Below are 55,767 nucleotides of genomic sequence, written 5' to 3'. Positions count from 1 at the left end.
GGTAGGGGCCGAGCCAGCCGCCGTCGTTGCCGCCGAGGTCGGTCAGCGTGAACTCGGAGCCGGCCGGGGTGAAGTGGAACGAGCCGCAGTTGTTGACCCCCTGCGCCCCGACGTTGCGGGCGTCGACGTTCCGGAAGGACGCCGATCCGGCCGTGCGTGCGCTGACCGCGCTGGTGCCCGTACCGTCGATGTGGATGTCCTGGAACTTGACGCCGTCGATCGAGTAGACGTCCTTCACGCCGAACTCGGAGACCAGCATGATCGCGTTGTAGCTGCTGTCCAGGTAGTGGTCGCCGGTGACCCGGACGTCCGCGGCGATGCTGCGGTCGAGGGCATAGAACCAGATCGCGCCCAGGCCGATGGTCCAGTTCAGGTCGAGCCCGCCGGCCCGGACCGTGGTGTTGTTCGTGAAGTCGAGCCGGCCGGCGAACGGCTCGGCGCCGAATCGGGACCCGGCGTGCAGGCCGCTGCCCTCGCGCAGCGGATCGGCGACCAGGTTGCCGGAGACGGTGTTGTCGGTGCCGCCGTAGATCGCGATGCCGTTCGCCAGTGTCGGCGTCTGCACCGTGTTGCGGTCGAAGACGTTGCCCGCGTCGGCGGTCTTCTCCGACCACATCGCGAGGCCGTCGTCGCCGGTGTTGCGGATGAACGAGTTGCGCACCGACGAGCCGGTCACCCCGGTGTGGAAGTTGAGCGCGTCGGCGATCTGGTCGACCACGATGGTGTCGCGCACGGCGAGGTTGCGCATCGGGCCGTCGAACCAGAGCCCGACCTTGGTGTGCCGGATGTGCAGATCCCTGATGGTCGAGTCGCTGAGCGCACCGCCGACGCCGTTCACCTGGTCGGTGTCGATCCGCTCGCGCACGTCGCCCTCGATGGCGAAGCCGCGCAGGTGCACGTGGTGGCTGCCGCCGTCGGCCGCGTCCCGGCCGTAGAAACCGACGCCGGTGTGCACCGAACCGTCCGGGGTGGGCTCGGCCAGCGCGACCTCGTGACCCTTGATGATCGTGTGCCAGTTGCCGGCGCCCTCGATGGTCACGTCGTCGACGATGATGTGCCGGTTGACCTGGAAGGTGCCCGGCGGCACGTAGACCGGCAGCCGCAGCTTGCGGGCGAGCGCGATGGCCCGGTCGAAGGCGGGCGCCGAGTCACGCCGGCCGGTCGGGTCGGCGCCGAGCAGCAGCACGTTGACGGATGTGAGAATGACCCGCGGCGGCGCGACCAGCTCCGAGTCGAGCAGGTCGATCACGGTCCACGGGACGGCTGTGCCGGCGGTGAGCCGGATCCGGTCACCGGCCCGGTAGGTCCGGCCGAGCTTGAGTCGCTGCTCGTCGTAGAACTTCATCGGGCGGAACGGCTTGCTGATCACCGGCGCCGGCGTGGTGGCGGCCGGCACGCAGGCGCACTCGGCGATCCACCAGTCCGGGTGCAGCAGGTCGCCCTGGGGGTCGTTGGAGAACGGGTACTGGTTGTAGAGGTACCCGTACTCCGAGGTCAGGGCCATGGTCTTGCGGTCCTTGCCGTTGACCTTGACGTCCAGCGGCGCGCGCAGGCCACCGCCCTCGGCAGCGTCCGGGATGCTGTAGCGGACCGTGATCGCATTGGCGGCGGCCGGGAGCGTGAACTCGACCCACTGCCCCGGCGCGAGCTTGACGGCCTTTCGGCCGGAGGCTTCCGAGGCGATGGTGTACGGGGTGCGGTCCGGGCCGATCACGACCCCGGTGGTGCGCGCGTTTTCCGCCTCCTGCTCGAGGAAGCGGACGTTCGCGCCGCGCCCGGCGACCAGTGCCGGGTCGAGGGCCGCGCGAGTGACGACCGGCTCGGTGCTGTGCGCGGCGGCGGGGACGGGTAACGCGGCGACGGTGGCGAGGCCGGTCAGGACGGCGATGATCCCGGTGGCAGGCGGCATCGACGAATCTCTTTTCTCTTGTGTGAGGACGACGCGACCGTAGCCGGAGTGTGATCCGCTTCACAAGAGGCTGTCAGGGAATTCCGGGAGTTTGCTTACTTCTTTCAGTCGCCCCGCAAGCCAACGCGCAGCTTGTCGAGCGCGCGGGCGATCAGCCGGGACACGTGCATCTGCGACAACCCGACCTTCGCGGCGATCTCGGACTGGGTCATGTTGCCGTAGAACCGCAGCGACAGAATGCGCTGCTCGCGCTCGTTCAGCGTGGCCAGCGCGTGGCCCAGGGTGATCCGCAGCTCGGTCAGCTCGAACTCGTGGTCCTCGCCGCCCAGCGTGTCGGCCAGCTCCATGACGCTGTCGCCGGCCACCGGCGTGCTGAGGCTGGTCGCCTGATAGGCCCGCGCACCCTCCAGGCCCTCCAGCACGTCCTCCTCGGTGACCTGCAGGAACACCGCGATGTCGGCCACCGTCGGCGACCGGCCGAGGGTGTGCAGCAGCTTGTTGTTGGCGTCGGTGATCGCCATCCGCATCTCCTGGGTGCGCCGCGGCACCCGGACCGACCAGGTGCGGTCGCGGAAGTGGCGCTTGACCTCGCCCAGCACGGTCGGGATGGCGAACCCGGCGAACGCGAAGCCGCGCTCCGGGTCGAACCGGTCGACCGCCTTGATCAGGCCGACCACCGCGGTCTGCACCAGGTCGTCGGCCGGCTCGCCGCGGCCGTGGTAGCGGGCGGCCAGGTGCTTGGCGAGCGGGAGCCAGGCTTCGATCACCCGGGAGCGCAGCGCGGGCCGGCGTGGGTCGTCCAGGGGCATGGTCGCCATCGCCTGAATCAGCGCGTCGGCGTTGGTCGGCGTCGATTCCGTCGCATAGGGCATGCGTCGACTGTAAATCGACTCAGTAATCGACGCAACTCATTGACCTACGGTGGTGGCATGGATCTCGCAATCGTGACCGCGGGCGGTTCCGGGTTGGGCCGCGCGCTCGCCCTGGGCCTGGCTCGCAGCGGCACCGGAGTGCTGGTCGCCGATATCGACGCAGCGGCCGCCGCGGAGACCGCGCGCCTGGTCTCCGACCTCGGCGTCACCGGGCTCGCGGCCGAGGCCGACCTCCGCGACCCCTCGGAATGCGGGCGGCTGGTCCGGCTGGCGGTGGACAACGGCGAGCTCGCGGTGCTGGTGAACAACGCCGATGGGTGGACGCCCGGCCCGAAGCAGTTCCCGGAGGCGCCACCGGACGCCTGGCTGGCCACCATGACGCTCAACCTGCTCACCCCGATGCTGCTCAGCCAGCTCGTGCTGGGGCCGATGCGGGCGCGTGGCGGCGGCGCGATCGTCAACATCGCGTCCAGTGCGGGCGCCGCCACCGACGCATACGGCTCCCCCGAGTACGGCGCCTCGAAAGCCGGCTGCGCCTTCTCGCACTCGTGGTCGCGCAGCTGGCGGCGCCTCCATGACCCGGAGTACGTGAAGGCGCAGCCGGATTGGAGCGGGCGCAGGACGAGGTCGCCGCGATGCCGCCGGAGAAGCGCGCCGCGACACCACCGCTGATCCCGCCGGAGGTGATCGTGACGGCGGCGCTGGATCTGATCGCCTCCGGGCGCTCCGGCACGGTGGTCGAGATCCCGGACGGGGCTCAAGTCTGAGCGTTGCGTGCCGATGTGGCAGATGTGACCCTCGGCGCCCACCTCGTGCACGTCGGCCGGCAGCCGATCTTCGACGCCGCCGGCACCGTCGTCGCCTACGAGCTGCTGTTCCGCGGCAGCGTGGAGGCGATCGAGGCGGGCCGCCAGGACACCTACGCCACCAGCCACGTGATCGTCAGCGCGTTCACCGAGTTCGGCCTGCACGAGGTGACCGGCGGCCGGCCGTGCTTCCTCAACCTGACCACCGAGTTCCTGACCGGCGAGCTGACCCTGCCGTTCGGCCCCGAGCAGGTGGTGCTCGAGGTGCTGGAGACGGTGGCGATCGACGAACGGGTGATCGCCGGCATCACCGCGCTGGTCGAGCAGGGCTACCGGATCGCGCTGGACGACTTCGTAATGGGCTCCGGCCACGAGCGCCTGCTGCCGCTCGCCTCGTACGTGAAACTCGACCTCCTGGACGGCGACCTCACCGACCTGGACGCGATCGTCGCGGAGATCCGCCGCCACCCGCGCATCCAGATCGTCGCCGAACGGCTGGAAACCCCCGCGCAGCTCGCGCTCGCCGACCACCACGGCATGGAGCTCCGCCAGGGGTACGCGCTCAGCCGCCCACAGGTGCTCTCCACCGCGAGCATCTCGCCGACGAGGCTGCGCCGCCTGGAACTGCTCAGCGCCCTGAACGCCCCGGACTCCAGCCTCGAATCGGTGCTGTCGATCATCGCCACCGACCCGGCGCTCTCCATGCGCGTGCTGCGCGCCAGCAACTCGGCGGCGGCCGGCGGCTCCAGCCGGGTCTCCTCGGTGCGGCAGGCGGTGGTGATGATCGGCCTGGCGCACATCCGGCAGTGGGCGATGCTGATGGTGATCGACGACATCGCCGAGGCCACCGAGGAGCAGATGGTCGGCGCGCTGACCCGGGCCCGGCTGAGCGAGAACGTGGCGCCGTCGGTGGGCGCGCCCCGGGAGGCGGCGTTCATGGCCGGGCTGGTCAGCGGCGTCGCCGAGCTGCTGGGCACGCCGTCCGCCACGCTGGCCGAGCAGTTGCCGCTGACCGCCGAGGTGTCCGCCGCGCTGGTGGACGGCAGCGGGCCGCTGGGCGAGGTGCTGCGGGTGGTCGACGCCTATGACGCCGGGGATGTGCGCGGACGGGACCTGGCCGCGCACTACATGGAGGCGATCCGCTGGTCGGCGCGCGCCACCGCGCACGTCTGAGGTCTCAGCCCGGCCCGCTCTTGCCCTTGCCGCTGTTCGCGCTGCCCGGGCCGCTGTTGTCCGGCTTCCCCGGCGGCTTCGGCTTCTTCGGCTTCTTCGGCTCCACCTTCTCGGGCTTCTCGGGCGGCTTCGGCGCCGACTTCGTGACGGTGTCCGTGCTCTTGCTCGTGGTCTTGGTGGCCGGTGCGTCGCCGAGCGCGTCGTCGGCCGTCGGCGGCTGCGGCGCCACGGCGGCCGGCGTCGCCGGGGGCGGCGCCTCCGGGCTGCGGGCGAACCAGCCGACGCCGGCGGTCGCGACCAGCACCGCGGCGAGCGCGCCGACCAGCACCGGGCGGCGGCGGTCCCGGATCACCGTGGTCGGGATCGGGCTGGTCGACGTGGGGGTCGGCGACACGAGCAGCTTGGGCCGCGCGACCAGGCCGGCCGCGTCGGCCAGGATGCCGGCCGCCTGCTGGGCGCTGGGCCGGTCGCCGGGGCGCTTCGCCAGGCAGCGGCGGATCAGCGCGGACACCGCCGAGGGCAGGCCGGGCACCGGGGGCAGGCCGGCCGGGTCGGCGTAGACGTGCGCGCGCAGCATCTGGGTGGTGGTCGACGCGTCCCACGGCAGGCGGCCGGCCAGGGTCAGATAGAGCAGCAGGCCGAGGGCGTACACGTCGGTGGCCGGACGGACCACGCCGCCACCGATCCGCTCGGGCGCCAGATAGGCCGGCGTGCCGTAGATCTCGCCGCCCTCGCCGTCGGCCTCCCCGGCACTGGCCGAGATGCCGAAGTCGACCAGCTTGACGCCGTCGGCCGTGACCATCACGTTGCTGGGCTTCACGTCGCGATGCACGATGCCCTGGGCGTGCGCGGCGGCGAGCGCGTCGGCCACCTGCGCGCCGATCGTCACGGCCGGCGTCCACGGCAGCCCGCCGCCGGAGAGCAGGTCGGCCAGCGAGCGACCCTCGACCAGTTCCATCACCACGAAGGGCAGTCCGTCGTCGGTCTCGCCGTAGTCGTGCACCTCGATCACGTGCGGATGACGCAGCCGGGCGGCGGCCCGCGCCTCGAGCTGGATCCGGGCGGGCAGGCCGGGGCGGGCGGCCAGATCCGGCGAGAGCACCTTGATCGCGACGGCCCGGTCGAGCACCTCGTCGTGGGCGCGCCACACCACCGACATGCCGCCGGCGCCCAGCCGTTCGAGGAGTCGATAGCGATCCATAAGCGTCCACGGTGCCCGCCGGAGGAGCACCCGAAACGGCTGAGGGCTTTTTGATGTTCTCGGCCCCTTGTTACAGCACGGTTACCGAAAGCATTCTCAGGGCGTGAGTCTTCTGGAGGGAAAGGTCGCGCTGGTCAGCGGCGGCACGCAGGGCCTCGGGCTGGGCATCGCGCGGGCCGCCGCGCGCGAGGGCGCCACCGTCGTGGTGACCGGACGCCGCCCGTTCAGCGACCCCGATCTCGGCTACGTGCGGGCCGACGTCGGCGACGTGGCCAGCGCCCAGGCGTCGGTGGCCGCCACGATCGAGCGGCACGGGCGGATCGACTGCCTGGTCAACGCGGCCGCGCTGACCACCCGCGGCAGCCTGCTGGACACCACGCCGGAGCTGTTCGACGCCCATGTCGCGGTGAACATGCGCGGCCCGTTCTTCCTGATGCAGGCGGCCGTGCGGGACATGCGGCGGCGCGGTGAGCCGGGCACGATCGTCAACATCATCACCACGTCGGAGCTGGGCGGGCAGCCCTATCTGGCGTCGTACGCCGGATCCAAGGCCGGCCTGGCCGGACTGACCCGCAACGCCGCGCACGCGCACCGCTTCGACCGGATCCGGATCAACGGCCTGGACATCGGCTGGACCGACACCCCGGGCGAGGACGAGATCCAGCGGCGCTTCCACGACGGCGGCGACGACTGGCGCGAGCAGGCCGCCAAGAGGCTGCCGATGGGCAAGCTCGGCCAGATCGACGAGATCGCCGACTTCGTGGTGTTCCTGCTCTCGTCGCGCAGCGGCGTGGTCACCGGGTCGGTCATCGACTGGGACCAGAACGTTTTCGGAGGGATGGACTGATGCGGCTGGGACTGATCGGGCTGGGGCGGATCGGCGCGTTCCACGCCGAGACGCTGACCGGGCTGGGCGTCGACCTGGTGGTGCACGACCCGGCGCCGGGGCACGCCGCGACCTATGGCGACGCGTTCCGGTCGTCCGCGGGCGAGGTGATCTCGGCCGGGATCGACGGGCTGGTGATCGCGGCCGCCACCGACGTGCACCCGCAACTGATCCTGGCCGGGGTCGAGGCCGGCCTGCCGGTCTTCTGCGAGAAGCCGGTGGCCCGGGGCGCGGCCGAGGCGGCCGAGGTGCTGCGGCACTGCAAGGACGCCCAGGTGCAGATCGGCTACAACCGCCGGTTCGACGCGGCCATCGTGCGGGCCCGGGACGCCGTGCGCAACGGCGAGCTGGGCCGGCTGCACACCGTGCGGTCGACCACGATGGACCCGGCGCCGCCGCCGGCCGCCTATCTGGCCGGGTCGGGCGGGATCTTCCGGGACTGCAGCGTGCACGACTTCGACACCATCCGGTTCGTCACCGGGCGCGAGGTGGTCGAGGTGTACGCCACCGGCGATTCCCGCGGCGACGCCGTCTTCCAGGAGATCGGCGACGCGTCGACCACGGCGGCCGTCCTGACCCTGGACAACGGCACGCTCGCCGTCGTCTCGAACACCCGGTACAACGGGCGCGGCTACGACGTGCGCCTGGAGCTGCACGGCTCGGCGGACAGCATCGCGGCCGGCCTGGACGACCGGTTGCCGATGCGGTCCGCCGAGCCGGGCGTCACCTTTCCGGCCCTGCCGCCGCACCAGTTCTTCATGGACCGCTTCATCGACGCGTACCGGCGTGAGCTGGCCGCCTTCACCGAGCTGGTGGGCGGCGAGCGCGAGTCGCCGTGCACGGTCGCCGACGCCGTCGAGGCCGGTTGGATCGCCGAGGCCTGCACCCTGTCCCTGCGCGAGCACCGGCCGGTGCGGTTGAGTGAGGTAAAGGTATGAGGATCGCCGGAGCGCCGATCTCCTGGGGAGTCTGCGAAGTGCCCGGCTGGGGACATCAGCTGCCGCCCGAGCGCGTGCTGCGCGAGATGCACGAGGTCGGCCTGACCGCCACCGAGTACGGCCCGGACGGCTTCCTGCCGCCGGATCCCGAGCCGCTGCTGACCAGGTTCGAGCTGACCGCGCTCGGCGGCTTCGTGCCGGTCGAGCTGCACGCGACGGACACCGATCCGGTGGACACCGTCGCGTCCTTCTCCGGCGAGGTGCTGGTGCTGGCCGCGGCCACCGGACGGGACGGCTACGACGAGCGCCCGGCCCTCGACCCGGCCGGCTGGCGCCGCCTGCTGTCCACTCTGGACCGTTTCCACGAGCTGGCGCTGGCGAAGGGCTTCCGGGCGGTGCTGCACCCGCACGTCGGCACGATGATCGAGACCGGCCCGGAGGTCGAGCGCGTGCTGGAAGGCTCGCGCATCCCACTCTGCCTGGACACCGGGCACCTGCTGATCGGCGGCACCGACCCGGCCGTGCTCGCGGCCGACGCCGCCGACCGGATCGCGCACGTGCACGCCAAGGACGTCGACCTGAGCCTGGCCCGCAAGGTGCAGTCCGGCGACCTCACCTACACCGAGGCCGTGGCCCGGCAGATGTACCGCCCGATCGGGGCCGGCGACGTGGACTTCGCGGCGGTGGCCGGCGCGCTCGGCAAGCAGGGCTACGACGGCTGGTGGGTGCTCGAACAGGACACCATCCTGACCGCCGAGCCGATCGGCGAGGGGCCGGTCGCCGACGTCCGGCGCAGCGTGTCCGCCCTGCGAGCCCTGGCCTAGAAGCGATACCTGGTCTGGGTGTGCGGGTTCTTGCCGAAGGACAGGACCTTGGCCGGACGCACCCCGAAGACCAGCCCGATGCGGCCGACGACGTCGCCGAAGCCGTCGTCGCCGACCGTGTAGTCCCAGTCCAGCCGCGCCTTCCAGATCGCGGCCAGCTCGACCAGCCGGTCGTGGTCGGTGACCCGCACCGCCTCGCCCTCGACCACCACGTCCACGCCGGAATGCAGCTGGTCGGTGCCGGTGGTGATCGCGACCCGCGGATTGACCGCCAGGTTGGCCGACTTCTGCTCCTTGTCGCCGGTGCAGAAGTGCAGCGTGCCGTCCACCCAGACGCACGGGACCGGGGTCACGTGCGGGCGGCCGTCCGTGCGCACCGAGGACAGCCAGAACATCTGGGCGTCGGTCAGGATCCGGTCGACCTCGGCCCACGGCACCGGGCTCGCGCCGGGCTCGCTGAAGTCTCCGTTGAACTCCACGGTCGGTGTGGTCACGTCAGCTCCTCTGCTCGGCCGAGCAGAGCGCGCCGCTCGGCGGGTGATGTGGTCAGTTCGGCGGCCTCGCGGAACAGGGCCGCGGCGCGCGGATGGTCGCCGCGCCGGGCGGTGAACTCCGCCTCGGTGGCGACGGCCGGCGCGTAGCCGTCCAGGGCGCCGGTGGCGCGCGCCTCGGTCAGCAGCGCCAGCCCGGCGTCCGGTCCGGTGGCGAAACCGTGTGCCACCGCGCGATTCAGCTGCACCACCGGCGTCGGCTGCAGGGTGGCCAGTTGGTCGTACCAGCTCGCCACCGCCGGCCAGTCCGTCTCGTCGTGCGTGTGGCAGGCGGCGATCCGGGCCTGCACGCCATAGGGTCCGGCCACCGGCGTGACCGCCAGCAGCGCGCGCCCCTCGGCGATCGCGCTGCGATCCCAGAGCGCGCGGTCCTGCTTGTCCAGGGTCAGCAGGTTGCCGTCGGCGTCCACCCGGGCGTCACGCCGGCTGTGCTGGAACAGGCACAGCGCGAGCAGCCCGGCGATCTCCGGCTGGTCGGGCATCAGCCGCCGCAGCAGCCGGGCCAGCCGGATCGCCTCGTCCGCGAAGGCCGCCTCGCCGTCCGGGTTGTAGCCCTGGGTGAACAGCAGATAGATCACCGCCAGCACGCCCGGCAGCCGTTCGCCCAGCGCGGGTCCGCTCGGCACCCGATAGGGAATGCGCGCGTCCGCGATCTTCGTCTTGGCCCGGGTCAGCCGCCGCGTCATCGTCGACTCGCTGGTCAGGAACGCGCGGGCGATCTCGGCGGTGGGCACGCCGCACACCGTGCGCAGGGTGAGCGCGACCCGGGCCTCCAGCGCGAGCGCTGGGTGGCAGCAGGTGAACACGAGTCGCAGCCGGTCGTCGTCCACTTCCTCGGTCTCCTTCCCGGGCTCGGGCGGGTCGTCCGCCAGGGCGGCCAGCTCCTGCAGCTTGCGCTGCTCGACGGTGGCCCGGCGCAGCACGTCGATCGCGCGGTTGCGCGCCACCGTCATCAGCCAGCCGCCCGGATTGGCCGGCACCCCCGTGGCCGGCCACTTCTCGAGCGCCGCCGCGAGCGCCTCCTGGGTGCAGTCCTCGGCCAAGGTCCAGTCGCCGGTCACCCTGATCAGGGTGGCGACGATCCGGCCGTAGGACTCCCGGGCGGCGGCGGCGACCTCCTCCATCAGTCGTCGAGGTTCAGCGGGTCGAAGGCGCGCAGTTCGATCCGGCCGGCGTAGGCCATCGGGTGGTTGCGGGCGATCTCGATCGCCTCGTCCAGGTCGGCGCACTCGAGGATGTCGAACCCGCAGATGACCTCCTTGGTCTCCGCGAACGGGCCGTCGGTGAGCAGCAGCTCGCCGCCGCGCACCCGGACGGTGGTGGCGGTGTTCGCCCCGGCCAGGCGCTCGCCCAGCACCGCGCGGCCCTTGCCATAGGTGTCCGCCACCCACTGCTCGATCGGCGGCGCGGCGTTCTCGGCGGTCTCCGGCTCGGTGTCGGTGCAGACGAACATCATGTAGCGCATGGCTGACTCCCTCTCGGCTGTCTTGATCTCACCAGGGTGACGAGCGGTCCGCACGGAACCGGACAGCCCCCGGAAGTTTTTTCAGAACCGCACCGGCGGCGCGTTGTGCGGGGTGATCACCTGGATGGCGGACGGGTTCGTGCGCGGGCGGCCGGGCAGCGCGCCGCCCGCGTGCATCAGCGCCCGGCAGGCCAGCCGCATGTCCTGGCGCAGGTCGTGGTGCAGCACCGCGGACAGCCGGCGGTCCCGCAGCAGCGCGGTGTTCTCGCCGTCCAGGTCGTGTGCCACGAACACGTCGTAGCGGCGGCGCTCGGCCGTGAAGGCGTCCACCACGGCCGCGTTGCCGCCGGCGCCCGCATAGAGCGAATAGACCGCGCGGACCGCCGCGCTGCCGGCCAGCAGCTCGCGGATGCCGAGGTGCACGGCGTCGGCCCGGTCCTCCTCGTCGACCACCTCGACCAGGCGGCGGCCGGGCGCCCGCATCCGCATCTCGGCGCGGAAGCCCATCTCGCGCTCGTCCTCGCCGCGGAACGAGCCGTGCCCGCGGACCACCAGCACGTCGCCGGCCCGATCGGCCAGCCACTGCTCCACCAGATAGGCCGCGGTGGCACCGGCGGCCCGGTTGTCGATGCCGACATAGGCCACCCGCTTGCTGCCCGGCAGGTCGGTGACCAGGGTGACCACCGGCACCGGCAGGCGGGCCACCGCGGCGGTGATCGCGGGCGCGTCCGGCGCCTTCAGGATCACCCCGTCCGACTTCGTCTTCGCCACCTTGTCCAGCACCGCGACCAGGTCACCGACGGCCGGGCTGTCCAGCAGGTGGAAGCGGCACCGGATGACCGCGGGACGCAGGGCCGGCAGCTCGGCCTCGAGCGCGGCCCGCACGGTGGCGGAGAACCGGCCCGGCGCCTGCACGACCACGTCGATCATGAACGTGCGCCCGCCGAGCCGCACCTGGGACTGCTGCCGGTCGAGGTCGGCGATGGCCTGCTTGACCTCGCGGACGGTGCTCTCCCGGACCCCGCCACGCGAGTGCAGCACCCGGTCGACGGTGGCCGCGCTGAGCCCGGCCTGAGCGGCGATCTCGCGGATTCGATAGGGGTGCTTCACGCCACCAACAGTGATGGTTTTTTGAGGTCTTATCAATCGTCCTTGATGGTGTTTCCGGGCCTAGCCTGACGACATGACAACCTGGTTCACCGCCGCCGACTGCCGACTGGAGGACTTCCGGGCGCTGGTCGAGCAGCAGACGCAGAAATCCGAGTTTCCGCACGCCATCGACGTCGTGGACAACGTCCTGATCTATCCCGGCGACCTGCCGGACAGCACCGAGATCCGGGCCGAGCTGGCCCGCGCGCTGATGGCCGGCCCCGGCATCGTGGTGTTCCGCGGCGCCGTCGCGCCGGACGTGGTCGATCGCGCCACCGACGTGTTCTTCGCGATGATCGCCGACCAGAAGGCGGCCGGCGTGGTCGGCGGCGACCACTTCGCCAAGCCCGGCGCGAACGACCGGGTCTGGGGCGCGCTGGACAAATTCGCGCTGCGTGACCCCGACGCGTTCGCGGCCTATTACGACAACCCCACCCTCGCGCTGATCTCGGCCGCCTGGCTGGGCGCCGGATATCAGGTCACCTCGCAGATCAACGTGGTCAACCCGGGCGGCCAGGCACAGGTCTCGCACCGCGACTACCACCTCGGCTTCATGTCCGAGGCGCAGGCCGCACGCTATCCCGCGCACATCCACCTGCTCTCCCCCGCGCTCACCCTGCAGGGCGCGGTGGCACACGTGGACATGCCGGTGGAGACCGGCCCGACGCTCTACCTGCCGCACTCGCAGAAATACCCGCCCGGCTACCTCGCCTTCCACCAGAGCGAGTTCACCGAGTACTTCGAGCAGAACCACGTGCAGTTGCCGCTGGCCAAGGGCGACGCCGCGTTCTTCAACCCCGCGCTCTTCCACGGCGCCGGCACCAACCGATCCGGCGACGTCCGCCGGATGGCCAACCTGCTGCAGGTCTCCTCGGCCTTCGGCCGGGCGATGGAGACCGTCGATCGCACGGCCATGTGCGAGGCCCTCTACCCAACCCTTCTCGGGTACGCGGGCAGCACCGCACACGTGATCGCCGCGTCGGCCGAGGGCTATGCGTTCCCCACCAACCTGGACCGCGACCAGCCGATCGGCGGCCTGGCGCCGCAGACCCAGGCCGAGCTGGTGACCCAGGCGGTGTCCGAGCGCTGGGACCCAGCCACCTTCACCAAGGCGCTGCGCGACCAGGCGTCCCGCCGCCTCACCTGATCGCGTTGCGGCGGCCGCGACGACCGACCCGCGCCCGGTCGATCAGGTGCTGTCCGACTTCGTCGCCTGGGTGCGGGGACTGCCCCAGCCGCGCATGTTCGCCGCGTCGCCGATCGCCTTCGACGGCACCTGGATGGACTACTACCTGCGTCGCTTCACCCGTTACGGCCTGGCGATGGGCCCCTATGAGAAAGACCCGTTGTTCCATGGCAGCGGCCTCTGCCTGGCCAGCTATGCCGCCGCCGTGACGGGCCGGCCGGTCGCCGAGATTCGACCGCACAACCTCCCGGCCGAGTGGCTGGGTGACGTACCCCACACCCACCACGCGATCGACGACGCCCGCGGCTACGCCAACCTGCTCACCAGCCTCTTCCGGCGCGCCGGAAATTTCTGACCGCCGGGCCGGATGGCCGGGAACGGCCTTGCGTTGCAGGTGGCCGCCGAGGCGGCGGGACGGTGTGTCCGGCGTACCAAGATCAAGGTTTTGATCTGGATCTTTTCCGGAGTTATCGTGTCTGGAGCCGCTCGAGAGGCGCTGCGACGGAGGACAGCCTCCGCCACGCTCGGCCGGTCGATGACTTCAGCAAGGGCGCCTCCTGACATTGGGGGGTGCCCTTTTTCATGTCCGACAAGTTGCAGAACGTGAATGGTCTCGAGTTCGCCGTCGCGGATCTCACGCTGGCCGAGGCCGGTCGTCACCAGATCCGGCTCGCCGAGCACGAGATGCCGGGCCTGATGTCGATCCGGTCGGAGTTCAAGGACTCGCAGCCGCTGCGGGGCGCGCGGATCGCCGGCTCGCTGCACATGACCGTGCAGACCGCCGTGCTGATCGAGACGCTGGTCGCGCTCGGCGCCGACGTGCGCTGGGTGTCCTGCAACATCTTCTCCACGCAGGACGAGGCGGCCGCCGCGGTGGTCGTCGGCGCCGGCACCGTGGACGCGCCGACCGGCACCCCGGTATACGCCTGGAAGGGCGAGACGCTGGAGGAGTACTGGTGGTGCACCGAGCAGCTGTTCGCCTTCGCCGGCGGCCAGGGCCCGAACATGATCCTGGACGACGGCGGTGACGCCACCCTGCTGGTGCACAAGGGCGTCGAGTTCGAGCGGGCCGGCGCGGTGCCGCAGGCCACCGAGGACGACAACCACGAATACCGGATCATCCTGGAGACGCTGCGCGGCACGCTGGCCAAGGACGCGCAGCTGTTCACCCGGATCGCCGCCGACATCAAGGGCGTCACCGAGGAGACCACCACCGGCGTGGCCCGGCTCTACAAGCTGGCCAAGGAGGGTGAGCTGCTCTTCCCGGCGATCAACGTCAACGACGCGGTCACCAAGAGCAAGTTCGACAACAAGTACGGCATCCGGCACTCGCTGGTCGACGGCCTGAACCGGGCCACCGACGTGATGCTCGGCGGCAAGCTGGCCGTGGTCTGCGGTTACGGCGATGTCGGCAAGGGGTCCGCCGAGACGCTGCGCGGCCAGGGCGCCCGTGTCGTGGTCACCGAGGTCGACCCGATCTGCGCGCTGCAGGCGGCGATGGACGGCATGCAGGTGGTGCGTCTCGAGGACGTGGTCGCCGAGGCCGACATCTTCATCACCACCACCGGCGGCACCGACATCATCACCGCCGACGACCTGGGCAAGATGAAGCACAACGCGATCGTCGGCAACGTCGGTCACTTCGACGACGAGATCGACATGGCCGGCCTCGCGCGCGTTCCCGGCGTCGAGAAGATCGAGATCAAGCCGCAGGTGCATGAGTGGCGCTTCCCGGACGGCCACTCGGTGATCGTGCTCTCCGAGGGCCGCCTGATGAACCTGGGCAACGCCACCGGTCACCCGTCGTTCGTCATGAGCAACTCGTTCACCAACCAGGTGATGGCCCAGATCGAGCTGTGGACCAAGCCCGGCGACTACGAGAAGCAGGTCTACGTGCTGCCCAAGCACCTGGACGAGAAGGTGGCCCGGCTGCACCTGGACGCGCTCGGCGTCCGGCTCACCACGCTCACCAAGAAGCAGGCGGAATACCTCGGCGTGGACGTCGAGGGCCCGTTCAAGCCGGATCACTACCGCTACTGATGCACCTCGGTCATGTGCGGCCGGCCAGCCGGCCGCACATGGCCCGCTACTCTCCGTTGAGAAAATCCAGCAATATCCGGTTGAACTCGCCCGGACGCTCGATGTTGGGCAGATGGGCGGTGCCGTCGATCTCCGCCTTGCGCGCACCCGGCACCGCGGCGACGAAACGGTCGACCATCTCGACGTGATCGCGGGCGTCCAGCGTGCCGATCACGCCGAGGGCCGGCACCGCGATCTCGCCCAGCCGCTCCCACGAGCCCCGCACGTGGTGCGGCGGCACCGCCTCCGGCTTCGCATGGTTGCGGACCGTGTCGGTGGTCATCTCCCGGCAGCGGGCCAGCACGGCCCCGTCCATCGTGTCCCGATAGGGCCCGATCACGCCCTGCTTCAGGGACAGCTCGATCCAGGCCGGCGCGTCGAGCCGCTGCTGCGCCTCGGCCATCCGTGCCTGGATGTCGAGCATCCACGGGTCGGTGAAAGTCGGCTCGTTGGTGCCCGCGCCGCACACCACCAGATGGCTCACCAGCCCGGGGTATTCCAGCGTGGTGTCGGTGGCCGCGCCGGCGCCCATCGACAGGCCGACCAGCGCGGCCCGCTCGACGCCCAGCTTGCCGAGCAACTCGGCGACGTCGTCACACTGCCGGAACGGCGCGGTCGGCGTCTCCGAGCGGCCGTGCCCGCGGGCGTCGGCCCGGATCACCCGGAACCGCTCGGCCAGCGCCCGCACCTGGTCGTCCCACATCCGCAGGTCGAGGGCGCCGCCGTGCAACAGCAGGACGGTGCGCTCACCGCGGCCGGTCTCCTCGTAGTGGATCATCGAACCTCCTCACTGTGCTGTTTCCCGGCGCCTGGTCCTTCGGACGGCGCGGGCGCCGACCAGCCGTGATCGTCACCCCGCCGCTGCGCCACCTCCCGGGTGTGGGCCGTCAAGGCCGAGATGACACGTACGCAAGCGGCGATGTCCCCCGGGTCGAGCCGCTCGGCGAGCGTGCCCAGGTCGGCCAGCTCGCCGGCGTGGATCTCGGACCACACCCGCCGCCCCGCGCCGGTCAGCTCGGCCAGCCGCGAGCGGCGATGCGCCGGGTTGGCCACGAACCGCAGATAACCCAGCTCGGCGGCGGCGTCGGCGAGCCGCTGCACGACCTGCCGCGGCAGCCACAGCGACCGGGCCACCTGGGGCACCGTCTGCGGGCCGTCGGCGAGCCGCTCGAGCACCGCCCGCATCGGCATGCTGACGTCGCGCTCGGCCAGCGCGTCCGCCACCGCCTTCGCCGACCACTGATGCAGCGGCCGCACGTGCCGAAGCACCTCATAGAGCCCCTCGGCGCCATCCGTCATGACACCCAGAGTGTCCCTTTGACACCGCCGGTGTCAATAACATCGCAGAAACCCGAGCTAGATCGCTTTCCGGAAGAATGGCCGGGTGCATGTCGAAGAAGTGTTGCTGTTCGTCCTCGCCGCCCTCGCCGTCGTGGTCGTGGTGCGCTGGCTCAGTGAGCGCACCGGGCTGCCTGCCGCCGCGCTGCTGACGCTGCTCGGCATCGTGTACGCATATCTCCCCGGGCCGAACGTCGAGCTCGAGCCGGAACTGATCCTGACCCTCGTCATCCCGCCGCTGCTCTACAACGCGGCGCTGGACTCCTCGCTGATCGACATCCGCCGCAACATGCGCACCGTGATCAGCCTCTCGGTCGGCCTGGTGATCGCGACCGCACTGGTGATCGGCGCCGGGTTCTCGCTCTGGGTGACCGGCGCGACGCTGGCCGCCGGGGTCGCGCTGGGTGCCGCGGTGGCCCCGCCCGACCCGGTCGCGGCGCTCGCCGTGGGCCGCAAGGCGGGCCTGCCCAACAACCTGGTCACCCTGATCCAGGGCGAGGGGCTGCTGAACGACGCGACCGCGCTGACCATCCTGACCGTGGCGGTGAGCGCCGCGGCCGGCACCGAGTTCACCTTCACCAACGCGGTCGGCGAGTTCGTCCTGTCCGCGACCGGTGGGGTGATCGCGGGCATCGTGGTGGCGTGGTTCGTGCGGCTGCTGCGCCCGCTGCGCAAGGACCCGCTGAGCGCGAACATGCTGTCGCTGGCCACGCCGTTCGCGGCATATCTGCTGGCCGAGCGCGTGCACGTGTCCGGCGTGCTGGCCGTGGTGGTGGCCGGGCTGATCATCGGGCACGACGCCCCGCGCTACGCGACCGGCGCGAGCCGGCTGCAGACCGGCGCGGTCTGGCGGCTGCTCGACTTCATGCTCGAGGGCCTGGTCTTCCTGCTGATCGGCCTGCAGCTGCCCCGGGTGGTGGAGGAGCTCGCCAAGTACGAGACGTCGACCATCGTGATCGCGGTGTCCATCACGGTCGGCGTGGTGCTGCTGCTGCGCCCGCTGTGGCTGGTCGCCACCCAGCTGCTGCCGCGCTCGATGCACGCCCGGCTGGGCGGTCAGGCGGAGGTCAACGAGACGGAGAACGACACCGTCGCGGTCCGCAAGGCACGGGAGAAGGCGCTGTCCGCCCGCGAGGCGACGGCGATGAGCTGGGCCGGCACCCGCGGCGTGATCAGCCTGGCAGCGGTCTTCACGCTGCCGGCCGGCTTCCCCGACCGCGAGCTGCTGCACTTCTGCGCCTTCGTGGTGGTGCTGGTGACACTGATCGGGCAGGGCCTGACGTTCGGCCCGCTGGTGCGGCGGCTGGGCCTGCGGGCCAACCGCGCGGACGAGGCACGCGAGCGCAACGAGGCCCGGTCGGCGGCGGTGCAGGCCGCGATCGACCGCCTCGACGAGATCCAGCAACAGCAGCACGACCACGTCGAGGACCACGCGATCGAGAACATGCGCCAGCAGCTGGAGACCCGCATGCAGCGCTATCGCAGGCGGCTCGACCTGCTGGAGAAGTCCGACTCCGACGAGGTGCCGGTGTCACCGCAATACGAGGCGGCGCTGATGGTGCGGCGCGCGGTGATCGAGGCGCAGCGCGACGAGCTGTTGCGCTGGCGGGACGCGGGCCGCCTGAACGACGACGGGCTCCGCGTCCTCGAACGCGAGCTGGACCACGAGGAGCGCCTGCTCCCCGACCGCCGCTGACCCTTTGCTCTGCTTCCTCTGAGGAAGCGCTCCTGCCGTGCGGCGCTCCCTCTCGGGAAGCAGAGCCGCTCTGCTTCCTCCGCGCCAGCGCTCCCTCTCGGGGAGCAGAGCCGCTCTGCTCCCTCCGCGCCAGCGCACCCTCTCAGGTCGCAGAGCCGCTCTGCTTCCTCCGCGCCAGCGCTCCCTCTCGGGAAGCAGAGCCGCTCTGCTCCCTCCGCGCCAGCGCTCCCTCTCGGGAAGCAGAGCCGCTCTGCTCCCTCCGCGCCAGCGCTCCTGCCGGGAGCGCTCTGCGCGGATGCTTCCTCTGAGGAAGCAGAGCAAGACGGCGTTAGCCGAGGTCTCGGCGGCGGAAGGCGGTCAGGCCGGCCGCGCCGGCGGCCGCCGCGACCACGGTCAGAGTGATCAGCGGCGTCCACGTGAGGTCGCCGCCGGGCAGGTGTGGCACGTGGGTGAACGGCGAGATGTCGAGCACCCACTGGCTCAGCTGCAGAGCGCCGCCCACCAGCAGGATCAGCAGGCAGATCGAGAGCGCGCCCCAGGCGAGCGCCGACCACTGCGGCACCAGGCCGAAGAGCAGCACCGCCACCGCGACCAGCACCCACACCGCGGGCAGCGCGGCCAGCGTGCCGCCGACGATGCCGGACAGCACGCCCAGGTCGCCGGTGATCAGGCCGTAGGTCAGGCCGGCGACCACGCTCTCGACAGCCAGCAGCAGCGCCGCGCCGAATAGCGCGAAGAGCAGGTGCCCGCCGACCCAGACGAGCCGCCGCACGCCGGTGCTGAGCAGCATTTCGGCGTGCCCGGTGGTCTCCTCCTCACGCATCCGCAGGGTGGCCTGCACCGCGTAACACGCGGCGATGATGCCGACCATCGCCGCGATGGTGGCGAAGTAGCTGTCCACCGGCCCGGCGCCGCCGCCCATCCGGGCGAAGATGTCCTTCATCGCGTTGTCGCCGTCGGCCAGGCTCTGCACGCTCTGCCCGACCGCTCCGAAGACCAGGCCCAGTGCCGCGAACCCGGCCGCCCAGCCGAACAGCAGGCCGCGCTGCAATCGCCAGGCCAGCGCGAGCGGTGTCCGCAGCCCGGGTGCGGCGGTCGCCGGGCCGGGCCGTGCGGGGAACAGGCCGGCGCCCACGTCGCGGCGGCCGAGCAGGACCACGCCCAGCCCGGCGGTGCCGATCGCGAAGAGCACCAGCAGCAGCGCGGGCCAGAGGTTCGCCGCACCGAACGGGAAGATGTGCGTGGCCCAGCCGACCGGGGAGAGCCAGGACAGCCAGGACAGGCTGCCGTCGCCCATCGCGGAGAGATCGCCGGCCAGACGCAGCACATAGGACGCGCCGACCACCGCGATCGCGGTGCCGCGTGCGGACCGGGCGCTGCCGGTGAGCTGGGCGGCGATCGCGGCCACTCCGGCGAACGCCCAGCCGGAGGCGGCCAGCTCGAAACCGGACCAGACCGCGCCGGCCGCGTCGTCCACCCGGCCGAGCAGGGTCACCGTGGTGATCACGCCGAGCACGGCACTGGCCAGCACCGTGGTGATCAGCGCGGCGGCGAGTTGTGCGTGCCGCCCGACCACGCCGGCGCCGATCAGCTCGGAGCGGCCGGTCTCCTCGTCGGCGCGGGTGTGCCGGATGACGGTGAGCACGACGAAGACGCCGAGCATCACGGGCAGGAATCCGGCCCGCCACATCGCCAGCCCGGGGAGGCTGGAACCGTCGAGGGGGCCGTAGAGGGCGACGAAGCCGGCGTTGGTTGCGCTGAGCTGCGCGTACCCCAGACGTTCTTGGTCTGTCGGGAAAAGACCGGCCAGAGTGGACAGATAGCCGACCGGGAGCACGCCGAGAACGACCACCCAGAGCGGCATCAGGAAGCGGTCGCGGCGCAGGATCAGCCGGATCAGCTTGGCGGTGCCGGTCATCGCGCGTCGGCGTTCTGGTATTGCCGCAGGAACAGCTCCTCCAGCGAGGGCGGTTGGCTGACCAGGCTGCGCACGCCGACCTGGACCAGCATCCGCAGGGCCGGCTCGAGCGCGTCGGTGTCCACGTCGAAGCTCACCCGGTCGCCCTCGGTGTGCAGGTCGTGCACGCCGGTCAGGGTGGACAGGCCGTTCGGCGAGCCGGTCAGCTCGGCCTTGATCGAGGTGCGGGTCAGGTGCCGCATGTCGTCGAGCGTGCCGGTCTCCACCGCGCGGCCCTCGCGGATGATCGTGAGCCGGTCGCAGAGTGCTTCCACTTCGGACAGAATGTGGCTGGACAGCAGCACCGTGCGGTCGCCGCGCTGCTTCTCCTCGCGGATCACGTCGCGAAAGACCTCCTCCATCAACGGATCCAGCCCGGAGGTCGGCTCGTCCAGGATCAGCAGCTCCACATCGGACGAGAGCGCGGCGATCAGCGCGACCTTCTGCCGGTTGCCCTTGGAATAGGCCCGGCCCTTCTTGCGCGGGTCGAGGTCGAAGCGCTCGAGCAGGGTGTCGCGCCGCTTGGTGTCGAGGCCGCCACGGAGGCGGCCGAGCAGGTCGATCACCTCGCCGCCGCTGAGCGTGGGCCACAGCGTCACATCACCCGGCACGTACGCCAACCGCCGGTGCAACGCCGTCGAATCGCGCCACGGGTCACCGCCGAGCAGACTCGCCGTGCCGCCGTCGGGCCGCATCAGCCCGAGCAGGATGCGGATGGTCGTGGTCTTCCCGGCGCCGTTCGGCCCCAGGAAGCCGTGCACCTCGCCGGTGCGGACCCGCAGCGTCAAGCCGTCCAGAGCGCGGGCGCGCCCGAAGGTCTTGATCAGTCCGTCGGCATCGATGGCCTCGGTCATGACTACTCCTCGGAGGGAAACAGGGAATCGAGAGCTTTGAGGGTCTGCGCGGCCTGCTCCTCGGTGATCATCGGCAGGCGGAAGATCTCCACCGACGCGCGCAGCAGGCGGCGGTGGCCGGCCGGGGTGTGCATGTCCTGGCCCAGCACCCGGGTGAGCTGGTCGCGCATGAGGAACATGCCGACCTTCATCGCGACCAGGACGGCGAGATAGCCCTCCGGGTCGTCGGGCTTGAAATCGACGCCGGCCAGCCAGGTGCGCCCGGACTCCATGGCCGCGTCGAAGAGCGAAGTCGAGTTGCCGTCCATCATGGAGCGAATGAGATAGGTCTGCAGCCGCAGTGCGGTCGGGTGCATGGCGGCGAGCAGCGTCGGGTCGGCCACGGCGTTGGGGCCCAGCATGCGCTCGCGCAACTCGTTCAACTTCGCCATCGCGAACTCGTCGCAGGCGTCGCGCAGGCCCTCTTTGGAGCCGAAGTGGTGGCGCAGCAGTCCGGACGAGACGCCGGCCCGGTCCGCGATGTCGCGGATGGTGGCGGATGCGACCCCCCGCTCGGCGAAGAGGTCGATGGCGGCGTCCCGAATCCGGGCGCGAGCGGTCAGGTCCTCACTACTCACGTGTGTAGGCTACTACACGCCCGTGTAGCCGAGCTAGAGCGCGGGACGCAGATTCGCGAATGCCCAGCTCTCCAGCGTCGTCGGGGTGGTGCTCAGCACGGTCCGGGGCTGCTCGGGGGTGAAGTTCTCGCGCAGGCCGGCGGTCATCAGCACGATGCCCTCGACGGCGGCCGCCGGGATCCGGGCGCCGCCCAGCGCCGCCCGCAGGTCGTCGTCGCTCAGCACGCTGAGACGGATCTCCCGGCCGCACGCCGCGGAGATCTTCTCGGCCGCCTCGGCCCAGGTCAGGTCCGCCGGGCCGTGCACCGCGCCGACCTCGACGCCGGTCCAGTCCGCGGCCAGCAGCCGGGCGGCGGCGACCTCCCCGACGTCCCGCGGGTCCACCCACGGCATCGGTTGATCGGCCGGCTTGGTGGTGCTCAGCGCGCCCTCGCGCAGCTCGTCCAGGCTGCCCAGCAGGTTGGTGAAATAGAAGCCGCAGCGCAGGATCAACAGGTCGGCCCCGGTGGCGGTGAGCGCCTCCTCGTTGCGGGCCAGCCCGTCGATCAACCCGGCGCCGTGCCTGCGCTCGGCGCCGACGCTGCTGATCATCAGGACTCGGGACACGCCGTTGGCGAGCACGGCGGCGGCCGCGTGGTCACCCAGGCGGGTCATGTCGGCCACCGGGTCGGTCGCGGTGAAGTCCTCGGGTACGACCCAGAGCAGCGCGTCGACCCCTTTCGTGGCCGCGATCACGTACTCCGGATCACCCAGGTCTCCCTCCACCGGGGTGACCAGTTCGCGCAGCCCGGGATCCAGTTTGGCGGCGTCGCGGAGCAGCACGGTGGGACGGACGCCCGCCTGCACGAGCAATTGCACGGCCCGCGAGCCGACGTGTCCGGTGGGCGTGGTCACGGCGATCGTCATTGCCCTGCGGTACCCGATCTTCATCCGTCCACACGCGCCGATTCCGCCGTTTCCCGGTGCTGTTGATTCGGATATTCTTTGCACTCAGGATTCGCGGCGCATCGGAAATGAGCACCCGTGTCAGAAACGCCTTTCGATCGCAGCCGACCCGGCCCGGCGGGAGGCGCCGGGATCAGGTCGCGCCCGCACCGTCTCGACGAGACCGGCCTGCTCTGGGGCAACGTCCCACCCCGCAACCGGCACTTCACCGGCCGCGACATCCTGCTCGACCAGCTCGTCGAGGCGCTGCGCGTGGGTTCCACCACCTCGGTGCTGCCGCAGGCGCTGCGCGGCATCGGCGGCGTCGGCAAGACCCAGCTGGTGGTCGAGTTCGTCTATCGCCACCAGCACGAGTACGACCTGGTCTGGTGGATCCCGGCCGAGCAGACCACCACCGTGCTCACCTCGCTCAAGCAGCTCGCCGAAGCACTCGACCTGCCGGTCACGGACAACCTGCAGGAGACCGCCCGCACGGTGCTGGTCCAGCTGGCCGGCGGCGACCTCGACTGGCTGCTGGTCTATGACAACGCCGACGATCCCGCGGCACTCGAGCAGCTGGTGCCGTCCACCGGCGGGCACGTCATCATCACCACGCGCAACCAGGCGTGGAGCAGCGTCGGGCCGTCGCTCGAGGTGGACGTGTTCGAGCGCGCCGAGAGCAAGGCGATGCTCGCCAAGCGCACCAAGGAGCGCGGTGACGCCGCGATCAAGGACGACGAGGCCGAGGAACTGGCCGAGCGGCTCGGCGACCTGCCGCTGGCGCTGGAGCAGGCCGCCGCGTGGTACCTGGCCACGGCGATGCCGGTCACCGAATACATCGAACTGCTCGACAGCCACATCAAGGAGTTGCTCGACGAGGGCAAGCCGCCGGGTTATCCGCTTTCCATCGCCGCATTCGTGGCGCTCGCACTCGAGACATTTCGCGGCCCGGCGGAGGCCACCGCGCAGTTGTTCACGCTGTTCGCCTATCTCGGCGGGGAACCGGTTCCACTGTCCCTGCTGCGTGGCGGCAGCAGCGGCGAGATCACCGAGCCGCTGCGCAGCGTGCTGCACTCCTCGATCGAGCTCAACCGCGCGGTCCGGGCGCTCAGCCGATACGGCCTGGCAAAGGTCGACCCGACCCAGCGGGTGCAGGTGCACCGCCTGGTGCAGCGGGTGCTGCGCGACACGCTCACCCCCGAGCAGCAGGGCACGACGCTGCGCAGCGTGCGCAACCTGCTGGCCGCGGCGAGCCCGGGCGACCCGGACGAGAACGGCGGCTTCGAGCGGCAGCAGGAGATCGGGCCGCACATCGAGCCGGCCGATCTGGTGCACGCCGAGACGCCGCAGGCCCGGCAGGTGGTGCTCGACCACGCGCGCTACCTCTATCTGAGCGGCGACTACGAGAACTGCCGTTACCTGGCCACGCTGGCGTCGGACGCGTGGGCGCACAACCGCGACGACGAGCGGATGGGCCCCGATGGCGAATACACGCTGCTGGCCCGCGCCCAGGTGGCCAACGCGATGCGCACGCTGGGCTTCAGCGCGCAGGCGGCGCTGATCACCCAGGGCACCTACGAGCAGTTCCGCCGCAACCCGCACCTCGGGCCCGGACACGAGTTCACCCTGATCACCGGCAACCAGGTCGGGCAGGACCTGCGGATCGCCGGTCGCTACGCGGACGCGCTGGAGTTCGACACCGAAAACGTGGCGCGGCACCTCGACGTGTTCGACGCGGCCGAGACATACACGCTGCGAGCCAAGGCCAACCTGGCGGTGGACTACCGGATGACCGGGCGTTATGCGGATGCGCTCGCGCTCGACCTGGAGATCGCCGAGCGCTGGGAGGACGCCGGCGGCATCGAGCCGTCGCTGGTATATGCATACATGAACCAGGCCCGCAGCTACTACTGCATGGGTGCCTACCGGCGGGCGGCCAAGCTGATCAACCAATGGCTGCCCAAACTGCACGAGCTCACCAAGACCGGGCACAGTCAGCGGCTGCTGGCCGGGCGCACGCACGGAATCACCCTGCGCAAGCTCGGGCGGGTCGGCGAGGCGGCCGTCGTGTTGAGCGAAAACCGCGACCAGGTGCAGGACCGGTTCCGCGGCGCCAACCACGAGTTCACGGTGGCGGCCATCGTCAGCCTGGCCAACGCGCTGCGCGAGACCGGGCAGCTGGTGGAGTCGGCCGAGCTGCTGGTCGACGCCCTGAAGCGATACCGCGCCGACTTCGGGTTGGAGCACCCGCTGACCCTGGCGGCACAGGTGAATCAGGCCGCCACGGCGCGGGCCCGGGGCGAGGACGACCTGGCGCGCGAGCTCGACCAGCAGAGTTTCGACAGCATGACGGCGCTGCTCGGGGTGGAGCACCCGTACACGATCTGTGCCGGCACCGCGCTCGCCACCGACCTGGCCCGAGCCGGCGAGACGCGCGCCGCACGGCTGCTCTCCGAGTCCATGTGCGAGCGCGGCGCCCCGTCCTTCCGCACCGGGCATCAGGCGCGCGACGGCGAGGAACACCCCTACCTGCTGATGCGCACCATCAATCTGGCCTACGACCTGCGCGCGGACGACGACGAGGAGCGGGCCGAGGGGCTCTATCAGGACGCGCTGGCCGGGCTGACCCGCCTGCTCGGCCCGGAGCACCCGGACGTGCTGGCCGCGACCGAGCGCAAGCGTCTCGAGGGCGACATCGAGCCGCAGCCGACCTAGGGGTCTAGGAGTTGCGTTCCTCCCAGGCGCGCAGGGTGCGCTTCAACGCCTCGTCGGCGGCCCGGGCCACCGCGGCGTCGATCGGCTCGGCCAGCATCTCGTCGGTGACCACGCGCAGCCGTGCGGCCAGGTCGCGGCCCTGCGGGGTCAGCCCGCCGGAGTGCTCCACGGCGGACAGTCCCCGGTCGACCTGCAGTCGCGCGGCGGCGAACTCGCGCTCGGCCAGGGCGCCCGGACCGTCCGCGGCGCGCAGGGCCCGCCAGGTGTCCGCCACCCCGGCGAAGGCGTAGACGCCCTGCACCAGGCCGGCCAGCGGGCGGGGATCCACGCGCCACGGTGCGAAGTAGCGGCCCTCGTCGGCCGGGTCGGTCAGCGGCACCAGATCGAGCAGCGCGCTCAGCTTCGAGTGCTGGAACTCGTGCACCATGGTGACCGCGAAGTCGGCCGGCGACGGCGGGCGGGTCAGCCCGAACACCCCGAACGCGTGCCGGATGGTGGCGCTGCGGGCCGAGTGGTCGTCCTGCCGCAGCGGCACCAGCGTGCGCAGCCCGGCGCGCAGCTCGGCGGCGCGCTCCGGCAGATGCTCGGCGAGCAGCTGCCAGCCCTCGGCGAACACCTCCTGCCACCGGGCCACCTCGGCGGCGTCGAGCCGGAGCGCGGGCGGCACGTGGTGCCCGTGCCGATAGGGATGCAGGTCGTCCAGCCGCACCCGGATGTCCGATCCGAGAAGGCTGCGAACCGGCTGCCAGCCCGGCCCGGCGGCCGCCGGGTCCGCCGGGACGACGACCTCGAACGCTCCGGCCGGGCCGATCGCGCGCACCGTCAGCCGGCCGCCGGCGGTGACCGCCTCGGCCTCCTCCGCGTCGCCGACCGCCGCGGCGCCGAGACCGGGCAGCACCACCAGCCCGTCAAGCGCGGGCACCCGCAGCGTGCCGTCCACCCCGGCACCGGCCGCCGCCACGATAGCCAGGGCGCTCAGGTGGGTGAAGTCGGCGCGGCCGGCGGCGCCCTGCTCCACCGCGCGCGCCGCGATGCCCGCCCAGGCGCCGACCAGCGGCGCGCCGATCACCTCGCGGAACACCTCGGGCGCCGCCACCCGGGCGCGTTCGAGCAGGCCGGCGACCGCGTCCCGCTCGCCGGGGTCGCCCGGCCAGCCGTCCAGCAGGTGCCCGATCAGCAGCAGATGCTTGCTGACCTGGCCGGCGTGCAGCTCCGCGATGGCGGCGGCGCCGCCACGGCCGCCGGCGACGGCCTCGAACAACGGCGGGCTGATGCGGTGGTGCGTGATCATGGTCCTCCCGCCAGCAGCCGGCGGATGTCGGCGTCCAGCGTCTTATGGATGTGGTTGATCAGTTTGCCGAGGTCCGCGCAGTACACCGACGGCTGCCGGAAGCCGGCCCCGGCGCGGTACCGATGGGCGTAGTGGCCGCCGCCGCAGACCGGGTGGACCGGGCAGCTCAGGCAGGCGTCGGAGAGGGCGCGGAGGCCGATCTGCCGAGCCGCCACGCCGGGGTCCTCGAAGGCGGCGTCGAAGTCGTCGCGCAGCACGTGCAGCCCGGTCGCGCAGGCGCCCTCATAGGCCGACTTCAGCGCGTCCACCTGCTCGATCGCGCCATCCGTCTCGACCACCAGCACGGCCGACGGGCTCAACCCGACCTGCTCGCCGCCGCTGTGGCCGTTGAGCATCTGCCGCATCACGTCCTCGAACAGGCGCACCCGCACCGGCGAGCGGCCCTGGGCGCCGTACCAGTGGTCGAAGACCCGGATCAGCCAGTCCGCATAGGCCGTCGCGCCGCCCTCCGGACGCCACGGCGGGTGCTCCCAGTTGGCGTGCGGCAGCAGGAAGTCGATCATCGGCGGCTCGAACTTGATGATCTGCTCGTACGTCTCGACCGGGTCGGCGTCCGGCATCACGGTGCACAGGATGCCGGCATAGACCGATCTGTTCTCCGGCTGGTTGAGCAGGTCGAGGGCGCGCGCCACGGCGGCGAAGCTGCCGCCGCCGCGGCGGGTGCGGCGGAAGCGGTCGTGGGTTGCGGGGGTGCCGTCCAGGCTCACCCCGGCGCGGATGCCGTGCGTGCGCAGCACCCCGATCATCGCCGCGTCCAGCCGGACCCCGTTGGTCTGCAGGCCGATCTCGACCGCACAGCCGTCCGGGATGCCGGCCCGGATCTCGGTGGCCAGCTCGGCCAGCCGATCGGCGCCGTAGAGCAGCGGCTCGCCGCCGTGCAGGATGACCCGGACCTTGGTCAGCTCGTGCGCCCGGACGTGCCGCGCGAGACGCTCGACGGCGGCCCGGCGGATCTCCGGCGACATCACCACCGGCCGGTCCCGCCAGGTCTGGTCCGCCTGCTCGTACACATAGCAGTAGTCACAGGCCAGGTTGCAGCGCTGATGCACCTTCAGCACCACGTCGCGGAACGGCGTGGGCCGCCAGCCGCCGGCGCGCAGCTCCACCAGATCGAGCTCGCCGTGCGGCCAGGGCGCCGCACGGCGTTGAGCGGTCCGCACCGCCGCGACCGAGCTGACGGTGACGGACTCGGTCATCTGTCCGAGACGAACGACTGGAAGGCGGAGATCACCCCGTGCGGGTCGTCGAGGGTGCGGATCACCTGACGCAGGGACCGGGCCGTCTCGGGACGATCACAGCGCCGCAGCTCCGCCACCGACCAGCGGGAGACGTCGATGATCGGCATGAAACCGGCATCTCCAGGGACGGGCGCAGCATCCACGTTCGACCTCCACAAGACCATCGAATCAGCCCCTGTGCAGGGTCCTCGGGCAACGGATGCGGGCAGCGCGCAACACGCGCCCAACCCGATCACGCTATCGCCTGGCTGTCGAGGGTCGTCAGAAAATCGCCGTCTCTTGACACAACTTGACAGCGGGGCGGCGTCAGGTGGACGGCGGCTCGATGTCGCACTCCACCCGGGCGCCGCCGGCCACCGCGTCCACCACCGGGTGGTCCGGCCCGATGGACCGGCGCAGCCCGGCCAGCACCTCGTCAAGGGGCGGGCCGCCACGCTCGGTGACCACGCCCGCCGCGTCCACGGTCAGGTTCGCCGCCGCGGCCAGCGTGTCGAAGTGCTGCGGCCCGCGGGTGGTCTCGGCGATCTGCCAGGCCCGCAGCGACAACCCGTGCGCGCCCACCTGGTCGCCGTCGTGCGCCAGGTCGGAGCCCAGGTTGATCATCGCCACCACGGTGAACGGGTGCCGCTCCCCCACCGTCTGACGCAACGTGTGGAAGGCGGCGTCGTCGGCCCGCCGCGCCTCGGTGCGCTCGCCCATCTCGCGCAGGATCACCCCGAGGTTCACCTGCGCGGCGAGGGTCAACGGATTGAGATGCCCAAATGCCCTTTCGTACGCGCCCACGGCATCCACCGCCAGCGCATACGCCTCGCCGACCCGCCCGCGCCAGCGCAGTGAGTTGGCATAGCTCATCGTGGCGGCCAGCGTGAACTCGTGGTCCGCGCCCCACGACTCCACGCACTCGTAATAGGTGGCCCGGAGTAGCTCGGTGGCGCCGCCGAAGTCGCCGAGCCGCCGCTTGGCCAGCGCGACCATCCGCCGGGCGAGCAGCACCGCACGATCGCCCGGCCGCAGCGTGCGCTCCGCGACGGCCAGCGCCGCGCCCTGCACCTCGATCACCTGCCGCCACCGGCCGAGACCGAAGAGGTCCTCGGCGACCGCGTTCTGCGACAGCAGCGTCCGCCGGTTCTCGTCGCCGTGCCGGTCGCTCTGGTAGGTCACCTCCTCGAGGTCGATCTCCAGCGCGGCCGGGAAGTCGCCCAGCAACCGCAGGCACACCGCCAGGTTGTGCCGGCTCGACACGGTGCGCTCGTGGTCGGCGGTGTAGTGCCGCAGATGCTTCTGGTAGCCGACCCGATCCACCTCGAGCGCCGCCGCGTATTCGCCGGCGATGCGCAGGTCGGCGGCGTGGCTGCGGGCCATCTCGAGGGTGGAGCGGTGGTCGTCGCCGAACCGAGGGTTGTCCCGCATCCGCAGGTAGGCGTCCGCGGTGATCGCCCGGGCTTGCTCGTAGCGGCCGAGGGAACGCAGCGCGTTGGCCCACTCGCGGCTGGCCAGCAGCACCAGCTCGTGGTCGGGGCCGAAGAACTCCGGCTCGCGCCACCGGGTGACCGCGGCCGCGCCGAGCCGCCGCGCGTGCTCGTAGTCGCCGATCAGGTAGCGGTAGCGGATCTGGTTGTGCACGGCCTGCGCGGCCTCGATGTCCCGCGATTCGACGAGCCGCGCGGACAGCACGTGCGGGGCCACCGCCCGGTGCATGTCCCAGTGCCCGAGGCCGTCCGGCCAGCCCTTGCCCGCCTCGGTGAGGATCGCCTGCACGTTGTGCAGCGCGCGGGCGCGTTCCTGATCGGAGAGCAGGTCGCGAAGGGCCAGCTGGACCAGCGGCTGCACCTCGATGCGCTGGTCGCCGGTGTGCAGCCGACCCAGTCCGTACCGGTTGATGTCCTTGATCGCCCGGCTCAGGTCCAGCGGGTTGGCGAGCGTGCGCTTGAGGCCGGGCGAGACGTCCCCGGCCGCGCCCTGCCGCAGCAGCGGCCGGGACACCGGTTCGGTGCCGAACCAGGCGAACAGCTCGAAGACCTGCAGCGCGACCGGGTTGGCGCCCTTGAGCTGCTGCAACGCGAGTTGCAGCGAGGCCGAGACGGTGTGCGGGTAATAGGCGGGCTCGGCGTCCGCCGCGAACAGACCGGCATCGGGCTGGGTCAGCTGGGTCACCAGGTCCTGCCAGGACAGCCCGGTGGCCAGCCGCAGCGCGGAGACCTGCTCGAGGGCCAGTGGCAGGCGGCCGAGCCGGCTGGTCAGGTCGCGGGCCAGGGCACCGCTGATGCCGGCGTCGCGCTTGCGCAGGAACTGCACGGCCTCGGAGTGATCGAAGTCCGGCACCTCGAGAGACTCGTTCGCGGTGTCGTGTGCCCAGGCCGGATCCCGGCTGGTCACGATCACGTTGCCGCCGATCGCCGGAATCAGCCCGCGGATGTCCTCGCCCTGGGCGCCGTCGAAGACCAGCAGATAGTGGATCTCGCGTGATTCCAGCCGGGTGAGCACGCCGCCGACCGTTTGCTCGGCGTTCGCCCGCAACGGCACGCCCAGCCGCTCGGCCAGCCGCACCAATGACGATCTCGCCTGTTCCAGGTCGTCGGCCGGCACCCACCAGACGACCGCGTAATCCGCGCCGAAGCGATGCACGTATTCGCGGGCCAGTTGCGTTTTGCCGACGCCACCCAGGCCATAGAGCACCAGCGGCGCCAGCGGGTGTTCGTGGTGCTTGGAGAGCATCGCGTCGAGCAGCAGCTCGCGGCCGGTGAAGTGCTGGCTGCGCTCGGGCAGGACGCCCTCGATCCGATCGGCCGGCGCCGGGGCGGGTCGCGGTGGCAGCGGTGGTGCTGGTGGCTCCGACGGCGGTTCGGACGGCGGTTCGGACGACGGTTCCGGTGTGGGTTCGGCCGGCGGGATGATCTCCTGCGGCGTGCGCCGCACGATGATCCACAGTGTCTGGAACTCCTGCAGCAGCTCGTCGAGGTCCTGGTCGACCAGCGACTTGCGGGCCAGCACGGTCACTATCGCGCGGACCTTTTCCCAGGTCGGCACGGTGGTGCCACGCAGCGTCGAGCTCACCGTCTCGTGTGAGACGGACTCGATGTCCTCGGTGCTCTTGAAGATCGTGCGGCTGATCTGCCGCGCGGCAGGCTGCCCCGCCTGGTCGTAGAGCCGGTGCAGGGTCTCGACGAAGTCGCGCGTCGGGCCCGGGGGTAACCGGTCCACTCCCGGGAGTGCGATGGCCACGCAGCACGCTCCGAACCCGCGCGAATTTCGTCAAGTTTTGTCAGGCCACTCAGGATCGCATGGGCCTCGGAGGCGCATCAACCGCCCGAGCGGCCGAACCATGTGACGGCCGGCCGAATACCCTGATCCTACGTGGGGCCGGCCTTTCCGCCGCGCTGTTCACCCTGGTGAAGCGGCAAGAATTGTCAGGGCGAAACGGCTCCCGGCAGTCCATTGAGAACGAGCCGCCGCGCCGGGAGGCGCGGCGGCTCGCGATGATCCTCCACCCGGGTCAGGCGACCGCCGGCGGCGGCGGGGTGGCGCCGGTCATGATCGCCACCGCCTCGGACATCGAGTGCGACTGCGGCGTGATCACCGTGGCCCGGCGACCGAGCCGCTGGATGTGGATGCGGTCCGCCACCTCGAACACGTGCGGCATGTTGTGGCTGATCAGGATCACCGGAAGACCGCGGTCGCGGACGTCGCGGATCAGCTGCAGCACCCGGTTGCTCTCCTTGACGCCGAGCGCCGCGGTGGGCTCGTCGAGGATCACCACCTTGCTGCCGAAGGCCGCCGACCGGGCCACCGCCACCGCCTGGCGCTGGCCGCCGGAGAGCGACTCGACCGCCTGGCCGATGTTCTGCAGCGTGCCGATGCCGAGCTCGCTCATGTGCCGGCGGGCCTCGGACTTCATCTTGCCCTTGTCGAGCATCCGGAACACCGAGCCGAGCACGCCGGGCTTGCGCTGCTCCCGGCCGAGGAACAGGTTGTCGGCGATGTCCAGGCCGGGCGAGACGGCGAGGGTCTGATAGACGGTCTCGATGCCCGCCTCGCGAGCCTCCATCGGGTTGCGGAAGACGACCCGCGTCCCGTCCAGATAGATCTCGCCGCTGTCCGGCACCAGCGCGCCGGAGAGCGCCTTGATCAGGCTGGACTTACCGGCGCCGTTGTCCCCGATCACCGCCAGGATCTCGCCGGGGTAGAGCTCGAGGTCGCCGCTCTCGATCGCGGTCACCCGGCCGTACCGTTTGGTGATGCCCTTGGCCTGCAACACCGGGGTCATCGTGGTGGTCGTCATCAGGTCTTCACCTTCCTGATCCACTGGTCCAGCGACACCGCGACGAGCACCAGCAGGCCGATCGCGAAGCCCTGCCAGACGACCTCCACGCCGCCCAGTTGCAGGCCGTTGCGGAAGACGCCGACGATCAGCGCGCCGATCAGGGTGCCCAGCACCCCGCCCCGGCCGCCGAAGAGGCTGGTGCCACCCAGCACCACGGCGGTGATCGAGTCGAGGTTGTACTCGGTGCCGACGTTCGGGCTGGCCGAGGCGAGCCGGCCGATCAGGATCCAGCCGCCGATCGCATAGAGCAGGCCCGCGACCGTGTAGACCGAGAACAGCACGCGGCTGGTGCGGATGCCGGCCAGCCGGGCGGACTCGACGTCGTCCCCGGTGGCATAGACGTGCTTGCCCCACGCCGTGCGGCCCAGCGCGTAGAAGAAGACCCCGAAGAGCAACAACATGATCAACGACCCGTACGTGAGCCGGAACGCGCCGATCGGAATCGTGGTGCCGGTCCAGGTCATGATCCCCGGCATGTCCGAGCCCCGGATCGTCTCGCTCTCACTGATCACCGAGTTCAGCGAGAAGAAGATGGTCAGGGTGCCCAGCGTGACGATGAACGGGGGCAGCTTGATCCGGGTCACCAGGAACGCGTTCAGCGCGCCCATCAGGGTGCCGCAGATCAGCCCGAGCACCAGCGCGATCAGGCCGGGCATGCCGATCTTGGTGCAGAAGTTCGCCATCAGGATGGACGAGAAGACGGCGATCGCCCCGGTCGACAGGTCGATGCCCGCGGTCAGGATGATCAGCGTCTGCCCGAGCGCGAGCACCGCGATCACGGTGACCTGCGCGAGGACCAGGGAGAGGTTGGGCGCTGAGAAGAACCGCGGGTTGACGATCGAGAAGGCCACGATCGCGACCAGCAGCACGGCCAGCGGACCGAGCACGGGGTTGCCGTGCAGGATGTGCTGGATCCGCAGGCCGATCGAGTCGTGCTGCTGGGTTTCGAAATCGGGTCCGGACTGAGGCTCCTTGGTGACCGTTGTCATGATCAGCCCCAGCAGTTCTCTTTGCCCCAGGCGGAGTCCTTGGCCTCGACTCCGGTCTGCGGCTGGTCGGTGATCAGGGTCGCGCCGGTGTCCACGAAGTCCTTGCCCGCGCTCGCCTCGGGCTTGGTGCCGTCCTTGGCGAACGCCGAGATGGCGGCGATGCCGTCCTCGGCCATCTTGATCGGGAACTGCATCGAGGTGGCGCCGATGACGCCGGCCTTGACGTTGTCCACACCCGGGCAGCCGCCGTCGATCGAGACGATGGTGACGTCCTTGTCCTTGCCGGCCGCCTTGATCGCCTGGTACGCGCCGGCCGCCGCGGGCTCGTTGATGGTGTAGACCAGGTTGATCGTCGGGTCCTTCTGGAGCAAGTTCTCCATCGCGGTCCGGCCGCCGTCCTCGGCGCCGTCGGTCACGTCGTGCCCGACGATCCGCGGATCGCTCTCATCGCCGATCTTGTTGTTGTCCCCGACGGTGATACCGAACCCTTCGAGAAAACCCTGATCCCGCTGTACGTCCACCGAGACGCCATTGGCGTTCAGGTCCAGCATCGCGATCTTCGCCTGCTTGCCGTCCTTTTCGAACTTGGCCTTCGCCCACTGGCCGACCAGCTTGCCGGCCTGCCGGTTGTCGGTGGCGAAGGTGGCGTCCACGGCGTCCGCCGGGTCGGTCGGGGTGTCCAGCGCGATCACCAGCAGGCCCGCCTGCTTGGCCTTGTCGATCGCCGGGACGATGGCCTTGGAGTCGCTCGGGGTGATCAGGAAGCCCTTGGCGCCGGCCGAGATCAGACTTTCGATCGCCTGCACCTGGGCCTCGTTGTCGCCGTCCTGCTTGCCGGCGAACGACTGCAACTCGACGCCCTGCGCGGTCGCGGCCTTCTGGGCGCCTTCCTTCATCTTGACGAAGAACGGGTTGGTGTCGGTCTTGGTGATCAGGCCGACGATCGGCTGGCCACCGGAGCCGCCGCCGGAATCGCCGCCGCAAGCGGCGACGCCCAGCGCCAACGCCGCGGCACAGCCCACTGCCAGTGTGGACCGCACGGGATGGGGATGGCGCATGTCTCCTCCAAATCGATTTAGCGCGACGCCCGGAGACGCGGCTAACGCGAGACAACGTTGTCTCTACTAGACGACCGAAGGCATCAACTGTCAACAATAAGTTCCCGCTATGTTGCACCCAGTGATCGACATCGAGATGTTTCCCGTCGAGGGAGGCGCGGTGACCGGGGACTCACGGCCCACCATGAACGACGTCGCGCGGACCGCCGGCGTGAGCCTGAAGACCGTCTCCAGAGTGGTCAACGGCGAGACGACGGTCGCGCCGGATCTGGCCGCCCGGGTGCACGCCGCGGTCGAGACGCTGAACTACCGGCCGCATCTCGGGGCCAGCCTGCTGCGCCGCAACGACCGGCGCACGCGCACCATCGGGGTGCTGCTGGAGGACGTCGGCAACCCGTTCTCGGCGGTGCTGCACCGGGCGGTCGAGGACGAGGCCCGGCTGCACGGCGTGCAGGTGCTGGTCGGCAGCATCGACGAGGATCCGCAGCGCGAGCGAGAGCTGGCGGCCGCCTTCAGCCAGCGGCACGCGGACGGGCTGATCATCGCGCCGAGCGGGCCGGACCAGAGCTACCTGCGATCTATCTCGGACATTCCGGTGGTGTACGTGGACCGTCCCGGCACCGGCTTCCCGGGCGATGCGGTGCTCGCCACCAACGTTTCCGGCTCCCGGGACGCGGTCCGGCACCTCGTCGCGCAGGGGCACACGCGGATCGCGTACCTCGGGGATGGAGCCCGGATCGCGACCGCGCGGGAGCGGCATCGCGGATATCTCGCGGCACTCGGCACGGCCGATCTGGCCCCGCACGCGGTGCGCCGGCTGCGGCATCCGTCCTACGCGGAGAGCGCGACGCTGGCGCTGTTCGACCGGCCGGATCCGCCGACCGCCGTGTTCACGGGCCAGAACCTGATCACCATCGGCGCGTTCCGGGCGCTGCGCCGGCTGCGGTTGCAGGGCCGGGTGGCGCTGGTCGGCTTTGACGACTTTCCGCTGGCCGACCTGCTGGAACCGGCCGTCACGGTGGTCGCCCAGGACCCGACGACGATGGGTCGCACGGCTGCCCGGGTGCTGTTCGAGCGGATCGGCGGCGCCGACGGTCCGCCGCGCGATTTCTGGATACCGACCCGGCTGATCCGGCGCGGTTCCGGCGAGATCCGGCCCGGCCCGGCGTAGGTTTCCGGCTCATGCGGTTGTTGCTGATGTCCGACACCCACGTCCCGCTCCGGGCGCGCGACCTGCCCGCCCCGCTCTGGGCCGAGGTGGACGCGGCCGACGTGGTCTTCCACGCCGGCGACTGGGTCGACGTGGCCACCCTGGACGCGTTGTCCGCCCGGGCGCGGCGCCTGATCGCGGTGTACGGCAACAACGACGGCCCGGCGCTGCGGGCCCGGCTGCCGCTGGTCGCCCACGAGGTGCTCGACGGGGTGCGCTTCGCGGTGGTGCACGAGACCGGCGCGAAGACCGGGCGGGAGGCGCGGTGCGCGGCGGCCTACCCCGACACCGACGTGCTCGTTTTCGGACACTCGCACATCCCGTGGGATTCGGTGGCGCCGACCGGGCTGCGCCTGCTCAACCCCGGCTCGCCCACCGATCGGCGCAGCCAGCCGTTCGCGACCTATCTGACGGCGACCCTGGCCTCCGGCGCGCTCCGGGACGTGACGCTGCACCGACTCCCGGCTCAATCCCGATCTTCGGGCGGCGCCTGATCTTCCGGTGGCGCCTGATCCTCGGGGGGCGTCTGTGACCGCGCCGCGCGCAGGGTGTTGAGCCGGTCCTGGGCGCGCTTCACCGCCGCCCGGGAGCGCTCCAGGAAGGCGTCGCTGCGGTCCATCCGGGAGACCTCGCGGGCGAACGCCTCCTCGACCCGGTTGCTCAGATCGACCGGCTCGCTGAACTCGCCGGCCTCGCGCTGATCGAGGACCCGCTCGCGGGCGGTGGCGTGCGCCTCCCGGGTGTCCGCCAGAGAGTCCCGTTTGTTGCCCTCGCGTTCGCGTTTCTCGGCCGCGACCTCCCGCTCGGCGACCAGGGCCTCCCGCGCGTGCAGCACCTCCTGGCGCGCGGCCAGGTCACGCTCGACGCCGGCCAGCCGCTCCTGCCGGGCGTCCAGCAACCGGTCACGACTCTCCAGCTCGCGTTCGCGGTCGTCGAGATGACGGTCCCGCGCATTCCAACGCTCGTCAGGGAACACGTCTGATCCTCACACAGTCGCCGTCAGTCCTGGACACGGTCTCGTACCCACCGTCCGCTCGGCGCGAAACTCACCCTCGCGGGGGCCCGCGGACGGCCGCTCGCCGATAGCTTGGGCGGCATGGAACGCACGATGCACGCCTGGCGGATCGAGGATCGGGAGTACCGGCGGCAGGAGTCGCGGCGCGGGCGGCGGCACGCCTTCACGTCGCTCGTGCCGGAGCGCACCGCCCTGGTGGTGGTCGACATGGTGCCGTTCTTCGCGGAGGAGTTCGGATATGTCCGGGGCATCGTGCCGAACATCGCCCGGCTCGCCGCCGAACTGCGCGCGGCGGGTGGCACGGTCGCCTGGGTGCTGCCCGGGGCGGGTGAGCCTTCGGCGCTGGCCGAGGACTTCTTCGGGCCCGGGTTCGCCGAGGCGTTCCGCACCAGCGGCGGCGAGGGCCCGCTGCGGTCGCGGCTGTGGCACGAGTTCGAGGTGCACGACGCCGATCTGGTGCTGGAGAAGTTCGCGGCGAGCGCCTTCTTCCCCGGCAAGTCGCCGCTCCCCGGCCTGCTGGAAGAGCGCGGCATCGACACGGTGCTGATCACCGGCACGGTGACCAACGTGTGCTGCGAGTCCTCCGCTCGGGACGCCCGCACGATCGGCTACCGGGTGATCATGGTTGCCGACGCGAACGCGGCCCGCCGCGACGAGGACCACAACGCGGCGCTCTACACGATCTACCGGACCTTCGGCGACGTCCGCACCACCGACGAGGTGATCTCGCTGATCCGGGCGCCGATGACCGCCTTCGAGGTCGTCGGCGAGCTGGACGCGCCGCCGCTGGTGCTGCTGCACGGGCTCGGCGGCGATGGCCGCGACTGGCGGCCGGTGCTGCCCGCGCTGGCCGAGAAGCATCGCGTGCACGTTCTCGACCTGCGCGGACACGGCCGGAGCCCGCACCCCGGGCACTACTCCTTCGAGCTGATGCGCGACGACGTGCTGGCCTACCTGGAGGCCGCCGGCCTCGAGCGCTGCGCGCTGGCCGGCCATTCGATGGGCGGCGTGGTCGCCATGCTGGTGGGGCAGGCCGCGCCGGACCGGCTCAGCCACCTCGTGCTCGAGGACGCGCCGATCCTGCGGCCGGGCGACCTCGAGCGTCCGCCGCTCCCCCCGCCGGACGAGCCGACGCCGTTCGACTTCGCCGCGGTCAACGCGATCCGGGCCCAGCTCGACGACCCCGACCCGGCCGGCTGGGAGAACGCCTCGTCGGTCACCGTGCCGACGCTGATCATCGGCGGCGGCCCGGACAGCCAGATCCCGCAGCACCTGCACGCTGAGCTGCGGGATCACATGCCGGCCGCCACCCTGGTCACGATCGCGGCCGGGCATCACGTCCACCGCGACCAACCGGCCGAGTTCGTGGCCGCGGTCGACGCCTTCCTGACGAACTACCCCAGGTCGACCGAGGGATAGAGCGGGTAGTCGGCGAGCAGCTCGGTGGCCTGCTTGCTGACCCGGTCGGACACGGCCGGGTCGAGGGTGAACTTCGCCTTCGAGGTCGGCGAGGGCGTGGTCTGCGACAGCACCGTGTGCATCAGCTCGGCGATCTGGTCCATCTCGCCGGTGCCGAGGCCGCGCGAGGTCAGCGCCGGGGTGCCGATCCGGATGCCGGAGGTGTACCAGGCGCCGTTCGGGTCGGACGGGATCGCGTTGCGGTTGGTGACGATGCCGGAGTCGAGCAGCGCCTGCTCGGCCTGGCGGCCGGTGAGGCCGTACTTGTCGACGTCGATCAGCACCAGGTGGTTGTCGGTGCCGCCGCTGACCAGGGTCGCGCCGCGGGCGAGCAGGCCGGCCGCGAGCGCCTGGGAGTTGTCGACGATGCGCTGCGCATAATCCGCGAAGGACGGCTGACGCGCCTCGGCGAACGCGATCGCCTTGGCCGCCATGACGTGCGCGAGCGGGCCGCCGAGGACCATCGGGCAGCCGCGATCGACCTGGTCGGAGAGCTCGGGACCGCAGAGCACCGCGCCGCCGCGCGGGCCGCGCAGGCTCTTGTGCGTGGTGGTGGTGACAATGTGCGCGTGCGGGATCGGGTCGAAGTCCCCGGTGAAGACCTTGCCCGCGACAAGACCGGCGAAGTGGGCCATATCAACCATGAAGGTCGCGCCGACCTCGTCGGCGATCTCGCGCATGACGCGGAAATTCACCTTGCGGGGGTACGCGGAGTAACCACCGACGATCACCAGCGGCTTGAACTCGCGCGCCGTGGCCCGCAGTGCGTCGTAGTCGATCTGCCCGGTCGCCGGGTCCACGCCATAACTGCGCTGGTCGAACATCTTGCCGCTGATGTTCGGCCGGAAGCCGTGCGTCAGGTGGCCGCCGGCGTCCAGCGACATGCCGAGCATCCGCTGGTTGCCGAAGGCCGCCCGCAGCTCTGCCCACTCGGCGTCGGTCAGATCGTTGACCTGCCGCTTCTCGAACTTCTTGAGATGGGGCACCTCGACCCGGTCGGCCAGGATCGCCCAGTAGGCCACCAGGTTGGCGTCGATGCCGGAGTGCGGCTGGACATACGCGTATTGCGCGCCGAACAGCTCGCGGGCGTGCTCGGTGGCGACCGACTCGACGGTGTCCACGTTCTGGCAGCCGGCATAGAACCGGCGGCCGATGGTGCCTTCGGCGTATTTGTCGCTGAGCCAGTTGCCCATCGCCAGCAGCACGGCGGGCGATGCGTAGTTTTCGCTGGCGATCAGCTTGAGCGACTCGCGCTGGTCGTGCAGCTCCTTGGCGATCGCGTCGGCGATGCGGGGCTCGACCTGGCGGACGACTTCGAGGGCGGAGCGGAAAGCATTGGACTCGGCGTTCATCGGACCTCCTGCGCTTCTCGGCAAACTCAGCACGGATCAAGAGGCCCAGGCGCACGGCAGTCGTCGTCGATGACGGGACCGCTCCACGATGGTTGACCCATCCGAACACGCCAGTCACGGCCCGCGGCAAGCATACTCAGCCCTCACGGTGATCAACATGAACGGTGTCGAGATCCTGCTCATCGTCGCGATCGGCATCGAGGATCTCGATCTGCGGCAGGCCGCGCGGCACACCGGCTCTTAATTCACTGGTACGCCGGGACGGCCGTTCAGTAGGGTCGCGGGATGATCACGACGCACGCTCTGCTCGCCGGGCTCGTGACGCCCGCGCGCGGACCGCTGTCTTCGATCCGTCTGCGCGACCGGCGTCCGGCCCTGGTCGCCTAGCTCCTTTCGCCTGAGCCCGCCAGGGCCTACGTGTCCTCTTCCGTTCTTGCCTTCGCGTCCTCGCGACGGCGGACAGGACCATGGTCATGGCGCCCTCTTCTCCGCGACGTGCGCATTCCCGCGCCCGTCGTGCGTACGGTCAGAACTTCCTCTCCTCCACCGCTGCCCTGCGTCAGGTGGTCGCGGCGGCCGATCTCGAACCCGACGATCTCGTGTACGAGGTGGGCGCCGGCCGCGGCCACCTGACCTCACTGTTGCTGGCGCGGGCGGGCCGGGTGGTCGCCTTCGAGGTCGATCCCGCGGTCGCCGCCGCGCTGCCGTCGCACCCCGCTCTCGACGTGCGCATCGCCGACTTCCTCCGCGAGGACCCGCCCACGTCCTCCTTCGCGGTGGTGGGCAACATCCCCTACGCGCTCACCTCCGGGGTGGTGTCCTGGTGCCTCGGATCGGCGACCCTGCGTCACGCCACCCTGGTCACACAGCTGGAATACGCCCGCAAGCGGACCGGCGACTACGGCCGCTGGACCCGCCTGACGATCAGCACCTGGCCCACCCACTCGTGGGAGCTGGCGGGCCGGATCCCCCGCACCGCCTTCCGCCCGGTCCCCCGGGTCGACGCCGGCCTGCTGCGCCTGGTCCACCGCGACTTTCCGCTGGTCACGCCGTCGGCGATGGCGGAGTTCCGGTCGTTCGTGGAGTGCGGCTTCACCGGCGTCGGCGGCTCGCTGGCCGCGTCCCTGTCCCGGCGCTACGGCAACCGGCGGGTCACCGCGGCATTCCGGGCGAACCGGCTCTCCGCCGAGGCGCCGGTCGGCGTGGTGTGGCCGGAGCAGTGGCTGAACCTCTTCCGGCTGATCACTTGAACGTTTCCGGCGGATGGAACGTAACAGCGGGGTGTCGGTCGCCATCACACCATTTGTCGTGAGGCGGCCCGACCGGATACTGATTGTCGGCACGTCCGCAGGTCCCCGTGGAGGTTCGATGGCGCCGCTGTCCCGTCGCCATTTCTTGGCGCTAAGCGGGGCACTCGCCGTCCCGATCCCGGCCCGGCGGCCCGCCGGACTCTGGGCGCGGCCGGTGGACGACCCCGTCGCGGCCACCTATCACCGGCTGCTGCACCTGCACACCCGGTGGGTCGAGCAGCAGTGGGACCCGGCCACCGGCGCCTACCGTTCGGACGACTTCCGGTTCGCGTCGGTGCTGGGCAACGCGGTGCTGCTGCGGGCCGAGGGCTACGACGAGGCGCTGGCCGGCGTCGGCAAGAGCACGCTGCAGGAGCACACGCTGGCCACGATCGGGCGGTTCGCCGGCACGAACCGGCTGGCCGGCGGCTCGGACTGGGGCCGGCAGCTGTTCTGGGACTCGACCTTCGAGCTCTACTTCGTGCTCGCCGCCCGGCTGCTCTGGGACGACCTGGACGACCGCACCCGCACGAAGGTGTCGGCCATCGCGTCGGGGCAGGCCTCCTATGCGTACGGGCTGGCGTACGCCGACGATCCGCTCAGCGGCGACTGGACGCCGAACGGCACGGCGGGCGGACACCTCGGTGACACCAAGCTCGAGGAGATGGGCGTCTACGCGCAGGCGATCGCGCCGGGGCTGGCCTGGGGGCGGGACGACGCCGCGTTGCGCGGCCGGTTCCTGTTCTGGGCGGCCAACGCGAGCGCGCTGCCGGCCGCCGACCGGGCCAACCTGGCGCGGCTCGACGGCGTGGTGGTCAAGGACCTGAGCCGGGGGCACAACCTGCACGACACGTTCGTGGTGGAGAACCACGAATCGGTGAACCCGCACTACCAGGCGGAGTTGTGGCGCACGGCGGGCCGGGCGGCGATCCACTTCATGACGGCCGGCAAGCGGGTGCCGGACGTGCTGCTGCGGCAGCCGAACGGCGAGCAGTTGTGGCGCACGCTGCGGCTGCTGGCCAGCGACGCGGGCGAGACCGTGATGCCGATGGTGGCGGATCGATATCACCTCTATGGGCGGGACGTGCTGCCGCTCGCGTACCTGGCTCAGGTTTTGCGCGATCCGGACGCGGCGCGCGCCGAAGCCGATCTGGCCGGACGGCTCGAGCCCTACCTGCGGCACTCGCCGGAGTTTCGCCTGACCAAGTTCAGTGGCGAGGAGAAGTACGAGCCGGAGGCCCGCGCCGAGCTCGCCATCTCCTACCTGTTCCACCGCCACCGCGGCCGGCCGACCAAGCCGGTGTCGGCGCCGCAGTTCTTCGCCCGGGCGAGCGGCACCCGCGACTTCGGCGACCAGCTCGGGCTGACCGTGCACCAATCGGGTGACGCGTTCGCCGCGGCGGTGACCAAGACCGGCTTCGTGAACTTCCTGTGGCAGCCGCGACACGACAACTGGCTGATCGACACGCGCGCCGCCGCGTTCCTGCCGGCCTCGTCGCGGGCGCCGTCGGACACCTGGACCGCGGCCTATCAGCGTGTCCGGGACGGCGTCGACGCCACCGCGACCGTGCTCATCTACGGCGAGGAGTACGCGGCCTACGCGACGCTGCCGACCGGCACGGTGGTCTACGCGAGCACCGGCGTGGGCACCGACGAGGGCGCGTTGTCGCTGTTCAACCTCGAGATGCCGGGCATGCCCGGGCTCACCGGGCGGCGCACGTTCACCAGCACGACCGGCTCGATCACGCTCGACGGCAGCGCGGGCGGCGGCGGCGACGGCGGCATCGACGAGCTGCTGTTCGAGGCGCGGCCCGCTCGCTATGTGCGGATGCAGGGCCGGCAGGCGGCCAATCAGTACGGCTATTCACTGTGGACGTTCAGCGTGCTGGACGAGGCCGGCGCGGATCTGGCACAGGGCGCGCTGACCGGGGCTTCGTCGTCGGACGTGAGCTATCCGGCGTACAACGCCACCGACGGCAATCCGCAGACCCGCTGGGCGGTGGACCGCACCGAGCGCGGGCGGCAGGACAGCTGGTTCGCGGTCGATCTGGGCTCGCCGGTCACGGTCGCGGGGGTCCGGCTCTCCTGGGAGTCGGCGTACGCGACCAGATACGTGATCCAGACGTCCGAGGACGCGGTCGCCTGGTCCGACGCGGTGGTGGTGCCCGACGCCCACGAGCTGTCCGGTGGCTGGGTGGACATCGACGGCCGGGCCGGCCTGGTCACGCACGACACCGGCCGGCCGATCACGGTGTCCGCCACCGCCGTGATCGCGGCCACCGGCCCGCCCTCGCCGACACTGATCGAGGCCTATGCGCGACCCGGCGTCGACCTGGCCGCGATGGCCCGGCGCCGCATCCCGGACACCCCGCCCGGCCTGCGGGTCAGCGACGCGGACGGCTACCTGAGCGTCTTCAACCTGACGGCCGACCCGATCACCGGCGCGACCGTGACGATCCCGTCCTCGCGCCGGCTGTATCGCGGTATGCAGGTGCTCCGGAAGGACGGCCTGGCCTGGGGCGTCACGCAGCCGGCCGGCACCGGGCGGGTCGAGCCGCCACGCTTCGAGGTGCGCGGCGAGGTGCCGCTCGGCACCCGCTTCACCGTGCCCGACTCGCACCACGTGACGATCACCGCGCCGCAATCCCAGCCGGTGGCGATCGCTGTGCGATCCGGTTCCTGGTCTTCTCCGGTACGCCTGGCGGCCGGCAAGTCGACGACGCTGACCGTGCCCGGCGGCCCGGTGACCCCGACGGCCGACCTGGCCCGGGGCCGCACCACGTTCCCCACCTCACCGCTGCCCACCGGCATGACCTCCCCGGCGCGCGCGGTGGACGGCGACACCCGCACGTCGTGGCGTCCCGGCCCGACCGGCCGGATGGTGGTCGACCTCGGCGCCACCGAGTCCCTGACGATGGTCCGCCTGACCTGGACGGCCGGCCGCCGCGGCTCGATCCGCATCGAGCGCTCGACCGACGCGGTCACCTATTCGACCGTGGCCAAGGTGGCCCGGCCGGCCCGCCTGACCGAGATTCCGCTGCGCGTCTCGGCTCGCTATGTCACCGTCGTGGTCGACAACTGGCAGCCCGGCAACGCCGAGCTGACCGACTTCGCCGTCTTCGGCTGAGCCGTTTCCCTCTGGAGGTGGCGGTGCTCGCACTCGTCGTTCGTTTCGACTGCCGGGACGAGGCCGCGGCGGCCCGCTTCGACGAGCTCACCGCGGCCGCGGTCGAGCAGATCACCGCCCGCGAGCCGGGCACCCTGGTCTACGCCACGTCGGCGGTCGAGGGCGAGCCGCTGGTCCGCGTCTTCTACGAGGTCTATCGGGACCGCGACGCGTTCCGGGCCCACGAGGACGCCGAGCACGTCCAGACGTTCCACGCCCGGAAGAACCCGCTGCTGACCGGCACGCGCGTCGAGTTCCTCACCCCGGGCGTATCCAAGGGTCTTTAGTACAGCGCCTGCTGTACTATCAGCGGATGGAAACGGCGACGCACGGGCAGGTCCTCGCCCGCTTCGGCCATGCCCTCTCCGACCCCACCCGGGCCCGGCTGCTGCTGGCCCTGCGCGACGGTCCCGGCTACCCGGCCGAGCTGGCCGACCTGCTCGGCGCGACCCGGCAGAACCTGTCCAACCATCTGGCCTGCCTGCGCGGCTGCGGGCTGCTGGTGGCCGTGCCCGAGGGCCGGCGCACCCGTTACGAGCTGGCCGACCCCCGCCTGCGGCATGCCCTCGGCGACCTGCTCGGCCTGGTGCTGGCGGTGGACCCGGCCGCGTGCCCGGACGCCGATGTGGACGGTTGCTGTTGATGAGCCGGCAGGCCGTGCTGACCCGCCGGGTGCGGTGGCTGGTCGCCGCGACCATCACATACAACGTGATCGAGGCGGTGATCGCGATCGGCGCCGGGGCCGTCGCGTCCTCCACGGCGCTGATCGGCTTCGGCCTGGACTCGGTCATCGAGGTGTCCTCGGCGGCGGCCGTCGCCTGGCAGTTCGCCGGGCCGGATCCCGCGGCCCGCGAGAAGACCACGCTGCGCGTCATCGCGTTCTCGTTCTTCGCGCTCGCCGCCTTCGTCACCGTCGAGTCGGTGCGCGCCCTGCTCGGCCAGGCCACGCCCGACCACTCCCCGGTCGGCATCGCGCTGGCCGCGGTCTCGCTCGCGGTCATGCCCGGCCTGTCCTGGGCCCAGCGCCGAGCCGGCCGCGAACTGGGCTCGCGCACCGCGGTGGCCGACTCCAAGCAGACCCTGCTCTGCACCTATCTGTCCGCGGTGCTGCTGGTCGGCCTGCTCCTGAACAGCCTGCTCGGCTGGTCCTGGGCCGACCCGGCGGCGGCCCTGATCATCGCGGCCATCGCGGCAAGGGAGGGCCGAGCCGCCTGGCGCGGCGACGCCTGCTGCGCGCTTCCTCCGACGGCCAACGCGTGCGCCTGCTGCTCCGGCGACGGCTGACGGCACCCGGGTTCACCGACGACGGCTGGGCTGGGCTGGGCGTTCCGGCGCCGCTCACGCTCGGTCGAAGTGGTCCTGCTCCGCCGCCACCACGAAGATGCGCCGTGCCGTTGCCGCTCTACACACCCATACGCAACACCTGTGGTCGGCCGGCTCAGTTCGGGGCCGGGCGGCTTCGGAGGAAGGCGATCATCTGGTCGGCCAGGTGTTCCGGGAGGCCTGGGGACAGGAAAGCGTGGCCCATGTCGGGGACTCGGATCGCCCGGGCGCCGGGGATCAGTTCGGCCAGGGCCTCGGAGTGGGGTGGCGAAAAGATCGGGTCGGCCTCGGCGACGATCACCAAGGTGGGCGCCTCGATCGCGGACAGCGACGGCATGGTGGCCGGGTGCTCGCGGATGCGGTGGTGGTTGGCGGACTTCGTCCAGTCGCGGGCCCGGGCGAAGTGCCTCTCGGCCAGGTCGCGGGCCGCCGCCTCGTCGAAGGGCAGGCGTCCGCCGACGAGCAGCTGATAGACCTGCACGTCGGCCTCGATCCGCTGCTCGACCGTGTCGCGGGGCAGCTTGCCCAGCTCGGCGAAGCGGTCCAGCACCTCCGGCGCGGGCGGCGGCAGCTCGCGGATGCCGTCGGGGATCGTGGTGGACATCAGGATCAGCGCCAGCACCCGGTCGGGGTGGGCGGCGGCCACCCACTGGCCGATCAGGCCGCCCATCGAGGCGCCGACCAGATGCGCCGCCGGCAGGTCCAGCCCGTCCAGCACGGCGACGGCGTCCGCCGCCAAATCGTCCATCGAGTACGGCGTCGTGTCGAAGTCGACCGAGTCGGACCGGCCGGTGTCGCGGTGGTCGTACACGATCACCTGGAGGCCGGCCGCGACCAGCCGATCCACCAGCGCCGCGGGCCAGCCGATGCCCTGCGCCTCGGCGCCGTTGATCAGCAGCACCGCGGGATCGGCCGGGTCGCCCGACCGATCCACCCACAGTCGCAGGTCCCCCGAAGTCACATAGGTCATCCGCCGACCCTAAACGTGCGGACGTCGTCGAACGAACCGGTTGCGCCGGTGGCGTTCCAGACCAGGTTGCCGCCGGTCACCGTGCTCAGCCACGGATCTTTTGTCCCTGGATAGATTCGGCCTTCATCCGATCCGCGGATCCGGCCACGCTGATCCCATGACAGACATCGAGATTCCCGACCTGCACGGCAAGCTCGCCGTGGTCACCGGCGGCAGCGACGGCCTCGGCCGGATCATCGCCACCCGCCTGGCCGCCGCCGGGGCGGAGATCGTCCTCCCGGTTCGCAACGCGGCCAAGGGCAAGGCAGCGGCCGCCACGATGGCCGGCAACGTCTCCGTCCGCACCATGGACCTCTCCTCCCTGGCCTCCGTGTCCGCCTTCGCCGACACCCTGGTCGCCGAGGGCCGGCCGATCCACCTGCTGGTCAACAACGCCGGCGTGATGGCCCCGCCGGAGCGGCAGACCACCGGCGACGGCCTCGAGCTCCAGTTCCAGACCAACTACCTCGGGCACTACGCGCTGACCGCCCGGATCCTGCCGCTGCTGATCGCCGGACGGGCCCGGGTCACCACCCAGTCGAGCATCGCCGCGCTGACCGGCCGGATCGACTTCACCGACCTCCAGGGCGAGCGCAAGTACACGCCGTGGAAGTACTACAACCAGTCGAAGCTGGCCACCATGCTCTTCGGGCTGGAACTCGACCGGCGCAGTCAGGCGAACAACTGGGGCCTCACCAGCAACGTCGCGCACCCGGGCTTCTCGTCGACCAACCTGCAGGCCGCCGGGCCGAACCTGGGCAGCAAGCGGCCCTCGCCGATGGACCCGATCTTCAAGCGGCTGCGGAGCCTGGGCTGGCCGGTGCAGACCGCCGAGCGCGGCGCGCTGCCCGCCCTCCTCGCGGCCACCGGTCCGCAGGCCCGCGGCGGCGAGTTCTACGGTCCTCGTGGCCTGCTGCGGCTCACCGGGGCTCCGCGGCGGCTGCGGCCGTATTCGTCGGGGCGCGATGTCGCCACCGCCAAGCGGCTGTGGGACGAGTCGGCCCGGCTCGCCGGCGTGACGTTCGCGACCAGTGGACACTAGGCACGTGGATCGGGCACAGCTCGCGGACTTTCTGCGTACGCGCCGGGAGGCACTGCAACCGGAAGACGTCGGCCTGCCGCGCGGCCCGCGGCGACGCACCGGCGGCCTGCGGCGGGAGGAGGTGGCCGCGCTCAGCGGGATGTCGGCGGACTACTACAGCCGCATCGAGCAGCAGCGCGGCCCGCGCCCGTCGGAGCAGATGCTGGCCGCGATCGCCCGTGGCCTGCACCTGTCCCAGACCGAGCGCGACCACCTCTTCCAGCTGGCCGGGCACGTCGCGCCGCAGCGGATCTGGCAGGACGACCACATCAGCCCGGCGATGATGCGGATCCTGGACCGGCTCGACGACACCCCGGCCGAGGTGGTCTCGCGGCTGGGCGAGACGTTGCACCGGACCAGCGCCGGGGTGGCTCTGCTGGGCGACGACAGCGGGCTGACCGGGATGGATCGCAGCATCGCGTACCGCTGGTTCACCGATCCGGCGACGCGGGCGTTCTTCGCCGAGTCCGAGCATGCGGCCCTGAGCCTGTTCTTCTGCGCCGCCCTGCGGGAGGTCTATGCCCAGGACGGGCCGGGCTCGGCCGCCGCCGCGGTGGCCGACGCCCTGCTGGCGGCGAGTCCGGAGTTCACCAAGCTGTGGAGCGCGCACGTGGTCGCTCCGGCCTACGGCGCCCGCAAACTCCTGCGGCATCCCGAGCTGGGCGAGCTCGATCTGCACTGTCAGACCCTGCTGGACCGGGAGACCGGGCAGTCGCTGCTTATCTACACCGCCACGCCGGGCAGCGAGAGCCACGAGAAGCTGCGCCTGCTCGCGGTGATCGGCAAGCAGAAGATCTAGTGCGGTGTCCACGAACGTTGACCGGGTTGGTCCCTGGTCGTGTTGTGGATCCTCGCCGTTCGCCGACTGTCAGGGCGCCGATCCGGTTGCCGACGGTCCAGCCGATCAGGGTTTGGCGGCTTCGTGCAGGGCTTGCCGGATCCGTCTGCGGTGCCGGGTCTCGGCCAGCCGCGCCCGGTAGCGGGTCTTACGCCAGCGCCGCGACCCGCGCTGGCCTTTGGCGGGGGCGCGGTGCGCGGTGGCCCGGCGGCGGGCTTTGGTGTCGGCCAGGTGCAGCCGATGCTCGGCCCGGACGGCCCGCCCGGATATCAGCAGCGCGGTCCCGTCCGAGGGAGACGCGGCGGCGAACGGGTGGATGATCCCGAGATGGACACCGGCGACCTTGGCGGGGTCGGGTCGTTCGCCGGGCGGGTATGTGGTGATCGGGAGTTCTGCGGGTGACGTCCAGCCACAACCGGCCGGCGTCAAACAGCAAGGCCACCGATCGGACCGTCCCGGCCGGGTACGGAACCAGCCGGTCCAGGCGCGCCCGCAACGGTGCGCAGCCCCGCGCTTTGCGCCGTGTCGCGGCGCTGAACCAGGCGTCGGAGAACCGGCGCAGCACCGACCTGGCCCCCACCGGGTCCAACTCGCCGAACGTTCCCGGGCCGGAGGCGGCCAGCACGGAGCACAACTCCTGGTACCCGGCCACCGGCCGGTCTCCGCGGCGGCGGTGCCGGTCGTTCAGTTCCAGCACGCACGCCCACACGTCTGCGGCGCAGCGCAGCAGGCCGAAACAGCGGCGGCGCCGCGCTGGGGTCAGGCGTAGCCCGACCCGGGCGGTGCGGTGCGGTGCACCACCGGACCGGTACCAACATCCCGACGTCTAGGCATACGACCATTATGACACGACCACTGGACACGCGACCATCCCGCGAACCGGCGAACGACAATGGACACCGCACTAGCAGGTCACGAGGCCCGCGCGGATCTTCGCGCGGAGCACGTGGTGCGCGGCTTCGGTGACCCGCTCATAGAAAGCCGGCTCCGCCTCGGCCCGGGCGACCAGCGCCTCGGCCATCGGCTCGGCGTCCTCCGGCCGGATGCTCAGTGCCAGGTCGCCGCCCGCGGCCACGAACCGGACCGCACGGTCGCCGGGCGAGATGCGGGCCGCCGCCTTGGCCGCGCCCAGGTCGTCGGACATCACCATGCCGTCGAAGCCGAGCTGCCCGCGCAGCAGGTCGGTGATGATCGGCTTGGAGAACGCGGCGATGGTGGTGCGGTCCAGCTTCGGGTAGCGCGCCGAGGAGATCATCACGCTGGCCGAGCCCGCCTTGATGCCGGCCGCGAACGGCTGCAGATAGGGATCCGTGGTGGTCGCCGTGTCGTCGACCGCCTTGGTGGACGTGTCGGTGTTGGCCCGGGTGCGGCCCAGCCCCGGGAAGTGCTTGAGGACGGCCAGCACCCGCTCGCCCTGGTATGCGGCGACCACCTGCTCGATGTCCTTCGCCACCTCGGCCGGGTCCGAGCCGTACTGCCGGTGGAACGCGCCGATCGGCGGGTTGCCCTCGCCGATCGAGGACGGCACGGTGTCCGCGACCGGCGCCAGGTTGAGGTTCACGCCGATGCCGCGCAGGCGCTTGGCGCTGTCCCGATTGACCGCGCGCAGCCGGGCGTCGGGGCCACCGCCGAGTCGCTCGGCGGACGGGATCAGCGGGAAGTCGGCGCCCTTGAGCGTCTGCACGCTGCCGCCCTCCTGGTCGAGCGCGACCAGCGGCGGGGTCTCGGCGGCCGCGGTCAGCCCCTCGATGTCGGCGCGCAGGCTGCCCGCCGAGCGGGTGCTGCGGCCGTGCAGGAAGAAACCGCCGAGATGATATTTCCGGATCTCGCCGCGCAAGCCGCCCGGCTCGTCCACATCGGTGCCGATCATCAGCAGCTGGCCGGCGCGCTGCTCCGGCGACATCCGCCCGACCAGCCGCTCCTCGCAGCTCAGTGCCGGTGCGTCCGAAGTGTCCGGTGCCGGGCTGACCGGCGCGGCAGAGACCACCGGCGCGGGCGCGGAGGTGGCCGGCGGGCCCTCCGGAGTGCAGGACCAGACCGAGAGCAGGGCCCCGGCGATCACCGCGACCGGCCCGAGACCCCACCACCAACGGCGCTGGGGAGTCGGAACGGTCGCGGTCATGGCGCCTCACGCTACCCGAGGCGCACATCTCCTCAAGCGGTGCGCCGCCGCCTGAGGAACGGGTCGGACAGGGCCGGCGCGCCGAAGCCCGCATCGACCGGGTTGAGGTTGGTGCCCGGCGGGACGATCTCGTCGATCCGGTCGAGCACGTCCGGGGTCAGCTTCAGGTCGACGGCGCCGACCTGCGACTCGAACTGGTCCATCGTGCGCGGGCCGATGATCGGCGCGGTCACCGCCGGATGCTGGAGCACGAACGCGATCGCCAGGTGCACCAGCGAGACGCCGGTCTCCTCGGCCAGCACGGCGAACGCGTCCGCGGCGTCCAGCTTGCGCTGGTTGACCTCCAGCGACATGTCGTAGCGGGCGGGCATGCGGCGGCTGCGGTTGGTGTCCGGGACGCCGGACTCCTTGCGATATCTGCCGCCCAGCCAGCCGCCGGCCAGCGGGCTCCACGGGATGACGCCCAGGCCGTACTGCTCGGCGACCGGCAGCACGTCGGCCTCGATGCCGCGGACCAGCATCGAATAGGGCGGCTGCTCGGTGGCGAACCGGCCCAGGCCGCGCCGCTCGGCGGTCCACTGGCCCTCGACGATCCGCCAGGCCGGGTAGGTGGACGAGCCGAAGGCCCGGATCTTGCCTTGGCGCTGCAGGTCGGTCAGCGCGCCGAGGGTCTCCTCGTCGCTGGTGTCCGAGTCGGGCCGGTGGATCTGGTAGAGGTCGATGTAGTCGGTCTGCAGCCGGCGCAGGCTGTCCTCCACCTCCCGGATGATCCAGCGGCGCGAGTTGCCCTGCTTGTTCGGGTCTCCCTTGGTGCCGGGAGGCTGGTCGGCGGGCACACCCATCTGGGCGTGCACCTTGGTCGCCAGGATCACGTCGTCACGCCGTCCGCCGGCCAGCGCCTTGCCGACGATCACCTCCGACTCGCCCTGCGAATAGACGTCGGCCGTGTCGATGAAGTTGATCCCGGCGTCCAGCGCCCTGTGAATGATCTTGATGGACGTGTCGTGGTCGGGCTCGCCCCAGGCGCCGAACATCATGGCGCCGAGGCAGAGCGGGCTGACCTGCATTCCGGTACGTCCGAGGCTGCGATACTCCATCACCCGAACCTATGCCCGATCTTGAGACACCGCCCGGCTAGTTGTCGCCGCCACCCGGCTCGGCCATCTTGCGGTGCATCTCGGCCTTGGCGGAGTCCGGCATCACCTTGGACGCCGCGCCCTGCACTCTGGTCTTCAGCGAGCCGCCGACCACCTTCTCCTTGCCCTTCATCAGCGCCTCGAAGCCCTGCTTCGCGACCACCGCCGGGTCGTCCTTCTCGCTCGAGCCGACTTTTGTGTCCTGCATCTCAGCCCGGTCGAAGAAGTTGGTGTCGGTCGGGCCGGGCATCAGTGCGGTGATCGTGACGCCGGTGTCCTCGAGCTCGTTGCGCAACGCCTCGGCGAACGACTGCACGAACGACTTCGAGGCGTTGTAGACCGCCTGGTAGGTGCCCGGCATCATGGACGCGATCGACGAGGTGAACAGCACGTTTCCGGCGTCGCGGGCGACCATGTCGGGCAGCACCCGCTTGGCCAGGTGCACAGTCGAGGTGATGTTGACGTCGATGACGTTGAGCTCGTCCTTGAGATCGGTCTGACTGGTGAAGTCGCCACCGATGCCGCGGCCGGCGTTCAGGGCGATCGCGTCGATCGGGCGGCCGGTCTCCAGGATGGCGGCGTAGAGCCGCTCCACCCCGTCGTAGGTCGCGAGGTCCGCGCGTACCGAATGGATCTGGTTTTGACCGTCGCGCCGGAGATCGGCCGCGGCCTGGTCGATGGCGTCGTCCTCGGCGGTGACCAGGAGGTCGTAACCGTGCTGGGCGAACTGCCGGGCCAGCTCGAAGCCGATGCCGCTGGACGCGCCGGTGACCACGGCGAAGGGATTTCCACTGGGAGTCGTCATGTCCGGTGCATGCCCGCGACTCCGGACGATATTCGCCGAATATTGCGGCCGTGGGCGGGCATGCCGTGGACATGAGAGCTTTGACCTGGCAGGGCACCGAGAAGGTGTCCGTGGAGACGGTGCCCGACCCGGAGATTCACGAGCCCACCGACGCGATCGTGCGGATGACCTCGACCGCGATCTGCGGTTCCGATCTGCATCTCTACGACGTCCTGGGGATGTATCTGGACAAGGGTGACGTGCTGGGGCACGAGCCGATGGGCATCGTCGAGGAGGTCGGGGCCGAGGTCACGCACATCCGGCCCGGCGACCGGGTGGTGATCCCGTTCAACATCTCCTGCGGGCACTGCTGGATGTGCACGCACGGCTTCTTCGCCCAGTGCGAGACCACTCAGGTGCGCGCGCAGGGCAAGGGCGCGGCGCTGTTCGGCTACACCAAGCTCTACGGGCAGGTGCCCGGCGGCCAGGCCGAATACCTGCGCGTGCCGCAGGCGCAGTTCGGCCCGATCAAGGTGCCGGACGGCCACCCCGACGAGCGCTACCTCTTCCTCTCCGACGTGCTCACCACGTCGTGGCAGGCGGCGAAGTTCGCCGACATCCAGAACGGCGACACGGTGCTGGTCACCGGCCTCGGCCCGATCGGGCAGATGTGCGCCCGGATCGCCCGCCACCTCGGCGCCGGCCGGGTGATCGCGGTCGACAACGTGCCGGAGCGGCTCGCGATGGCGGCCCGCAACGGCGTCGAGACGATCAACTTCGAGCAGGTCGACGACGTGCCGGCCGCGGTGCTCGAGATGACCAAGGGACGCGGCGCGGACTGCGTGATCGAGGCGGTCGGCATGGAGGCGCACGGCACGCCGTTCCAGTCAGCCGCGATGAAGGCGGCCGGGCTGCTGCCGGATCCACTGGCCCGGAAGGCGACCGAGACCTTCGGCGTGGACCGGATGGCCGCGCTGCGCACCGCGTTCGCGAGCGTGCGGCGGGCCGGCACCATCTCGATCATCGGCGTCTACGGCGGCGAGGCCGACCCGTTCCCGATGATGGATCTCTTCGACAAGGGCGTCACCATGCGGATGGGCCAGGCGCACGTGAAGCGCTGGGTGGACGACATCATGCCGCTGCTCACCGGCGACGACGACCCGCTCGGCGTGGACGACCTGGTGACCCACCGGATGCCGCTCGAGGAGGCGCCGCGCGGTTACGACATCTTCAAGAAGAAGGAGGACGGCTGCATCAAGGTCGTCCTGAAGCCCTGATCATCACCCCTTGGGCGGCACCATGACCGCCGCCACGCCGGGCATGCGGCAGACCTGCTCGGCGAGATGCTCGTCGACCGCGCGGTACACCGACGCGCGGTCGACCAGCGTCAGCACCCAGCTTTCCGGCAGCGCCTCGGGCCCGACCGCCGGCGCGTCCGGCAGTTCCGCCCGCAGCTCCTGATATTCCTCGAAGGCCTGCGCGCGGGTGGTCATCGTGACCCCGGTCGCGCCCGGCACCTCGTGCAGCCGCTGCTCGATCGCGCCCTTCTCGGCCGCGGTGACTTCGACGGCCATGATCACCTTGACGTCCAGCATCTCGGGGGCGCCGGGCATCGAGTCCGGGCCCATGGTGCACTCGCTGACCGACTCGCCGGACTCGTGCAGCGGAATGATCACCAGGTCGACGCCGGGCATGCCGCGCAACTCGGCCGGCCCGTCGGAGGCCGCGAAGGCCTCCATCGCCCGGCGGTTGCGGAACTGGAACTCGATGCGCTCCGGCAGGTCGCCCGGCTCCATGGTCGCCAGCGTCTCCAGGACCTCCGGCTGGTCCGCGACCGCCGCCTTGAACTCGGCGAACTCCGCCGCCGGATCCAGCTTCTCCACTCGCATGACCCCGGGCTGCCCGCGCAACCGGGCCGCGATCGCCTTCGCCTCATTTGGCGCCGCGTCCCGCTCGAGCATGATCGAGGCCACCGCGTCGAGGCCGCCCGGGTCGGGATCGGCGCCGCCCAGCAGCAGCGCGCCCAGCACCCCGATGGTCAGAAAGAGTCGCCCCACGGCGGCAGAGATTAGCGGGGAACATCGATGTGTGTGTGCCCGTGGCTGCTCGGGGGCACAATCGAGCGCATGTTTGTGATCCGGGAGCGCTTCTTCAGCATCGGCGACGACTTCGACGTGCTGGACGAGCACGGCGACAAGGTCCTGCACGTCGACGGCAAGGTGTTCAGTGCGCGCAACCGGGTGGTGATCGAGGACCTGCACGGCGAGGAAGTGGCCAGCGTGCATCGGCATCTGATCGCGCTGCGCCCGACCTATGAGATCCGGGTCGGCGGCGAGAAGGTGGCCGAGGTGCGCAAGAAGCTGTTCACCCCGTTCCGCGAGAAGTTCACCATCGATGTGCCCGGCCCCGACGACCTGGAGATGAAGGGCGACCTGCTGGACCACGAATACGTGATCGAGCGGGGCGGCGACGAGATGGCCTCGGTCTCGAAGCGCTGGCTGACCATCCGGGACACCTATGCGGTGAAGGTCTCCGAGGGGGTCGAGCCACTGCTGATCCTGTGCAGCGTGCTCGCCCTCGACCTGGCCATGGACCGCGAGGAGAAGAAGAAGGACGAGAAGCAGCGCGACGCCGAGAAAGACTGACGGGAACTCCCCCGGCGCGCCGGACGACCATGGTTTCATCGGCCCGCACCAGCCCGCGAATCAGAGAAGGACGCCCGCATGCGCATCGCTCGTCTCGTCACGGCCGCCGTCGCCGCCACCGCCCTCGTGGTCTTCACCGGTGGCGCTCCGGCCTGGGCGCACAACGCGCTGACCAAGGCGTCCCCGGCCAAGAACGCGACGGTCGAGGAGGCGCCGGCCAGGGTCGAGCTCACCTTCCTCGACAGGCTGGACGACACGTTCGCCATCGAGGTCACCGACGCGCAGAAGGAGAAGGTGCCGACCGGCAGGACCGAGGTGGACGGCAAGAAGGGCAGTGCCGACTTCACCGGGGAGCTGGCCAACGGCACCTACACGGTGACCTACAAACTGGTGGCCGCCGACGGCGATGCGACGCAGTCCTCCTACAAGTTCACCGTCGCCGCGCCGGAAGCCGCGCCCTCGCCGTCGGCAACCACCTCCGCGGAGCCCGTGCCGTCGCCCTCACCCGCCACGATCGAGACCCCCGCCACGATTGCCGCATCGGACACCTCCACCGACGAGGGGACCAACTGGGGCCTCATCATCGCGATCATCGCGGGGGTCGCGGTCCTTGCCGCGGGCGCCGTCCTGATCGGCCGTCGCCGCAGAAACCCCTGATGGATACGCTTTTCCTGCCCCACAACCGCACCACCGGATCCCGTCCGCCCGAGCAGAGCTTGATCCACAGTGACCATACAACTACGTAAAGTGACTCATACTTTCGGCTAGTCATGACTCAACCTCTCAGCTAGGGTCTGGTTATCTGAACGGCCAAGCACGTGTGCTCGACGGCACTCAGACAGACGCTCGTCGACACCCGGCAAGCTGATAGCAACACCTGACCCACCGGGCCCAGCACGATCGGGCCGGCTCTCCGGACAGGTGACAGGGAGGATTCAGCATGACCGTAACGACGCAGACCCAGACTCAGCCTGCGCTCACCACGGCCGAGGCACCCGCGGACAGTGCCAGCGACCTGCTCAACGCCATGGCGGCGACGCCGGTCGGGCACCCCTCGCGGGCCGCGCTGCGGGACCGTGCGATCGAGGCGTGGCTGCCTCTCGCCCGGCACCTCGCACACCGCTACGCCGGCCGCGGCGAACCCACTGACGACCTGATCCAGACCGCCAACGTCGGCCTGATCAAAGCCGTCGACAAGTTCGACCCCGAACGCGGCGTCGACTTCGCCGGCTACGCCATCCC

At 71.1% G+C, this 55,767-nt stretch carries 53 protein-coding genes and 1 riboswitch (1 of these 54 only partly in view); of the genes, 25 read left to right on the top strand and 28 right to left on the bottom strand.

Features of this window, described 5'->3' with window-relative positions; all coding sequences use genetic code 11:
* Both ACZ6TI_RS08540 and ACZ6TI_RS08535 read right to left on the bottom strand, forming a co-directional pair.
* On the bottom strand, positions 1–1,909 hold the 5' portion of the coding sequence (locus tag ACZ6TI_RS08540) for a glycosyl hydrolase family 28-related protein (protein ID WP_465344369.1). Its footprint begins 77 nt before the window's first position; only the first 1,909 of its 1,986 coding nucleotides appear in the window; it begins with the start codon at positions 1,907–1,909; the stop codon falls past the left edge of the window.
* Positions 1,910–2,013: 104 nt separating this feature from the next.
* Positions 2,014–2,781: a SigB/SigF/SigG family RNA polymerase sigma factor gene (locus ACZ6TI_RS08535; RefSeq protein WP_465344368.1), complete on the bottom strand. Its 768-nt coding sequence runs from the start codon at positions 2,779–2,781 to the stop codon at positions 2,014–2,016.
* Positions 2,782–2,838: 57 nt separating this feature from the next.
* Between ACZ6TI_RS08535 and ACZ6TI_RS08530 the strand changes: the two genes are divergently transcribed.
* From ACZ6TI_RS08530 to ACZ6TI_RS08520, 3 genes are read left to right on the top strand one after another with little or no spacing between them, the layout of a single operon-like run.
* Positions 2,839–3,453, top strand: a complete 615-nt coding sequence (locus ACZ6TI_RS08530) for an SDR family NAD(P)-dependent oxidoreductase (protein ID WP_465344367.1) — start codon at positions 2,839–2,841, stop codon at positions 3,451–3,453.
* Positions 3,417–3,548 carry a hypothetical protein gene (locus ACZ6TI_RS08525; protein ID WP_465344366.1) on the top strand — a complete coding sequence of 44 codons (132 nt, stop codon included), beginning with the start codon at positions 3,417–3,419 and terminating at the stop codon, positions 3,546–3,548. Before ACZ6TI_RS08530 ends, ACZ6TI_RS08525 begins: the two co-directional genes overlap by 37 nt.
* Before the next feature lie 15 nt (positions 3,549–3,563).
* Positions 3,564–4,760 (top strand): EAL and HDOD domain-containing protein, encoded by a 1,197-nt coding sequence (locus ACZ6TI_RS08520; protein WP_465344365.1) that lies wholly within the window; start codon positions 3,564–3,566, stop codon positions 4,758–4,760.
* A gap of 4 nt (positions 4,761–4,764) precedes the next feature.
* On the opposite strand, the gene ACZ6TI_RS08515 is transcribed toward ACZ6TI_RS08520, so the two are convergent.
* Positions 4,765–5,961: a serine/threonine-protein kinase gene (locus ACZ6TI_RS08515; RefSeq protein ID WP_465344364.1), complete on the bottom strand. Its 1,197-nt coding sequence runs from the start codon at positions 5,959–5,961 to the stop codon at positions 4,765–4,767.
* 103 nt (positions 5,962–6,064) lie between these two features.
* Here ACZ6TI_RS08515 and ACZ6TI_RS08510 point away from each other — a divergent pair, with 103 nt between their 5' ends.
* From ACZ6TI_RS08510 to ACZ6TI_RS08500, 3 genes are read left to right on the top strand one after another with little or no spacing between them, the layout of a single operon-like run.
* Positions 6,065–6,808 carry an SDR family oxidoreductase gene (locus ACZ6TI_RS08510; RefSeq protein ID WP_465344363.1) on the top strand — a complete coding sequence of 248 codons (744 nt, stop codon included), beginning with the start codon at positions 6,065–6,067 and terminating at the stop codon, positions 6,806–6,808.
* Positions 6,808–7,785: a Gfo/Idh/MocA family protein gene (locus ACZ6TI_RS08505; RefSeq protein WP_465344362.1), complete on the top strand. Its 978-nt coding sequence runs from the start codon at positions 6,808–6,810 to the stop codon at positions 7,783–7,785. The genes ACZ6TI_RS08510 and ACZ6TI_RS08505 overlap by 1 nt, the downstream gene beginning before the upstream one ends.
* A complete protein-coding gene (locus tag ACZ6TI_RS08500) occupies positions 7,782–8,609 on the top strand; it encodes a TIM barrel protein (protein WP_465344361.1) in 828 nt (275 codons plus the stop codon). Before ACZ6TI_RS08505 ends, ACZ6TI_RS08500 begins: the two co-directional genes overlap by 4 nt.
* Here ACZ6TI_RS08500 and ACZ6TI_RS08495 read toward each other — a convergent pair.
* The 4 genes from ACZ6TI_RS08495 to ACZ6TI_RS08480 form a co-directional block, all read right to left on the bottom strand.
* Entirely contained in the window at positions 8,606–9,103 is a 498-nt protein-coding gene (locus ACZ6TI_RS08495; RefSeq protein ID WP_465344360.1) for a pyridoxamine 5'-phosphate oxidase family protein, read from the bottom strand. The genes ACZ6TI_RS08500 and ACZ6TI_RS08495 overlap by 4 nt on opposite strands.
* Positions 9,100–10,284: an RNA polymerase sigma factor gene (locus tag ACZ6TI_RS08490; protein WP_465344359.1), complete on the bottom strand. Its 1,185-nt coding sequence runs from the start codon at positions 10,282–10,284 to the stop codon at positions 9,100–9,102. Before ACZ6TI_RS08490 ends, ACZ6TI_RS08495 begins: the two co-directional genes overlap by 4 nt.
* A complete protein-coding gene (locus tag ACZ6TI_RS08485; protein ID WP_465344358.1) occupies positions 10,284–10,625 on the bottom strand; it encodes a YciI family protein in 342 nt (113 codons plus the stop codon). The genes ACZ6TI_RS08490 and ACZ6TI_RS08485 overlap by 1 nt, the downstream gene beginning before the upstream one ends.
* A gap of 81 nt (positions 10,626–10,706) precedes the next feature.
* The gene (locus ACZ6TI_RS08480; protein ID WP_465344357.1) at positions 10,707–11,735 is read right to left on the bottom strand and encodes a LacI family DNA-binding transcriptional regulator; all 1,029 of its coding nucleotides are present in this window, start codon (positions 11,733–11,735) and stop codon (positions 10,707–10,709) included.
* 73 nt (positions 11,736–11,808) lie between these two features.
* Between ACZ6TI_RS08480 and ACZ6TI_RS08475 the strand changes: the two genes are divergently transcribed.
* The 3 genes from ACZ6TI_RS08475 (at position 11,809) to ahcY (ending at position 15,000) form a co-directional block, all read left to right on the top strand.
* A complete protein-coding gene (locus tag ACZ6TI_RS08475) occupies positions 11,809–12,921 on the top strand; it encodes a phytanoyl-CoA dioxygenase family protein (RefSeq protein ID WP_465344356.1) in 1,113 nt (370 codons plus the stop codon).
* Positions 12,922–12,967: 46 nt separating this feature from the next.
* Complete coding sequence (locus ACZ6TI_RS08470) at positions 12,968–13,315, top strand: hypothetical protein (protein ID WP_465344355.1); 348 nt, start codon at positions 12,968–12,970, stop codon at positions 13,313–13,315.
* 227 nt (positions 13,316–13,542) lie between these two features.
* Complete coding sequence (ahcY, locus tag ACZ6TI_RS08465) at positions 13,543–15,000, top strand: adenosylhomocysteinase (protein WP_465344354.1); 1,458 nt, start codon at positions 13,543–13,545, stop codon at positions 14,998–15,000.
* A gap of 46 nt (positions 15,001–15,046) precedes the next feature.
* Here ahcY and ACZ6TI_RS08460 read toward each other — a convergent pair whose 3' ends face one another.
* Both ACZ6TI_RS08460 and ACZ6TI_RS08455 read right to left on the bottom strand, forming a co-directional pair.
* A complete protein-coding gene (locus ACZ6TI_RS08460) occupies positions 15,047–15,817 on the bottom strand; it encodes an alpha/beta fold hydrolase (protein WP_465344353.1) in 771 nt (256 codons plus the stop codon).
* Positions 15,814–16,338: a MarR family winged helix-turn-helix transcriptional regulator gene (locus tag ACZ6TI_RS08455; protein WP_465344352.1), complete on the bottom strand. Its 525-nt coding sequence runs from the start codon at positions 16,336–16,338 to the stop codon at positions 15,814–15,816. The genes ACZ6TI_RS08460 and ACZ6TI_RS08455 overlap by 4 nt, the downstream gene beginning before the upstream one ends.
* A gap of 85 nt (positions 16,339–16,423) precedes the next feature.
* On the opposite strand from ACZ6TI_RS08455, the gene ACZ6TI_RS08450 reads away from it, so the two are divergent.
* The gene (locus tag ACZ6TI_RS08450) at positions 16,424–18,073 is read left to right on the top strand and encodes a Na+/H+ antiporter (protein WP_465344351.1); all 1,650 of its coding nucleotides are present in this window, start codon (positions 16,424–16,426) and stop codon (positions 18,071–18,073) included.
* A gap of 328 nt (positions 18,074–18,401) precedes the next feature.
* Here ACZ6TI_RS08450 and ACZ6TI_RS08445 read toward each other — a convergent pair whose 3' ends face one another.
* From ACZ6TI_RS08445 to ACZ6TI_RS08430, 4 genes are read right to left on the bottom strand one after another with little or no spacing between them, the layout of a single operon-like run.
* Entirely contained in the window at positions 18,402–19,991 is a 1,590-nt protein-coding gene (locus tag ACZ6TI_RS08445) for an ABC transporter permease (RefSeq protein ID WP_465344350.1), read from the bottom strand.
* Positions 19,988–20,884, bottom strand: coding sequence for an ABC transporter ATP-binding protein (locus ACZ6TI_RS08440; RefSeq protein WP_465344349.1), 897 nt, complete (start codon positions 20,882–20,884; stop codon positions 19,988–19,990). Before ACZ6TI_RS08440 ends, ACZ6TI_RS08445 begins: the two co-directional genes overlap by 4 nt.
* A gap of 2 nt (positions 20,885–20,886) precedes the next feature.
* Positions 20,887–21,501, bottom strand: coding sequence for a TetR/AcrR family transcriptional regulator (locus ACZ6TI_RS08435; RefSeq protein ID WP_465344348.1), 615 nt, complete (start codon positions 21,499–21,501; stop codon positions 20,887–20,889).
* A 33-nt stretch (positions 21,502–21,534) separates the two neighbouring features.
* Complete coding sequence (locus tag ACZ6TI_RS08430) at positions 21,535–22,407, bottom strand: NAD(P)H-binding protein (protein ID WP_465344347.1); 873 nt, start codon at positions 22,405–22,407, stop codon at positions 21,535–21,537.
* 117 nt (positions 22,408–22,524) lie between these two features.
* Here ACZ6TI_RS08430 and fxsT (ACZ6TI_RS08425) point away from each other — a divergent pair, with 117 nt between their 5' ends.
* Complete coding sequence (gene fxsT / locus ACZ6TI_RS08425; RefSeq protein WP_465344346.1) at positions 22,525–25,140, top strand: FxSxx-COOH system tetratricopeptide repeat protein; 2,616 nt, start codon at positions 22,525–22,527, stop codon at positions 25,138–25,140.
* A 4-nt stretch (positions 25,141–25,144) separates the two neighbouring features.
* Here fxsT (ACZ6TI_RS08425) and ACZ6TI_RS08420 read toward each other — a convergent pair whose 3' ends face one another.
* The 7 genes from ACZ6TI_RS08420 to ACZ6TI_RS08390 all read right to left on the bottom strand — a co-directional run bounded on the left by ACZ6TI_RS08420 (position 25,145) and on the right by ACZ6TI_RS08390 (position 34,097).
* On the bottom strand, positions 25,145–26,431 hold the full coding sequence (locus ACZ6TI_RS08420) for an HEXXH motif domain-containing protein (RefSeq protein WP_465344345.1): 1,287 nt from the start codon (positions 26,429–26,431) through the stop codon (positions 25,145–25,147).
* Complete coding sequence (locus ACZ6TI_RS08415) at positions 26,428–27,687, bottom strand: FxsB family cyclophane-forming radical SAM/SPASM peptide maturase (protein ID WP_465344344.1); 1,260 nt, start codon at positions 27,685–27,687, stop codon at positions 26,428–26,430. Before ACZ6TI_RS08415 ends, ACZ6TI_RS08420 begins: the two co-directional genes overlap by 4 nt.
* Positions 27,684–27,836 (bottom strand): hypothetical protein, encoded by a 153-nt coding sequence (locus ACZ6TI_RS08410; RefSeq protein WP_465344343.1) that lies wholly within the window; start codon positions 27,834–27,836, stop codon positions 27,684–27,686. The genes ACZ6TI_RS08415 and ACZ6TI_RS08410 overlap by 4 nt, the downstream gene beginning before the upstream one ends.
* A gap of 199 nt (positions 27,837–28,035) precedes the next feature.
* The gene (fxsT, locus tag ACZ6TI_RS08405) at positions 28,036–30,951 is read right to left on the bottom strand and encodes an FxSxx-COOH system tetratricopeptide repeat protein (protein ID WP_465344342.1); all 2,916 of its coding nucleotides are present in this window, start codon (positions 30,949–30,951) and stop codon (positions 28,036–28,038) included.
* A gap of 271 nt (positions 30,952–31,222) precedes the next feature.
* Positions 31,223–32,008, bottom strand: a complete 786-nt coding sequence (locus tag ACZ6TI_RS08400) for an ATP-binding cassette domain-containing protein (protein WP_465344341.1) — start codon at positions 32,006–32,008, stop codon at positions 31,223–31,225.
* Positions 32,008–33,039 carry an ABC transporter permease gene (locus ACZ6TI_RS08395; protein WP_465344340.1) on the bottom strand — a complete coding sequence of 344 codons (1,032 nt, stop codon included), beginning with the start codon at positions 33,037–33,039 and terminating at the stop codon, positions 32,008–32,010. The genes ACZ6TI_RS08400 and ACZ6TI_RS08395 overlap by 1 nt, the downstream gene beginning before the upstream one ends.
* Before the next feature lie 2 nt (positions 33,040–33,041).
* Complete coding sequence (locus tag ACZ6TI_RS08390; RefSeq protein WP_465344339.1) at positions 33,042–34,097, bottom strand: substrate-binding domain-containing protein; 1,056 nt, start codon at positions 34,095–34,097, stop codon at positions 33,042–33,044.
* A gap of 109 nt (positions 34,098–34,206) precedes the next feature.
* On the opposite strand from ACZ6TI_RS08390, the gene ACZ6TI_RS08385 reads away from it, so the two are divergent.
* Together ACZ6TI_RS08385 and ACZ6TI_RS08380 are read left to right on the top strand one after the other, a co-directional pair.
* Positions 34,207–35,268: a LacI family DNA-binding transcriptional regulator gene (locus ACZ6TI_RS08385; protein ID WP_465344338.1), complete on the top strand. Its 1,062-nt coding sequence runs from the start codon at positions 34,207–34,209 to the stop codon at positions 35,266–35,268.
* An 11-nt stretch (positions 35,269–35,279) separates the two neighbouring features.
* Positions 35,280–35,801, top strand: a complete 522-nt coding sequence (locus tag ACZ6TI_RS08380) for a metallophosphoesterase family protein (protein ID WP_465344337.1) — start codon at positions 35,280–35,282, stop codon at positions 35,799–35,801.
* Here the strand turns inward: ACZ6TI_RS08380 and ACZ6TI_RS08375 are convergent.
* Positions 35,774–36,283 carry a hypothetical protein gene (locus ACZ6TI_RS08375; RefSeq protein ID WP_465344336.1) on the bottom strand — a complete coding sequence of 170 codons (510 nt, stop codon included), beginning with the start codon at positions 36,281–36,283 and terminating at the stop codon, positions 35,774–35,776. The genes ACZ6TI_RS08380 and ACZ6TI_RS08375 overlap by 28 nt on opposite strands.
* A 120-nt stretch (positions 36,284–36,403) precedes the next feature.
* Here ACZ6TI_RS08375 and ACZ6TI_RS08370 point away from each other — a divergent pair, with 120 nt between their 5' ends.
* Positions 36,404–37,741: an isochorismatase family protein gene (locus ACZ6TI_RS08370; RefSeq protein ID WP_465344335.1), complete on the top strand. Its 1,338-nt coding sequence runs from the start codon at positions 36,404–36,406 to the stop codon at positions 37,739–37,741.
* Here ACZ6TI_RS08370 and ACZ6TI_RS08365 read toward each other — a convergent pair.
* Positions 37,717–39,132: a glycine hydroxymethyltransferase gene (locus ACZ6TI_RS08365; RefSeq protein ID WP_465344334.1), complete on the bottom strand. Its 1,416-nt coding sequence runs from the start codon at positions 39,130–39,132 to the stop codon at positions 37,717–37,719. The two genes, ACZ6TI_RS08370 and ACZ6TI_RS08365, sit on opposite strands and share 25 nt — an antisense overlap.
* 36 nt (positions 39,133–39,168) lie before the next feature.
* Positions 39,169–39,260, bottom strand: a riboswitch (ZMP/ZTP riboswitch).
* Between the two features lie 345 nt (positions 39,261–39,605).
* Between ACZ6TI_RS08365 and erm the strand changes: the two genes are divergently transcribed.
* From erm to ACZ6TI_RS08340, 5 genes are all read left to right on the top strand, one after another.
* Entirely contained in the window at positions 39,606–40,382 is a 777-nt protein-coding gene (gene erm, locus ACZ6TI_RS08360) for a 23S ribosomal RNA methyltransferase Erm (protein ID WP_465344333.1), read from the top strand.
* Between the two features lie 214 nt (positions 40,383–40,596).
* On the top strand, positions 40,597–43,548 hold the full coding sequence (locus ACZ6TI_RS08355) for a discoidin domain-containing protein (RefSeq protein WP_465344332.1): 2,952 nt from the start codon (positions 40,597–40,599) through the stop codon (positions 43,546–43,548).
* A 23-nt stretch (positions 43,549–43,571) separates the two neighbouring features.
* A complete protein-coding gene (locus tag ACZ6TI_RS08350) occupies positions 43,572–43,874 on the top strand; it encodes a putative quinol monooxygenase (RefSeq protein WP_465344331.1) in 303 nt (100 codons plus the stop codon).
* A gap of 26 nt (positions 43,875–43,900) precedes the next feature.
* Positions 43,901–44,230, top strand: a complete 330-nt coding sequence (locus ACZ6TI_RS08345) for an ArsR/SmtB family transcription factor (protein ID WP_465344330.1) — start codon at positions 43,901–43,903, stop codon at positions 44,228–44,230.
* Positions 44,230–44,871, top strand: coding sequence for a cation efflux transmembrane domain-containing protein (locus ACZ6TI_RS08340; RefSeq protein ID WP_465344329.1), 642 nt, complete (start codon positions 44,230–44,232; stop codon positions 44,869–44,871). The genes ACZ6TI_RS08345 and ACZ6TI_RS08340 overlap by 1 nt, the downstream gene beginning before the upstream one ends.
* A gap of 154 nt (positions 44,872–45,025) precedes the next feature.
* Here the strand turns inward: ACZ6TI_RS08340 and ACZ6TI_RS08335 are convergent, their stop codons facing one another.
* Positions 45,026–45,880, bottom strand: a complete 855-nt coding sequence (locus ACZ6TI_RS08335) for an alpha/beta fold hydrolase (RefSeq protein ID WP_465344328.1) — start codon at positions 45,878–45,880, stop codon at positions 45,026–45,028.
* 157 nt (positions 45,881–46,037) lie between these two features.
* Between ACZ6TI_RS08335 and ACZ6TI_RS08330 the strand changes: the two genes are divergently transcribed.
* Positions 46,038–46,961, top strand: a complete 924-nt coding sequence (locus ACZ6TI_RS08330) for an SDR family oxidoreductase (RefSeq protein ID WP_465344327.1) — start codon at positions 46,038–46,040, stop codon at positions 46,959–46,961.
* A 4-nt stretch (positions 46,962–46,965) separates the two neighbouring features.
* Complete coding sequence (locus ACZ6TI_RS08325; RefSeq protein ID WP_465344326.1) at positions 46,966–47,799, top strand: helix-turn-helix transcriptional regulator; 834 nt, start codon at positions 46,966–46,968, stop codon at positions 47,797–47,799.
* Positions 47,800–47,904: 105 nt separating this feature from the next.
* Here the strand turns inward: ACZ6TI_RS08325 and ACZ6TI_RS08320 are convergent, their stop codons facing one another.
* The 4 genes from ACZ6TI_RS08320 to ACZ6TI_RS08305 all read right to left on the bottom strand — a co-directional run bounded on the left by ACZ6TI_RS08320 (position 47,905) and on the right by ACZ6TI_RS08305 (position 51,901).
* Positions 47,905–48,267 carry a hypothetical protein gene (locus ACZ6TI_RS08320; protein WP_465344325.1) on the bottom strand — a complete coding sequence of 121 codons (363 nt, stop codon included), beginning with the start codon at positions 48,265–48,267 and terminating at the stop codon, positions 47,905–47,907.
* Positions 48,268–48,742: 475 nt separating this feature from the next.
* The gene (locus tag ACZ6TI_RS08315) at positions 48,743–49,960 is read right to left on the bottom strand and encodes a glycoside hydrolase family 3 N-terminal domain-containing protein (protein WP_465344324.1); all 1,218 of its coding nucleotides are present in this window, start codon (positions 49,958–49,960) and stop codon (positions 48,743–48,745) included.
* Between the two features lie 32 nt (positions 49,961–49,992).
* A complete protein-coding gene (locus tag ACZ6TI_RS08310; RefSeq protein ID WP_465344323.1) occupies positions 49,993–51,057 on the bottom strand; it encodes an aldo/keto reductase in 1,065 nt (354 codons plus the stop codon).
* A 37-nt stretch (positions 51,058–51,094) separates the two neighbouring features.
* Complete coding sequence (locus ACZ6TI_RS08305) at positions 51,095–51,901, bottom strand: SDR family NAD(P)-dependent oxidoreductase (protein ID WP_465344322.1); 807 nt, start codon at positions 51,899–51,901, stop codon at positions 51,095–51,097.
* Between the two features lie 71 nt (positions 51,902–51,972).
* Here ACZ6TI_RS08305 and ACZ6TI_RS08300 point away from each other — a divergent pair, with 71 nt between their 5' ends.
* Positions 51,973–53,157 (top strand): zinc-dependent alcohol dehydrogenase, encoded by a 1,185-nt coding sequence (locus tag ACZ6TI_RS08300; protein ID WP_465344321.1) that lies wholly within the window; start codon positions 51,973–51,975, stop codon positions 53,155–53,157.
* A gap of 3 nt (positions 53,158–53,160) precedes the next feature.
* Here ACZ6TI_RS08300 and ACZ6TI_RS08295 read toward each other — a convergent pair whose 3' ends face one another.
* Complete coding sequence (locus tag ACZ6TI_RS08295) at positions 53,161–53,937, bottom strand: permease-like cell division protein FtsX (protein WP_465344320.1); 777 nt, start codon at positions 53,935–53,937, stop codon at positions 53,161–53,163.
* A 69-nt stretch (positions 53,938–54,006) separates the two neighbouring features.
* Here ACZ6TI_RS08295 and ACZ6TI_RS08290 point away from each other — a divergent pair, with 69 nt between their 5' ends.
* The 3 genes from ACZ6TI_RS08290 to ACZ6TI_RS08280 form a co-directional block, all read left to right on the top strand.
* Positions 54,007–54,525 carry an LURP-one-related/scramblase family protein gene (locus ACZ6TI_RS08290; RefSeq protein WP_465344319.1) on the top strand — a complete coding sequence of 173 codons (519 nt, stop codon included), beginning with the start codon at positions 54,007–54,009 and terminating at the stop codon, positions 54,523–54,525.
* Positions 54,526–54,603: 78 nt separating this feature from the next.
* The gene (locus tag ACZ6TI_RS08285; protein ID WP_465344318.1) at positions 54,604–55,182 is read left to right on the top strand and encodes a copper resistance CopC family protein; all 579 of its coding nucleotides are present in this window, start codon (positions 54,604–54,606) and stop codon (positions 55,180–55,182) included.
* 283 nt (positions 55,183–55,465) lie between these two features.
* A partial coding sequence (locus ACZ6TI_RS08280; protein ID WP_465344317.1) for a sigma-70 family RNA polymerase sigma factor occupies positions 55,466–55,767 on the top strand: 302 nt, incomplete at its 3' end.

The sequence above is a fragment of the Actinoplanes sp. NPDC051388 genome, assembly GCF_055586225.1.
Note: the sequence above shows the minus strand (reverse complement) of the source record. Positions and strands in the feature narration are given on the sequence as shown.

Coding starts and splice junctions, on each gene's coding strand:
- ACZ6TI_RS08535 (WP_465344368.1), bottom strand. CDS start 2,781: ATGCCCTATGCGACGGAATCGACGCCGACCAACGCCGACGCGCTGATT.
- ACZ6TI_RS08530 (WP_465344367.1), top strand. CDS start 2,839: ATGGATCTCGCAATCGTGACCGCGGGCGGTTCCGGGTTGGGCCGCGCG.
- ACZ6TI_RS08525 (WP_465344366.1), top strand. CDS start 3,417: ATGCCGCCGGAGAAGCGCGCCGCGACACCACCGCTGATCCCGCCGGAG.
- ACZ6TI_RS08515 (WP_465344364.1), bottom strand. CDS start 5,961: ATGGATCGCTATCGACTCCTCGAACGGCTGGGCGCCGGCGGCATGTCG.
- ACZ6TI_RS08505 (WP_465344362.1), top strand. CDS start 6,808: ATGCGGCTGGGACTGATCGGGCTGGGGCGGATCGGCGCGTTCCACGCC.
- ACZ6TI_RS08500 (WP_465344361.1), top strand. CDS start 7,782: ATGAGGATCGCCGGAGCGCCGATCTCCTGGGGAGTCTGCGAAGTGCCC.
- ACZ6TI_RS08490 (WP_465344359.1), bottom strand. CDS start 10,284: ATGGAGGAGGTCGCCGCCGCCGCCCGGGAGTCCTACGGCCGGATCGTC.
- ACZ6TI_RS08485 (WP_465344358.1), bottom strand. CDS start 10,625: ATGCGCTACATGATGTTCGTCTGCACCGACACCGAGCCGGAGACCGCC.
- ACZ6TI_RS08475 (WP_465344356.1), top strand. CDS start 11,809: ATGACAACCTGGTTCACCGCCGCCGACTGCCGACTGGAGGACTTCCGG.
- ahcY (WP_465344354.1), top strand. CDS start 13,543: ATGTCCGACAAGTTGCAGAACGTGAATGGTCTCGAGTTCGCCGTCGCG.
- ACZ6TI_RS08460 (WP_465344353.1), bottom strand. CDS start 15,817: ATGATCCACTACGAGGAGACCGGCCGCGGTGAGCGCACCGTCCTGCTG.
- ACZ6TI_RS08455 (WP_465344352.1), bottom strand. CDS start 16,338: ATGACGGATGGCGCCGAGGGGCTCTATGAGGTGCTTCGGCACGTGCGG.
- ACZ6TI_RS08445 (WP_465344350.1), bottom strand. CDS start 19,991: ATGACCGGCACCGCCAAGCTGATCCGGCTGATCCTGCGCCGCGACCGC.
- ACZ6TI_RS08440 (WP_465344349.1), bottom strand. CDS start 20,884: ATGACCGAGGCCATCGATGCCGACGGACTGATCAAGACCTTCGGGCGC.
- ACZ6TI_RS08430 (WP_465344347.1), bottom strand. CDS start 22,407: ATGACGATCGCCGTGACCACGCCCACCGGACACGTCGGCTCGCGGGCC.
- ACZ6TI_RS08420 (WP_465344345.1), bottom strand. CDS start 26,431: ATGATCACGCACCACCGCATCAGCCCGCCGTTGTTCGAGGCCGTCGCC.
- ACZ6TI_RS08415 (WP_465344344.1), bottom strand. CDS start 27,687: ATGACCGAGTCCGTCACCGTCAGCTCGGTCGCGGCGGTGCGGACCGCT.
- ACZ6TI_RS08410 (WP_465344343.1), bottom strand. CDS start 27,836: ATGCCGATCATCGACGTCTCCCGCTGGTCGGTGGCGGAGCTGCGGCGC.
- ACZ6TI_RS08400 (WP_465344341.1), bottom strand. CDS start 32,008: ATGACGACCACCACGATGACCCCGGTGTTGCAGGCCAAGGGCATCACC.
- ACZ6TI_RS08395 (WP_465344340.1), bottom strand. CDS start 33,039: ATGACAACGGTCACCAAGGAGCCTCAGTCCGGACCCGATTTCGAAACC.
- ACZ6TI_RS08390 (WP_465344339.1), bottom strand. CDS start 34,097: ATGCGCCATCCCCATCCCGTGCGGTCCACACTGGCAGTGGGCTGTGCC.
- ACZ6TI_RS08385 (WP_465344338.1), top strand. CDS start 34,207: ATGTTGCACCCAGTGATCGACATCGAGATGTTTCCCGTCGAGGGAGGC.
- ACZ6TI_RS08380 (WP_465344337.1), top strand. CDS start 35,280: ATGCGGTTGTTGCTGATGTCCGACACCCACGTCCCGCTCCGGGCGCGC.
- ACZ6TI_RS08370 (WP_465344335.1), top strand. CDS start 36,404: ATGGAACGCACGATGCACGCCTGGCGGATCGAGGATCGGGAGTACCGG.
- ACZ6TI_RS08365 (WP_465344334.1), bottom strand. CDS start 39,132: ATGAACGCCGAGTCCAATGCTTTCCGCTCCGCCCTCGAAGTCGTCCGC.
- erm (WP_465344333.1), top strand. CDS start 39,606: ATGGCGCCCTCTTCTCCGCGACGTGCGCATTCCCGCGCCCGTCGTGCG.
- ACZ6TI_RS08345 (WP_465344330.1), top strand. CDS start 43,901: ATGGAAACGGCGACGCACGGGCAGGTCCTCGCCCGCTTCGGCCATGCC.
- ACZ6TI_RS08340 (WP_465344329.1), top strand. CDS start 44,230: ATGAGCCGGCAGGCCGTGCTGACCCGCCGGGTGCGGTGGCTGGTCGCC.
- ACZ6TI_RS08335 (WP_465344328.1), bottom strand. CDS start 45,880: ATGACCTATGTGACTTCGGGGGACCTGCGACTGTGGGTGGATCGGTCG.
- ACZ6TI_RS08330 (WP_465344327.1), top strand. CDS start 46,038: ATGACAGACATCGAGATTCCCGACCTGCACGGCAAGCTCGCCGTGGTC.
- ACZ6TI_RS08315 (WP_465344324.1), bottom strand. CDS start 49,960: ATGACCGCGACCGTTCCGACTCCCCAGCGCCGTTGGTGGTGGGGTCTC.
- ACZ6TI_RS08310 (WP_465344323.1), bottom strand. CDS start 51,057: ATGGAGTATCGCAGCCTCGGACGTACCGGAATGCAGGTCAGCCCGCTC.
- ACZ6TI_RS08305 (WP_465344322.1), bottom strand. CDS start 51,901: ATGACGACTCCCAGTGGAAATCCCTTCGCCGTGGTCACCGGCGCGTCC.
- ACZ6TI_RS08300 (WP_465344321.1), top strand. CDS start 51,973: ATGAGAGCTTTGACCTGGCAGGGCACCGAGAAGGTGTCCGTGGAGACG.
- ACZ6TI_RS08290 (WP_465344319.1), top strand. CDS start 54,007: ATGTTTGTGATCCGGGAGCGCTTCTTCAGCATCGGCGACGACTTCGAC.
- ACZ6TI_RS08285 (WP_465344318.1), top strand. CDS start 54,604: ATGCGCATCGCTCGTCTCGTCACGGCCGCCGTCGCCGCCACCGCCCTC.